This window comes from Bradyrhizobium sp. SZCCHNR2028 (genome assembly GCF_032380995.1).
Classification (GTDB): Bacteria; Pseudomonadota; Alphaproteobacteria; order Rhizobiales; family Xanthobacteraceae; genus Bradyrhizobium.
On the sequence record NZ_JAUHJF010000010.1, the window covers coordinates 171,144 to 219,044 of the forward strand.

The following is a 47,901-nucleotide window of genomic DNA, read 5'->3' on the forward strand; positions in this document are numbered from 1 at the left end:
CGCCGGGGGGGATTTGGTCTTGCCGCGATTGCTGGCAGCCGGGCGCCGGGTCTTGGCCTTGCCGCGAGCAGCCTCGCCGCCCGATTTGGCTCTGGCCTTGGGCCGCTGCTTGGCCTTGTCCTTGACGGGCTTCTCGACCTTTTTCTTCGCCTTCTTCTCGGCCTTCGCCTTCACCCGCGTCCGCTCGGCGCGCGCCTCGGCCTTCTGCTTCGCCCGCTTCTTCTCGCAGGCGTCGCATTTGCAGCCGATCGGCTTCAGATAGGCTTTGAAGTAGTCGGTGCCGTAGTCGTAGTTGATCTCCTCGCCCGGCTCGATGTTCTTGATGGCCCGGATGAAGATCTTCTTCTTGCGCGGCTTGACGTCGGACTCGGCGTTCGGCTTACAGGAATGATTGATGTAGCGGGCGACGTTCTCACGGACCGAGCCGTCGATGGTCCAGCGCTTGTCGAGCTCGAACAGATATTTGTTCTCGATCGCATCCTCGTCCGCCTTCTTCGAATCCAGCAGCGGACCGAAATAGCGGACGATCTTGGTGCCCTTCTTGATCGGCTGGGTTGCGAACAGGCCGAGCCCCGTCTTGGAGCGGCCGATGCGATAGGGTTTGGTCGGCGGGATGACAGGCATGATCGATGAGAAGAGATGAACCTCGCGAGGCCGCCGTTCTAGGATAATTTGGCGACGCTGTCAGGTGTTTCCGGCCGCCGTTTCGAGCCGTCCCCAGTTTGCGCGGGCCGCAAGCCGCTTTCTCTTGCATTCCTGGTCCTCATCCCGCGACTTGCGCGCCAGGCGGCAGCTTCGGCACGGTGGCCTTCAGCATCGCCTCGAGCAGCGATTCGGCGTTGGTGCCAGCAGGCGAGCGGCGCAGGATGTCGGCGAGACGGCCGTCGAGCAGCAGCATCGTGTAGCCGTGCACTAGCGACCAGGCGCGCGCGATCGCGGCGGCCTGATCGAGCGACAGCTCCTCGTTGCCGACCTGGCCGTCGCTGCGTGCGGCCACCGAGCCCGCCAGCCCGGCGAACGAGGCCTCGGCCGCCTCGTGCAGCGACGGACGCGAATAGTCGAGCCGCTCGGTGCGGAACATCAGCCCGTACATGCCGGGATTGGCCTGCGCATAGGCGACATAGGCGCGGGCGCGCGCCATCGCGCGCTCGATCGGCGTGCCCGGCTGCTCGCCCGCCGCCTTCATCGCGGCGTTGAAGCGCGTGAAGCCGATCGCGGCGAGTTCGCTGACGAGGCCGGTGAGATCCTTGAAATGATGCGTCGGCGCCGCATGCGACACGCCGGCCTCGCGCGCCACTGCGCGCAAGGTGAGTCCGGCGAGCCCGTCGCGCTCCAGCACGCGCTCGGCCGCCTCCAGCAGCGCATCACGCAGCGCGCCGTGATGATAGGGCGTCGCCGACTCGCCCGCAGTGCCGGCCGCCCGCCGCACCCGCGCCCGTGCCGCCGATGTCGCGATGCGTCGAGGCTGCGCCCGGACCTTTTCAGTCTTGCTCGTCATGAGCCCCCTTATACAAGCAATTTTGACAGCGTAAAGATTTGGCTTGACCCCGCCATGTTCGCCCGCTAGCTTTATCTTTACAACGTAAAGATAAAGTGGAGGAACGATCATGAGCGACGCCACGCCGACGACCGCCCGGCAGACTCGGAAGGAGCGCAGCAATCTCGCGCCGATCCCGTTCGAATGCGACGCGCCGTTCCTCGCAATCACCGGCGAGCTGCCGCGTGAGCTGAACGGCACGCTCTATCGCAATGGCCCAAACCCGCAATTCGCTTCGCCCGGCTCGCACTGGTTCGTCGGCGACGGCATGCTGCACGCCTTCCATCTGGAGAACGGCCGCGCGTCCTATCGCAACCGCTGGATCCGCACGCCGAAATTCGAGGCCGAGCGCAAGGCCGGCCACGCCCTGTTCGGCGGCTTCGGCCGCCGGCTGGCGGACGCGCCCGCCGACGTCACCGATGGCGGCGTCGCCAACACCAACATCATCGCCCATGCCGGCCGCCTGCTCGCGCTCGAAGAGGCGCATCTGCCGACCGAGATCGAGCCGGGCACGCTCGCCACCCGCGGCTACCACGATTTCGGCGGCCGCCTGCGCGGCGCCTTCACCGCGCATCCGAAGACCGATCCGGTCACCGGCGAATTGCTGTTCTTCGGCTACAACGCCGCCGGTCCGCTGACGCCGGCGCTGTCCTACGGCACGGTCGATGCGGCCGGCAAACTGACGCGCATCGATCGTTTCGAGGCGCCCTATGCCAGCATGGTGCACGACTTCATCGTCACGGCCAACCACGTGCTGTTTCCAATCCTGCCGCTCACCGGCAGCATCGAGCGCGCAATGTCCGGCAAGCCGCCTTATGCCTGGGAGCCCGACAAGGGCGCCTATGTCGGTGTGATGAAGCGCAGCGGCGACATCAAGGACATCGTCTGGTTTCGCGGTGACGCCTGCTACGTCTTCCACATCATGAACGCCTGGGAGGACGGCGGCCGCATCGTCGCCGACGTCATGCAGTTCGAGGAAGCGCCGCTGTTTCCGCATCCCGACGGGCGCCCGACCGATCCGGCAAAGTCGGTCGCGCGGCTGTGCCGCTGGAGCTTCGACCTCGCCGGCAGCACCGACCGCTTCACGCAAACCTATCTCGACGACCTCACCGGCGAATTTCCCCGCATCGACGACCGCCGCGCCGGGCTCAAGAGCCGTCACGGCTGGTACGCCTGCGCCAATCCGGACGGGCCGCTGTTCGGCGCGCTGTCCGGGCTCGCCCATGTCGACGGCGCCGGCACGCGCCAGGCGACCCACCTGCTGCCCGCCGGCGACACCCTGTCCGAGCCGGTGTTCGTGCCGCGCAGCCTCGATGCCGCCGAGGGCGACGGCTGGCTGCTGACCGTGGTCTGGCGCGCCGGCTCCAACACCAGCGACCTCGCCGTCTTCAACGCCACCGACATCGGCGGCGGTCCCGTCGCCCTGGTGCATCTCGGACACCGCGTGCCCGATGGCTTCCACGGCAATTGGGTCGGCAGCGAAAATCCAAACCATTGATCAGCCTGGATCAATTCGCGATCTCACGAAATTTTGACACTGTCAAGATTTGCTTGACGCGGCGCCGTCCGCGCCCTATCAATCTTGGCAGTGTAAAGATTGGCCAAACCAACGCCATGACGATCTTCCTTATCCTTGCGCCCTACGGCGTCTACGCGGCGCTGATGATGGTGGTCTCGGCCACGCTCAGCCTGGCCGTAGCCACGGTGATGTGCCTGGCCGTGATTGCGCTCGACGTCGCCAAGGGACGTTCGATCAAGATCCTCGGCCTGGGCTCGGCGATCGTGTTCGCAAGCGTAGCCGCCTACCTCAGCCTCATCGACCCGACGCTGAGCGCCTCGGCGGTGCGCCTCGCGGTCGACTGCGGCATTTTCGCGCTGTCGCTCGGCTCGATGCTGCTGCGCACTCCGTTCACGCTGCAATATGCGCTCGAGGCGGTCCCGCCGGAAACCGTGGCGATTCCCGGCTTTCTGCGCGCCAATTACGTCATCACCGGCGCCTGGACGCTGTCGGCGCTGCTGATGATGGTCGGCAACCTGATGACGCTCTACGTCCCCGGCCTGCCCTATTGGACCGGCCTCGCCATCGCCTTTGCCGCACGCAACAGTGCACTTTATTTCACGCGCTGGTATCCTGAGTATCGTAAGACGAAAGACATCGCCGCACCGACTGCGGCCGCAATGTCCGGCCAGGATTCGTGACGGGGTGTGCCCCAGGGAGACGTGCGTGAAGGACGTGTTTGCCAAACTGACGGCCGACTTCCTGTCGGCTGCGGTCTTCTTCATCCTGTATATCGCTACCGATAACGTTGTGCTGGCCACGGCCGCCGCGGTCGCCGTCGCGGTGGTCCAGGTGGTCTACGCCCGCGTCAGGGGCGTGAGCCTCAGCTTCATGGCCTATGCCAGCGTCGGCCTCGTCATCGTGCTCGGCGGCGTCACGCTGCTGACCAACGACCCGCGCTTCATGTTCGCCAAGCCTGCGATCGGCCATTTCGCCATCGGCCTCATCATGCTCAAGCGCGGCTGGATGCTGCGCTACGTTCCGCCGATCGTGGCGGAGACCATTCCGGAATACGTCAACGTCGCCGGCTTCGCCTGGGCGGCGCTGATGTTCGCGCTCGGTCTCGGCACCATCGCGGTCGCCATGACCGGCGACATCAAGCTGTGGGTGCTCTACATCACCGTGGTCGCGGGCGGCGCCAAGGTCGCGGCTTTTGCACTGCAGTTCGTCGCCTTCCGCTTCGTGGTCGCCAACCGCTTGCGGGCCGCGCGCGCGTGACGCAACCGATCGCCGTATTGGGCTTATCAGCAAAGATGCGCTATAGGGGCGCCCCGAGGCTTCCTCGAACAGTGCTTCGGGGTGCGGGATGGCAACGCCAGGAGAACGATCGATGGCTGTGGACGGCAACTGGAATCTGACCTTGAATACGCCGATGGGCGAGCGCAGCGCGACGCTGAGCGTGAAGAGCTCGGGCGCGACGCTGACGGGGACCCAGGCCGCGGAGGGCGATTCCGCCGAGATCTTCGACGGCACCGTCAACGGCGACGACGTCGCCTGGAAGGTCTCCATCACCAGCCCGATGCCGCTGACGCTCGACTTCAAGGGCAAGGTCGCCGGCGACACCATCTCCGGCGAGATGGGCATCGGCTTCATGGGCAGCTTCCCGTTCACCGGCGCGCGGGCCTGATCACCGTTCTGAAGGGTGGGCAAAGGCACGCCACGCCGGCCGCCGCTTCGTGGCGGCCCCACGCGCGCCGTGCCCACCATTAGCTCCGCAGTGCGCCAATCGACGGTGGGCACGCACCCCGCCCCGCGGGCGGACGCTTTGCCCACCCTACGGCAGCGTTTGTCCGGCTCGTTCCGCTTCACATCTCAAACAGCCCGGACACGCGAACGCAGCCTCGCAGCGAACATCGCCCGAGGGATGCATCGACATGTCCCTCTTCAAAATGCAGAGGGCGCAGGGAAGGCCAGGCGTCGGCTGACGCCTGCGGCCCGCCTGCGAGAAAAAATGCAGGCGGCAGGTACCACAGGTGCAGCCGGAAACGCCCGGCCTTCCCTGCGCGATGGCTTCACGCTTATACGCAGTCTCCCTGGTGCACCGGCTTGTTGGCCACCATGATCCGCGCGGCGCGTTAGCGCCGTCGCGAACGTAACACCGGCATCGGGGTGTCAGGACGCTGCGACTTCACGTCCGCGACACATCGTTCGTCCGCGCGCCCGAAGACACGCTGCGACATGATCGCGGCCACCGCTCCCCGCCCCGCGTGTCGTGACGATCGCGCGCTACGCCCCTCGGCTTGGGACGGGATGGCGGGAGGAAAACATGATTTCGAAAAAATAGCAAGAGATTTATTTTTATCAGAATCACCCGCAAGCCTTGGCCCGGTGCGCTGGGGTGGCGCTCGCGCCAATTGCCCGAGGATCGTCATGCCCCGCGAAGGCAGGACATCCAGTACCCCGAGACGGCGTTGGTCAGCCGAGGTGCCAGTGTATACTGGATCGCCCGCGGACGGTGACGGCGGTGTGAAGGACTGGCCCCGAATTCGCCCCCCTGCCCCTTCAGGCAGAGGTTAGCTCGTCTCGATGGCCCAAGGGCAACGCCACATCAAAACCAGACCTGCATCGCCACGCCATGTGCATCCCGCGGCGCCTCGCCCTCCGGCACGCAGCCGGCGCAGTCGCGGGCAGCGAGCGCTACGGCGCAGGCGTCGAGGAGGTCGTCGGGCTTGGCGCCGGTGCCGAGACGGGCGCGGGTGACCCAGTCGTCGATCTCGACGAAGCCAGCCGCAACTAACAGGTCGCGCCGCAGCTTAGCGCCCTGCTCCGTCTTCTTCGACGGCAGCGGCGCACCGTTGAGGCGCAGGAACACCAGCTCCGGATGGGCCTCGCGGATGTCGCAGTCGCGATGCGCGCGCACGAAGGCGTCGACCTCCATGATCTTGCGGCCGAGGTGCCAGAGCTGGCGCGAGGCGCGTGTCTGGCCGCGCCGCGACGCCTCGATGTTCGCCTCGTCGGGATGGGTGTGGTCGTCCCACAGCCACCGCCGCGCGCCGGTGACGACACGGGAGCGGTGCGGCGCGAGTTTGTCGCGCGCGAGGCGATCGCAGGTACGATTGCCGTCGTCGGTCATGCCGATCGGGATGTCGATGGCGGCACGAGTGAAGGGGGCTGCGAGTGCGGTGGATATGTCAGCAGGAAAGCTGATCGCGCGCCCGGCACCGTCGATCACGACCGCGACCCAACCATTGCGCAATCCATCAAGCCCTATGACGGGTTGGTTGCGTGTCACAGCTATCATCATCGACACTTCCCACGTAACACGCTATTGCTAGCATCCCCAACAGAGCGGATTATGTTCTTGCACAAATACATGCTGAGATAGTAGCATCGGCACACTTTCCGAACTTAAGACTTTGCTAGACGGTTCTTCACATGCAGCCGCTTTCGCGCGTGAAACCTAGCTGCGCCACTGAATGGGGCAGCAATTCAGTAATGCTCAAACGACCAAACGTTGGCATTAGAACAGCACAGTACATTGCGGAATGGTCGGAGATTGAGAGTCTTCTCGGACTATTTCTCGCAATGCTTCTTCACGCAAACCAAAAAGCGGTTCTCGCCATCTGGAGCGGATTAGAGAATCGATCGGCTCAGCTTCGAACAATAAACTCGGCGGCACGAGCAACTTTAACGGAAGATCACTTCCATGTAGTAGAAGCGATCATGAAGATCGATATTCGCTCTTCCATGAAGTATAGGGACAAGCTAGCGCACTGGTCTTGGGGATATTCTGATCAGTTAGAAGATGCCCTCCTAATTAGAGAACCGGCTGACAAGCTCACCAACATGACGCATTTCGTGAACCTCCAGCAAAGTTCCCAAGTCCTCTCGCGAGACATCCCAATCAACTTCGATACAATCTATGTAATTACCCAGTCCGACCTAGACCGGGCACTGACCAAGCTGGATACGGTTCAACAGCGGTTACTCACGCTTCATGGTACAATTTGGGAACGAAACGACACCAAGGTACGAGCTGATCTTCTGAATCAGCTAAAAGAAATTCCCGAGATTCGTGCAGCCATAAACAACCAAGCGGCCAGTCACGGCAATCCTTAGCCGCCGTGCTGGACTAACTCGTTTAGTTGATCCGACTTCCTCTAGACTGTCAAAATAAACGGCCGGGATTACTCCCGGCCGCTGCAACAAATATCGCGCGCCTCACCTCAGCCGAGGTTCAGCTCCTTGAAGAAGTCGTTGCCCTTGTCGTCGATGATGATGAAGGCCGGGAAGTCGACGACCTCGATGCGCCAGATGGCTTCCATGCCCAGCTCGGGATATTCGACGACCTCGACCTTCTTGATGCAGTGCTCGGCGAGGTTCGCCGCGGCGCCGCCGATCGAGCCGAGATAGAAGCCGCCGTGCTTCTTGCAGGCCTCGCGCACCGCCGGCGCGCGGTTGCCCTTGGCGACCATCACCATCGAGCCGCCGGCCGCCTGGAACTGGTCAACGAAGGAATCCATGCGGCCCGCGGTGGTCGGGCCGAACGCGCCGGAGGCGTAGCCGTCCGGAGTCTTGGCCGGACCGGCGTAATACACCGGATGGTTCTTGAAGTAGTCCGGCAGCGGCTCGCCACGGTCGAGGCGCTCGCGCAGCTTGGCATGGGCGGCATCGCGCGCCACGATCATGGTGCCGGTCAGGGACAACCGCGTCTTGATCGGGTTCTTCGACAGAGTGGCGAGGATGTCCTTCATCGGCTGGTTGAGGTCGATCTTGACGACCTCGCCGCCGAGCGCCTGCTCGACCTCCGGCAAATACTGCGCCGGATGATGCTCGAGCTCCTCGAGATAGACGCCGTCCTTGGTGATCTTGCCGAGCACCTGGCGGTCGGCCGAGCAGGACACGCCGAGACCGATCGGCAAGCTCGCGCCGTGACGCGGCATGCGGATGACGCGGACGTCGTGGCAGAAATACTTGCCGCCGAACTGCGCGCCGACGCCGAGCGACTGCGTCATCTTGTGGATTTCCTGCTCCATCTCGAGATCGCGGAAGGCGTTGCCGTCCGGGGAGCCCTGCGTCGGCAGCGCGTCGAGATAACGGGCGGAGGCGAGCTTCACCGTCTTCATGCACAATTCAGCCGAGGTGCCGCCGATCACGATGGCGAGGTGATAGGGCGGGCATGCCGCGGTGCCGAGCGTCAGGATCTTCTCCTTCAGGAACGCCAGCAGCCGGTCCTTGGTCAGCACCGAGGGCGTCGCCTGGAACAGGAAACTCTTGTTGGCCGAGCCGCCGCCCTTGGCCATGAACATGAACTTGTAGGCGTCCTCGCCCTCGGCGTAGATCTCGGTCTGCGCCGGCATGTTGTTGGCGGTGTTCTTCTCTTCATACATCGACAGCGGCGCGACCTGCGAGTAGCGCAGGTTCCGGCGCAAGTATGCGTCGCGCGCGCCTTGGCTCAGCGCGGCCTCGTCGTCACCGTCGGTGATGACGTTGCAGCCCTTCTTGCCCATGATGATCGCGGTGCCAGTATCCTGGCACATCGGCAGCACGCCGCCGGCGGAGATGTTGGCATTCTTCAGGAAGTCGAGCGCGACGAACTTGTCGTTCGGGCTGGCCTCCGGATCCTCCAGGATGCTGCGCAGCTGCTTCAGATGGCCGGGGCGCAGGAAATGGTTGATCTCGCCGAACGCGGCCTCGGACAGCGTCCGCAACGCGTCGCGCGACACCACCAGCATGTCGCGGCCCAAGACATTCTCGACCCGCACGCCCTCGGCCGTGATCTTCTTGTAGGGCGTGGTGTCCGGCCCGAGCGGAAACAGCGGCGTGTGCTTGTAGGGCGGGACGGGCTTGGACTGGTCGGGGAAAGCGGTGGGCGCGTTCATGGAAGACTCGTGGGTTGAAGGGCCGGAAAACGCCTGTCCGAGGCACCCGGCGATAGAGCCGTTCTAAGCCCTTTTTGGGGAAAAGAAAGCGGCCGGACTGCGGATGGCGCCCATGCGGCTGGTCCGCAGCGGGGGGTGGTCCAGCGAGCCCAGGCGGGGGGCTTGACAAGGCTGATAGCCTGCAAGGCGAGAGCTGATCGAGACACGCTTCGACATCACATCGCGGAGGATCACCATGGCGACTTTTGTCCTCATTCCCGGCGGCTGGCGCGGCGGCTGGTGGTATGCCCCGCTCGCGGCGCGTCTCTGCCAGGCCGGTCATGCAGCCCATGCGATCACCCTGAGCGGGCTCGAGGAGACGCCTGCCCCGGGCGCGCACATCAACCTCGAGACGCATATCGCTGACGTGCTGGAGTTGTTGGCGGTCAAAGATCTCTCAGGTGTCATTCTCTGCGCGCACAGCTATGGCGGCATGGTGGCCTCGGGAGTCGCGGATCGCGCGCCGGAGCGGCTTGCCGCGCTGATCTACCTGGATGCGTTCGCGCCGGACGATGGTCAGGCCTGGTGGGACCTTGCCGGGGACGACTATCGACGGCTGGTGATCGCGCAGGCCGGACATGACGGGCTCACGGTGCTGCCGCGCGACGGTGTCGATCCCCGGTGCCGGCCGCATCCGCTCGGCACTTTCGTGCAGCGGCTTCGTCTGACGCGCCCTCATCCCGAGCTACCGCGCGTCTTCGTCTACGCGACCGGATGGAGCGCGACACCGTTTACGGCGCAGTACGAGCGTCTGCGCAGTGATCCCGCCTGGACCGTGCGCACCGTCGCCTGCGCCCACGACGTGGTGAACTTGGCGCCTGATGAAACGTTCGAGGTGCTGATCGAGACAGCCCGGCAGATCGCCTCGGCGTGAAGCCGCCGCGGTTCGACGCCGTCACGAGCGAACGGCGAAATGAATTGAACCAGGGCAGCACCCTGCTAAACCTAAAGCTGTTGATCCATCCATTTGCGCCTGAGGTATCATGAAAAAGGGTCTGTTCTTTGCAATCACTTTCGCCCTAAGCCTCGCGACCATGCTCCCCGGCAGCGCCGGTGCGGTCGGTCCAGGTTATTTGTGCGGCGGCCTTAACGGCAACACCTGCAATTTCGGCCTGTTCTGCGACCTCCCGGTCGACCATTGTGGCCAGGGGTTCGTCCTAAGGGGCGTTTGCCGGGTGAAGCCGCGGGCCTGCCCTCGCATCTACAGGCCGGTCTGCGGCTGCAATTACCAAACCTATAATAGCGACTGTCAACGCCTGGCCGCCGGCGTAGAGCTGTTGCGTCAGGGCCGCTGCTTATTCCAATAGACCGATCGCGCCGCTTTCGCCGACATCTGACTGCGTCTCCCGACTCGTGTCACACGCACGATGATCTTGTGCGGAGGCGGAGCATCGGCGCTTGCGTGATCTCCTCGCGCCGGGTTCAATGGCGCGGGGAGAATTCGAAATGCGTTCGTATCATTGCTCATTCGGCCGGGCGGCCCTGTTTGCCATCGTGTTTGCTCTGGGCGCGGCTCTGCTGCCGCAGCCCGCGCGCGCCGATCGCTGTGACGACCTCGCCAAGGAATTGAGGAACGGCATCGACGGCATCAAGATCGGACAGACCGCGGCGGGCACGGTCTATCTCGCCCATCCCAAGGCGCGCGAGCTCACGCTCGGCTGCTCGTCTAAGAACTTCAGCAATCAATTGTTCGGAAAAACCGACCGCAAGCCGCCGCCGGCCTTCATCGACCTGATGGCGAGCGCGGCGGCGATCGTGTTCACCTTGCCGAAGGACGACATGCAGCGCGGCGTCACACGCTGTTACCGCCGGCTCGGGATCTTCCGCGGCGACGACGTCGCCAGCCGCTACCGCCGGCTCGACATGCGTTGCGCCCGGACCAAGACCGAGTCCTCGATCACGATCAGCCGCAGCAAGGACCAATAGGCCGGGGTGACGCGATAGCCCTGTCGTTTCTGCGCCGGCGGCAGCGACCCGTTCACTATTCGCCGCGCCACCGACAGTTGCTGACAATTCGAGCGATCTGGTTGACGAAGTTTTCGTCAGGGATGGCCACGCTCATCGCAACACCAAGCGAGGAGCTGGACCATGTCCGTTTCGAGCGTTTCGTCGTCATCGCCGCCGCCCTCACCGCCGCCGGTCTCGACCGAGACGACCAAGCCGCAGACCCAAGACACGCAGACCCGGAATCAGACGCAGCAGAGCCAGGCCTTCAAGCCCGACAAGACCGGCGACGAAGCGGCCGCTGAAAAGCAGGCCTCCCGTCCGCCGCTACCGCCCGGCCAGGGCACGCGCGTCGACATTCTCGCCTGACGATCCCACACCCTCAGGCCAACTTCGTATAGCGGCGGCGCCTCAGGCATCCGCCGCTATACGTGTGATGGCATCGCCGATCCGACTCCACCCCTGTCCCATGATGTCGAACTGAAACTTGTTGCCCGGGAAGACGAAGCCGTCATGGACCATCCGCAGATGCGTGCCGCCCTCGACCGGCGTCAACGTCCAGGTCACGACGCTGTCGAGCCGTAAGCCGTAGGCCGGGTTGGAGTCCGAACCGCCCTTCCAGGAATAGCTGAGCAGATGCGGCGGCTCACAGGCGAGCACCTCGCAGTGAACGACGCCATCCCAGTCGCCCACCGGCTTGGTGCGGAAGGTGAAGCGATGCCCGGTGGCCGCGACGAAGTCGTTCGGCATCAACCATTTCGCGATCAGGTCGCTCGTGGTCAGCGTGCGCCAGATCTTGTCGGGCGAATGGGGCAGATGCTTCTCCACCACGATCGCATGCGTCTCACCCATCACTCGGTCTCCTTCAACAGTGCCTCGAGGCCGGCAATACGCTCATGCCAGAATGCGCGGTAATGACCGAGCCAGTCGACCAGCGGCGCCAGCCCTTTTGGCGCGACGCTATAATAGTTGTGGCGGCCGTCGCGCCGTTCGCTGACCAGCCCGGCGTCGCGCAGCGCCTTGAGATGCTGTGAGATCGCCGGCTGCGACACGCGCGAGCCCTGCACCAGGCCGGTGGCCGCCACCTCCCCCTCGCGCGCGATGCGCTCGAACACGGCCCGCCGCGTCGGGTCGGCAAGCGTCTTCATGACGGATGTCAGCTGGGCTTCGACGATCATGGCAGATGTATAAGCCAATGCTTATACATCGTCAAGCGCGGCGCCGCAGGGCTTCGCCTTCACGCATCCAGCGCCTTGTAGTGGCGGAAGATGCCGTCCTCGTTGAAGGCGATGCGGCGCTCGCTGGCGAGATAGGCTGAGATGTTCGGCCGGCTGGCGACGCGGTCATGCAGCGCGACGAGGCTCGGGATGTTGCGCTCGAACGCCATCATGCGCTTCGGGAACGCGTAGCGCAGGCCGGCGACGATCTGGAACAGCGACAGGTCGACATAAGTGAGCCTGCGCCCGGTGATGTAGGCGCCACCGCTTTTCGACAGGAGCTGCTCGAAATAGCCGAGGAATTTCGGCACCCGCTCGCCCCAGAATTCGGCGGTGCGCTTCCTGGCCGGCGCACGCTGGTCCTCGTAGTACAGCGTCGGCCCCAGCGGATGATGCGTGTCGTGGATCTCGACGACGAAGTCGGTCACGGTGAGCTGCAATTGATGCACCCAGAGCTGGCCGGCTTCGGCCTTGGGCGCAAGGCCATGGCGGCTGCCGAGAAACAGCAGGATGTTGGCGGTCTGGCCGATGACGCGGCGGCCCGCTCTCAGGAACGGTGGCGCGAAGGGCGGCGTGTCGCTGTCCGCCTCCATCATCGCCGTCATCGCACCGATGCCGTCCTCGCGCGCGACGTCGCGATAGGCGGCGCCCGCCTCCTCCAGCGCGAGACGCACATATTCGCCGCGGCCCTGGATCATGGGCCAGTAGTAGAGCTCGTAACGCATGGGCCATCCTCGCAGTGATGCGCCCACACGTTCGGCTCGGACGACGCAACGGACGCGGTGTTAGTTCGCCGCGAAGCAGTATAGCAGCCCGTCGCCGCCCGTGCGCTTCAGATCGGCCTGGGAACAGCCGCCATCGGGCCCGCGAGAGATGGGAATTGTTCCACAAGCAAAGGCGCCGCGGATTGCTCCGCGGCGCCTGATGAGGGTCTCAAGTCAGGCTCAGCTGACCTGCTGGATTCCCGATAGCTGCCAATCGGCGCCGGCGTGGCGCAGGAAGGTCCAGATCTCGGTGACCTCCTGCGGCTGGTCGGAGCCGTCGACCACCCGGCCCGAGGCGCGCTCGATGGTCTTGTCGGCCAAAGTGAAGCGCATCGCGACCGTGGCGTAGTCCGCGCCATTCTCGCGCCAGGCTTCGGCGAGGTCACCCTGCAGCAGCTTCACGGCGCTGACCTTGTTGACCACGCCGCGGGCCTGGTTCTGCTCGAGATCGCGCTCGAAATACGAGGCCATCTCCGGCGTCGACAGCAGCCGCAGGCGGCCGACATCCTCGTTCGACCAGGCGGACTGGATCTCGCCGAGCAGCCGCTCGAACGCCTCGTAGTCGGCGGGCAGGATCTGCAGCGGCGGCGTGTTGCTGCCACTGCCGAAGCCACCGAAACCACCAAGGCCGCTCAGGCCCGAGCGGAGGCTCGGCTGGCCGTCGGTGGGCGACGGCGCCGGGCCGGCGGCATAGGCCGGCTGGTTGCGGCGCTGCCACCAGGCCATCGCCATGCGCACCAGGAACACCACCAGCAGGACCTGGAGGATCAGGCCGATGATCGAGGCGAAGCCGCCGAGGCCGGAGAAGAGCCCGCCGCCGAACAGCATGCCGAACAGGCCGGCACCCAGGAAGCCGGCAGCGAGGCCGCCGAGCAGGCCACCCGCGCGGCCGCCGAACAGCCCGCCACGCGACGGCGCAGCCGTGTTGAAGCCGCCGGGCTGGCCGGGCTGGGTGATGGTGCGATTGAACTGCGACGCCGATCCCGGCGCGGTCGTGGTGGGAGGTGGCGCGGAGAAGGTGCGCGTGCCGCGGGAGCCCGAGCTGGAGCCGCCGCCGATCCGGGCGTCGGCCGCCGAGACGGCGAGCACCGTCGGCAGCGCCAGTGAAAGGGCCACGGCCATCGCCTTGAGGAGGCCGCTTTTGCGCTGCATGAAGCTCATCTGTGTTTCCCATAACTCCCCGGAATGGGGATGCCTGTAAGATGGGCACAACCGGCGAAAAGGGAAGGCGGCACGAGGCCGCGCGGCTGCGGCGCTGGGTCGCGGGATGAAGGCGCTCGGCCGCCTTGCCAAGGAACTTCCTAAGGAACTCCGGTAACCTATTGCGGCGCCATGGTTTCCTTGACCGCCGCCACGAGCTGGCTGAGCGTGAAGGGCTTTGGCAGGAACGCGAACTGCTGGTTCTCCGGCAGGCTCTTCTCGAACGCATCCTCGGCATAGCCCGAGACGAAGATGATCTTGATCTCCGGATTGCGCTCGCGCATCGCTTTAAGCAGCGTCGGCCCGTCCATCTCCGGCATCACCACGTCGGACACCACGAGATCGAGCACGCCATCGCACTCCTCCAGCGCCTCCATCGCCTCGACGCCATTCGACGCCTCGATGACGCTGTAGCCGCGCGAGCGCAGGCCGCGCGCGTTCAGCGCCCGCAGGCCCTCCTCGTCCTCGACCAGCAGGATGGTGCCCTGCCCGGTCAGGTCAGCGCGCGGCTTCGACGCTTCAGCTGCGGCCGGCTCCTTGGCGGCGCCGTTGGCCGCGTGCGGCTCGGTCTGGACCTCCGGAACGACGATGTGCCGCGGCAGGAAGATCTGGAACGAGGTCCCCTTGCCGACCTCGCTGTCGACATAGATGAAGCCGCCGGTCTGCTTGATGATGCCGTAAACGGTCGACAGCCCGAGGCCGGTGCCCTTGCCGACCTCCTTGGTCGAGAAGAACGGCTCGAAGATCTTTTCGCGGATCTCGGCCGGAATGCCGGTGCCGGTGTCGCTGATCTCGATGCGGACGTAGTCGGCGACCGGCATGCCCTTGTAGGCGGCCTGCGCGACCTCGTCGGCCGAGACGTTGGCGGTGCGCACCGAGAGCTTGCCGCCGTCGGGCATCGCATCGCGGGCATTGACCGCGAGATTGACGACCACCTGCTCGAACTGCGAGACGTCGACCTTGACCGGCCACAGGTCGCGGCCATGCACGAGGTCGAGCTTGACCTTCTCGCCGATCAGCCGGCGCAGCAGCATGGTGAGGTCCGACAGCGCATCGCCGAGATCGAGCACCTGCGGCCGCAAGGTCTGGCGGCGCGAGAACGCCAGCAGCTGCCGCACCAGGGTGGCGGCGCGGGTCGCGTTCTGCTTGATCTGCATGATGTCCTGGAACGACGGGTCGGTCGGCTTGTGCGCGTTCAGCAGGAAATCGTTGGCCATCATGATGGCCGAGAGCACGTTGTTGAAGTCGTGGGCGATGCCGCCGGCGAGTTGGCCGACCATCTCCATCTTCTGCGACTGGTTGATCTGGTTCTCCAGCGCGCGGCGCTCGGTGGTCTCGAGCAGATAGACGATCGCAGCTTCCGTCTCGCGCTCGTCCTCGTCGACGGCGGTGACGAAGAACTGGCCGAAGCGCTCCTTCGCGCCCTCCAGCATCACCTCGACCGGCGGAATGTCCGCCTGCCCTTCCGAGGCCTGGTTGATCGCGGCGATCAGCAGATGCCGGTCGCGCTGGCTGACGGTGCGGAAGATCGATTTCGCCGCAGCCACATCGCCGCTGACGCTCTGCGCGAGCTTGGCATAGCGCGCATTGGCCCTTACGACGGCGCCGCCGCGGTCGACGGTCGCGATCGCCATCGGCGTGTGGTCGAAGAAGCGCATGAAGCGCACCTCGGCGGCGCGCTCCGGATCGGAGCGCTCGTCGCGGGCGCGGCTGATGACCAGGGTGCGCGATGACCCGGGCTTGCCGTCGGCGCCGAAGGCGAGCTTGTGGTAGAGCCGCGCCGGCATGGTCTTGCCGCCGCGCATCTTCAGGTCGATGTCGAACACCTCGGTGCGGACCTCGCCGGGCACCGCGACGATCGAGGTCAGCAAGGACGCGCCGTCGCCAGAGACGACGTCGGCGAGCTTCAGGCCGCCGGAGCCGATCTCGGCGAGATCGTAGTCGAGCCAGTTGGCGAGCGTGGCGTTGACGTAGACGAGGCTGCCTTCGGGATTGACTGAGAAGAAGCCGCACGGCGCATGGTCGAGATATTCGATCGCATGCTGCAGCTCCTGGAACACGTCCTCCTGGCGCTCGCGATCCCTGGTGATGTCGGCGATCGACCACACCGCGTAGCGGGCATGGCGCTTGGTCTGGCCGAGCGGGCGCACGCGCATCCGCAGCCAGCGCCCCTGCGCGCCTTCGGCCGCAGTGATGCGCACCTCCTCCTGCTGCCGCTTGCCCTCGCGCGCCGCCTTGAGCAGGCGGAACACCGCTTCGGAGACGTCGGGATTGCCGATGAAGACGCGCTCGACGGGACGCGCCTCCTGCGCGGTCGCCGCTCCCGTCATGTTGAGATAGGCGGCGTTGGCGTAGACGACATGGCCGCGCGGATCGGTCACCGCGAGGCCATCGAAGGCGTGATCGGCGATCGCGCCCAACACCGGATCGTCGGTCGACTTGTCGGCGAAGCGGACGATGCCGGCGGCGAACGCGAACAGATTGAACAGGCCGACGGTGGCGAGCAGCGACAGCAGCCCGAGAATGTAGGGCTGCGCCTGGGCGCGGCCGATCGTCATCAACGCGATCGCGACCGCGACGAGACCGAACGCCACCAGCAGGATCAGCAGAATGCTGCCGCTGCGGCGCGGCCGCTCCGGCAGGCCCACCTGATCCTGTAACCCATCGTTGTCGGAATCGGCGCTCATGGCTCGGGGACGCGACCTGTCGGCTGGGAGCCCCAGCCCGTTCGCGCGGCTCCCCCTTCCACCTGCCTGAATCGACGGGTCAAGCGCAAGCCCGTCAAGCCGATATTCCATGATTTATCCGTATTTTGCGGTCCGTCCGGGGACCGAATCGGTTGTCATCGCGGGCGCCCCGAGAGGTTGCGCCGCAGCCCCATCACGTAGCCGATGATCTCAGCGACGGCGTGATAATGTTCCACCGGGATCTCCTCGTCGATCTCGACCGTGGCGTAGAGCGCGCGCGCCAGCGGCACGTTCTCGACGATCGGGATGTCGTGCGCCTTGGCGACCTCCCGGATCTTGAAGGCGATGTTGTCGACGCCCTTGGCGACGCAGACCGGGGCTGACATGCCGCGCTCGTAGGACAGCGCGACCGAGTAGTGGGTCGGGTTGGTGATGATCACGGAGGCCTTTGGAACCGCGGCCATCATGCGCTTCTTCATGCGCTGCTGCCGGATCTGCCGGATGCGTCCCTTGACGTGCGGGTCGCCTTCCGACTGCTTGAACTCCTCCTTCATCTCCTGCACCGACATCTTCTGCCGCTCGTACCATTGCCGATACTGGAACAGGTAGTCGCCGATCGCGACCAGGGCGAGCAGCGCGACCACCGAGCCCATCAGATGCGTGGTCAGCGACATCGTGACGCCGAGCAGCTCGCTGACGTCCATGTGCAGCAGCGATTCGAGGCGCAGCCGCTCCGGCCACAGGATCATGACCATGACCGTGCCGAGCAGCACGAGCTTGAAGAGACCCTTGGCGAAATTGGCCGCGGCCTGCTTGCCGAACAGACGCTTGGCGCCGGCCAGCGGCGAGATCTTGCTCAGGCTCGGCTTCATCGGCTCGCCCGACCAGACGAGGCGATGCTGCATCATGTTGCCGGCGATCGCCGCCAGCATCACCATCAGGATCGGCACGCCGATCGCCGCGATCACGGCGAACGACAGGCTGCGCGCCAGCGCCAGCAGGCCGGCGCCGTCGGTGTGGATCATCCAGGAATTGGCGATCAGGTTGCGCATCGGCACCAGCACCGCGGTGCCGATCGAGCCCGAGAAGGTCGACATCACCAAGGTCGCGGAGGCGATCACGAACCAGGTGTTGAGCTCCTGACTCTTGACGACGTCGCCGCGCTCGAGCGCCTGGTCCAGCCGCTTTTGCGTCGGGTCTTCTGTTTTGTCTTCGGAATCGGCCTCATCGGACATCGGTCGGCCCCCTCACCGCGGCATCATCTCGTGCATGACGCCTTCGAAATAGCCGAGAAACGTTCCCATCATCGCGGTCAGGACCAGCGCGAAGATCAGGAAGCCGATCAGGATCGAGAGCGGCGCACCGACGAAATAGACCTGCATCTGCGGCATCAGCCGCGCCAGCACGCCGAGCCCGATGTTGAAGACCAGCCCGAACACCAGGAACGGCGCCGATAATTGCAGGCCGATCTTGAACGCCGTGGCAAAGGCCTTGGTCGCCAGCGAGGCGACGTCGCCGCTCGGGATCAATTCGCCCGGCGCGAAGATCTTGTAGCTGTCGCTGAGCGCCGCGATCACCAGGTGATGGCTGTCGGTCGAGAACAGCAGGGTCACGCCGAGCATGGTGAGGAAGTTGCCGATCAGGACGCCCTGCTGGCCCTGCGTCGGATCGACCGCGGTGACGAAACCGAGCCCCATCTGCTGCGCGATCACGGAGCCCGCGACTTGCAGCGCCGACAGCGTCACCCGCGCCGTCGCGCCGAGCACGATGCCGATCACGATCTCGTGCACCATCATCACCAAGAGCGGCGACAACGCCTGCAGGTCGACCTGATAGGCCTGACGGTGCAGCGGTAGCACGATCATCGTGAGCAGCAGCGCGGTCGCGAGCTTGATGCGGACGGGGATGTTGACCTCGCCGAGGCCCGGCAGCAGCATCACCATCGCGCCGACGCGCGCGAAGGCCAGCATGAACACGGCGGCCAGCGCCGGAAGGAAGGAAATATCGATGCGCATCGTCCGCCGTCACGGCCCTTTCGACCGCATGCTGGTGCGGCACGACGGTCTTTGAAGAGACAGCCTGCGACGAGACAGCTTGCGAAGAGTTCGCCCGAAAGGCCGCCAGCTCACGGCCGAAAGCAGCAGCGCCCCCCGCACTGCTCCTCGCGACCGCTCGCAGCGCCCTCACGCAGGCTAGCCCTGCTGCCCCGGACATTGCCTCATCCGCCGATGATTCGCGACGAGATCCGCATCATGTGCGAATGCAGCGCATCGGCCATGAACGGCAGCGCCAGCAGCAGCGTCACGAAGATCGCAATGATCTTCGGCACGAACACCAGAGTCTGCTCCTGGATCTGCGTCAGCGCCTGAAACAGGGAGACGACCACGCCGACGACGAGGCCGACCACCATCAGCGGCGAGGAGACCAGTACGATGGTCCAGATCGCATCGCGCGCCACATCGAGCGTTTCAGCTCCCGTCATGTCCTGTCGTTCCTCACTGTCGATCGGTTCCGGTCCGGCACCCGCCTCATCGCGCATCGCGCGCAGTCGCGGCAGACGGCAAATCCCTGATGCGTTACGAGTTGCGGCTAGATCGTCATCTTCATCACGTCTTCATAGGCCTGGATCACGCGGTCGCGCACCGACACCAGCGTCGACACCGCGACATCGGTTTCGGCGACCGCCGTGACGACATCCATGACGTTCGCCTTGCCCGCGGCCATCGCGACCGCCTGACTGTCCGACTTGCGTCCGGCCTCCATCACGCTGCCGATCGCATCCTTCAGCACCGCGCTGAATGACGGACCACCCTTGTCGGCGCCGTTGCCGCTGCCTAGCACGTCGCGCACGCGCCCGAGGCTGCCGAAGGCACCACTCGAGCCGCCGGCGTCGAGCACGCGGGCGGAATTCGCATAGGCATTAGCTGCGGAGATTGGGGAGGCCATGACTTTCGTTCCTGTCCTAGGTCTTCAGAATGTCGAGTGTGCGTTGGATCATGCGGCGCGTGGCGCCGATGATGTTCAAATTCGCCTCGTAGGACCGCTGTGCATCGCGCATGTCGGTCATCTCGATGAGCGGATTGACGTTGGGGTACTTGACATTGCCGGACGCGTCCGCGGCCGGGTTACTGGGGTCGTATTTGACGCGGAACGACGATTGATCGGGCACCACCTTGCCGAGTGCCACCACCTTGGCGTCAAGCGCACGGTCGAGCGCCGAGGTGAATGTCGGGACCTTGCGGCGATACGGATCGCCACCCGCTTTGGCGGCGGTCGAATCGGCATTGGCGATGTTCTCGGAAATGACGCGCATACGCCCCGCCTGCGCACGCAGGCCGGAGGTCGCAATGCTCATCGAGCGCAGGAAATCGCTGGAGTCGTTTGCCATGCTTGTCGGTCTCCGTCCTCAACTCCGGCTCAGGCCTTGCCGATCGCCGTCTTCAACAGATGCAGGCTCTTGCCGTACAACGAGGTTGCCGCGGCATAGTCCATCTGGTTGGCGGAGACCTTCAGCATCTCCTCTTCGAGGCTCACCGCGTTGCCGGCGGGCCTCGTCTGAAATCCGGCCTTGCGGTTCTGGTCGAAGCTCGCGCTCTCGCCCGACGACGGTGCGATGTGCGCTGTGCTGGTCCGGGTCAGCGACAGCGGCGCAAAGCCGCCGACCGCCTGGCCGGTTGAATCGAACTTCGGCTCAACCAGATCCTTCGGCTTGAAGTTGGGCGTATCCGAATTGGACACGTTCTCCGACAGCACGCGCTGGCGCTCCTGGTGCCATTGCATCTTGGTCCGCAACGCCGACAACACGGGGAGATCGTTGATGGACATGGCGCTGCTCGGTTATGTCCGGCTACCGGACGGTTTGGGTAGGTAGAAATTGCCGTGCATATGGTTAACAAGGAGTTAAGAAACGGTGCGATGCCCACCGGGACAATCCCGGGGTTTTGACGATTTCTTAGGAAAGTGCCGGGGTCCCAGCCGACCGATGCATCATTACGGGACGGCGCGGCTCGCCAAGAAGTCGTTTTGGCCCGGCCGATTCATGGGTTATTAAGAGGCCGAGCGGCAGTTCCTGCCGTCATGCGTTAACAGGTTGGTTCCGGTTCTGAAGCTCCGTTCGCTGCCGGCGATGCGTTGGACAGACGAGAGACTTCGAAAGGACGCGGTATTTGCCGGGGACAGAGATGCAGGCACTGACGTTCTTTTTTGCATTCGTGGCGGTGCTGGCTCTGATCGGCCTCGCCGCGTGGCTGGTCCGTCGATTCGCGGGCAATCGTCTCGGCACCAACCCGAATCGCGGCCGCATGCCCCGGCTTGCCGTAATCGATGCCGCCGCCGTCGATGGCCGCCGCCGTCTCGTGCTCGTGCGCCGTGACAACATAGAGCATCTTTTGATGATCGGCGGGCCGACCGACATCGTGGTCGAATCCAACATCGTGCGCGCTATGCCGGCGCGCGAGCAATTGCCGCAGCGGCCGGGCATCAATGAAGAGCGGCCGGCGGCGCGCATCGCGCCGCTGCCGGATGCGCCGTCCTGGGCCGACAACGAGCCGAAGACCGAGGCCGCCGAGCATGCCGAGCCGCAGATGCCGGAGCCGCCGCAGCGCCCGATGCGGCCGTCGTTCATCGATGAGGTTCGCCGCACGGGGCCGGCTGCTGCTGAGCGGCGTGAGCCGGCACCGGCGTTCCCGCCGGAATCACCGCTCCCTCCGCGCCGTCCCGATCCCCGCCAGGACCTCCGGGCGGACGTCCGTGGAGAGCCGCGCGGCGGCGACGAAGCCCGCCTGGAGCCGCGCCCCGAGCGGGCGCCCCGCGGTGAACCGGTGATGCCGCGCCCGCTGCGCCCCGCCGAGCCGCAACGGCCGGCAGAGGCGCCGCGCCCCTCCGAGGGGCCCCGGCTGCCGCCGGTGCGGAGCGCTGAACGCGCAGCCGAGCGCGTCGAACGCGTGGCGGCGCCGCCGCTGCCGCCGGTTGCGCAGATGCCACCGCCACCGCCGCCGGTTGCGCCGCCGCCCGCAGCGGCCGATCAGAGCGCCGAAGCCAATCTGGCCGAGATGGCGCAACGGCTCGAGGCCGCGCTGCGGCGTCCATCGGCCGATCCGTCGGCTGCTCCAGCCTCGGGTCCCCGGGCGGCCGCACGCAGCGAGCCGGCTCCGGCGCAAGCCGCGCCGGTCAAGACCAGCTTCGAGAATCTGGAGGACGAGATGGCCTCGCTGCTCGGACGTCCGAAGTCGTCTCAGTGAGATCGCTGCTTCCCCCGCGTAGAGTTGTCTTCATCGCTGTTCTGACTGCCGCCGGTTTACTGGCGGGACGTGCTGCTGCGCAGGACATCAGCATCAATCTCGGCGCCGGCGGTGGCGGCGTCACCGAACGCGCGGTCCAACTGATCGCGCTGCTCACGGTGCTGTCGATCGCGCCGTCGATCCTGATCATGATGACGTCGTTCACGCGCATCGTGGTCGTGCTGTCGCTGCTACGCACGGCGATGGGCACTGCGACCGCCCCGCCCAACTCGGTCATCATCGCGCTCGCGATGTTCCTGACCGCGTTCGTGATGGGGCCGGTGTTGCAGAAATCCTATGAGGACGGCATCCGGCCGCTGGTCGAGAACCAGATCGGCGTCGAGGACGCGCTGCAGCGCGCCTCGGTGCCGCTGCGCGGCTTCATGCAGAAGAACGTGCGTGAGAAGGACCTGAAGCTGTTCATGGACCTCTCGGGCGAGCCGCCGCCGGCGACGCCCGACGACCTGTCGCTGCGCATCCTGGTGCCGGCCTTCATGATCTCCGAGCTCAAGCGCGCCTTCGAGATCGGTTTCCTGCTGTTCCTGCCGTTCCTGATCATCGACCTCGTGGTCGCCTCGGTCTTGATGTCGATGGGCATGATGATGCTGCCGCCGGTCGTGGTGTCGCTGCCGTTCAAGCTGATCTTCTTCGTGCTGGTCGACGGCTGGTCGCTGGTCGCCGGCAGCCTGGTGCAGAGCTACGGCGGGTAGGTTTCACCTGTCATGATGAGCGAGAGGCAGTAGGCTCGTGTCTCCCATTGACGCGTACCCTCGATCAGTTCGCCCGGATTGGGCTTGCGACGGGGCGCGATGTGGAGGAGCCGCGCAACTCGATGCGAGCTCGCTGTATGATGTGCCAGCCACCGCTCAAACCAAGCGCGGCCATGATCGCCGCCACAATGAGATCCGGCCACGCCGTGCCGGTGCCGAACACACCGGCTGCGGCCGCGAGCACGGCGATGTTGCCGAGTGCATCGTTCCGGGAGCAGATCCAGACTGACCTCATATTCGCGTCGCCGACGCGGAAACGGTAGAGCATGACGGCCACGCCTGCATTGGCGACAAGAGCGAGCATGCCGACGACCCCCATCGTCCTCGCCTCCGGGAGGGTGCCTGCAATTGCGTGCCAGACAGTGGAGGCAAGGACAAGGACGCCAAGCAGGACGAGCGACCAGCCCTTCAGAAGGGCGGCGCGTGCTCGCCAGGTCAACGCGAGTCCCGCCACTCCGAGGCTGATCGCATAGTTGGCCGTATCACCGAGGAAGTCGATTGCGTCCGCCTGCAGCGAGGCCGACCCGGCCGCCACGCCTGCTGCGATCTCGGCCAAAAACATGGCTCCATTGATGACCAACGCAATCCAGAGCGCACGACGCCAGCGGGGGCTGTCCAGTTCCCTCGGAGGGGAAGACGAACAGCAGTCATCATGACAACCAGCCATATCGTCGCCTCTTACAAGATGATGCGACGTCATATATGGACCCTGTAGCCACTACAGGGTCAAGCCATGTCGCGACTGACCATCGGAGACCTCGCGAAGCGGACCGGCACCAAGGTGGAGACGATCCGGTACTATGAGCGGATCGGTCTGCTACCGGTTCCGCCGAGAACCGAGGGGAACTACCGCGCCTATGATAACCGCCAGCTCGGGCGACTGAGCTTCATTCGGCGTGCCCGCGATTTGGGCTTCTCCATCGAGCAGGTCCGTGACCTGCTGGACCTTGCCGATCAGCGAGACCGCTCATGCGAAGCGGTCGACGTCATCGCGGGCCAACACCTCGCAGAGATCGAACGCAAGATCGCGGACCTCGTGGCGCTGCGTGACGAGCTTGCCGATGTCATAGGGCGCTGCAAGCACGGCACCGTTGCCGACTGCCGCATCATCGAAGCGCTTGCGCCGCACGGTTCTGACTGAACGAGCGCGACAATTGCCGATCTGCTGGCTTCGCAAAGCAGTCTCGAACTTTCGTCTTGGCGCGCTTCGGACGGATTCAGAATCGCTCACCCCGCGACGTCGTACTGCTTGCTCAGCTCGTCGCCGATCTTCACCAGCATCGACACGCTCTCCGGATAGCCGGTGCGCGTCGCCGTGCCGGGATCGGCCTTGGCGCAGAGCTCCATTTGGTGCCCCAGCGGAGCACCGAGATCGCCATGCCGTCGGGACAACCGACCCGCGCCTTCAGCTCCGCCTTGGCCATCGCGATGAGCTCGGCTTCGGTCTTGGTCGGCTTCGTCATGTCGCCAGGTCCTCCTGGCTACACGCCTTGACGCACGACGTCATCGACCCGCGATCGCCTGCTTGACGCCCTGGATGCGCGGCAAGGCGCCGGTCGCCTCCGACGGGGCCTTCGCAGCATCCTTGCCGCCGTCCGGTCCTTTGCCGGTGGCATCCGGGAAGCGCGCCCGCATGTCGCGCAGGAAGCCGTCGAGCGTATCGACGCTCGACGCCATCTTCGCGATCTGCGCGAATTCGGCGCTGGAGCCGCTCGCCGGCTTGCTGGCGACGTCGAATGCGATCTTGTCGGCTTCGCCGGTCATCAGCGGCGCATATTTCTCGCGGAAGCGGGCGAGGCCGATGGCGTCGTCGGCGAGCGCATAGCCGACCACGGCGCGCAGGATGTCGCCGCGCTCCGCCGGATTGAGCGGGCGGAAATCGCGCCAGCGATCGCCGTAATAGAGCTCGATCTGCTCGGACGCCTCGCGCCAGCGCCGCGACGCCCAGTAGATGTCGGAGCGCAGCCGGATCGCCTCGCGGCCGCCGATGTTGCTGATGATGTCCAGTCCGAGGTCGTAACGCCCGATGTCGCTGTTGGCGCGGGCTTCCAGCAGCAGCCGCTGCTGGCGCAGCTCGCCCGCGAGATCGGCGATGCGCGTGGTGCGCAGCGCCTCAATGGCGCGTTCAGGCTTGCGGTTGGTGAGATAGACCATGGCGAGACGCGCGGCGACCTGGGCGCGCGCCGCGCCTTCGAGGCGGTGGTCGACCTGGTATTGCAGAAGCTCGGCGGCCTGATCGAGCAGATCGATGCCGACCAAGCGGTCGGCGAGCTTGCGGATCATCTCGTCGCCGCGGCGGCCGATCGGCGTCAGCTCGCGAAACCCGTAGAAGATGCTGAGCGCATCGACCGGCGGCAGCTCGTCGGCCTTGCCGTTCAAGAACAACTGCGAGAACAGGCGGGAGGCTGCATCCTGGGCCTGCCGCGCCAAATCGGAGTTGGGCATCAGGCGGGTGGCCTGACGCGCGGCCTCGAGCGAGTCCGCATAGCGCCCCGCCTCCTCGTAGAGCTGCGCCATCATCTGCAACGTCTGCACCTCGATGGCGTCGCCGCGCCAGATCGCCTGCAAGGTCTCCAGCTCCTTCAGCGCGTCCGGCGGCTTGATCTCGCCGCGCTTCTGCAGAAGCTTGATCTCCAGCAGCTTGGCCTCCGCGGCCGCAAGGCGGTCGTCGGAATTGACGGCGAAGCGATAGTCGTCGAGCGCATCCTTCTCCTGCGCCATCGCCTCGGCGAGCCGACCGCGCAGCACGGCGATGTCGGGCTTCATGTCCGCGGGCACGCCGATCACGTCGAGCTCGGCGCGCCGCTTGGCGGCGCCGGCGAAATCCTTGATCTCGAGCGCCGACTTCATCGCATCCGCGATCACGACGCGCTGCAGGTCGAGCGGCAGCGAGGCGATGGCGAACTCGACGTTCTTCAGCTTCTCGCGCGCGTCGGCAAACTTGCCCTGGCGGGCGAAGGCGAGGCCCTTCCACATCTGCGAATCGAAATTATTGCCGATCGACGGAGTGGCGAGATCCTTGAGTCCCTGGTCCGGCCGGCCCATCAGGATGCTCGCCACCGCGTGGATCATCAGCATGGCGGTCTCGTCGGTGCGCGGGTCGGCGTCGGAGATCATCAGATTGGTGACGCCGCGCGCTTCCGGATACATCGCTCGCGCCATGTAGAAGCGCGCCAGCGCCAGCCGCGTCTGCGCCCGCCGCTCCGGCTCGGCGTTCGCCGCGGCCTTGATCAGCAGATCCTCGCGCGGCACGAACGGCTGGGTCTGGTTCTGCTGCCATTCGTCGATGTCGAACATCGGCCGTACGGCGGTCGGCGCCCGCTCCGGCGAGAAGCCGATCGACGACAGGGTCAGCCCGCCCGGCCGGCCGAGGATCACCTTGTCGGGCGCGATCTCGACGGCGACGTCATCCGAATTCGGACGCACCGCGATGCCGTGGATCGAATCGAGCAGCGACAGGTCGACGAAATCCTGGCGCTTGATGAAGCCGCGGATCGGCGGCGGCGCCGTCACGACCAGCAGCGTGTCGCCGGCATCCGGGTCGGTCAGCCGGTGCAGCATGCCGGCTCCGGGATTGGCGAGCGGCACCATGACATTGGCGAGCGCGGGATCGGTGACGTTGCGCATCACCATCAGCGGCTGCTGATTGGTCAGGCCCTTGTCGGCGAATGACAGGGTCCAGCTGCGCCCGCCATCGTCGCTGCCGAGCGAATGCATCTGCGGGCGGTTGAGGCGGATCCGGATCGCCTGCCCCTTGTCGAGCGGCGTCCTGTTGACCTCGCCGATGATCGCGCCGCCCTTGGCGCGGATGGGCTCGACGTCGACGGGCTTGGTCGAATCGAACACCATCCATACCGTGTCGCCGCGGCGGAACAGCGCCGCCGGCGTGACCTGGCCGAAGCCGAAGGTGAGCCGCAGGCCCTCACTGTCGCGCAGGGCCTCCAGGGTGGCGGCTCCATTAGCTGCCTTCTCGGCCGGCTTGGTTTCGGCGGCCTTGGTTTCGGCAGACTTGATCTCGGCAGACTTGGTCTCGATAGGCTTGGCGGCTTCGGCTTTGCCCGCCTCCGACTTCATCGCCTCGGACTTCGCTGGCTCGGATTTGGCTGCTTCGGATTTGACAGCTTCAGGCGCAGCAGCTTCAGGCTTGGGGGCCTCGGGCGCGGCTTCGGCCTTCGCGGCGGCCGGCGCGGCAGCAGCCGCTGCCGACGGCGCAGGCTCGGCTGCGAGCTCGGTGGCTGGCGCCGCGACCGCAGGCTTGGTCTCCGTCTTCATCTCCTTGGCGATGGTGTCGGAGGTCGGCGGCACGATCTCGGGCTGCGCAGCCTGCTTCGGCTTGTCGCCATTGGGTTTGCTGCCGTTGGGCTTCTCGGCCGCGGCCGCCTTGGCGCCCGGCAGCGTGTCCGAGGAGACTGCGGAGACCTTCTTGTCCGGCTGCTGATAGGCGACGTCGATGTTGTAGTTCTTCTCCTCGCGGAAGGCGCGAACGTCGACCTCGCCGACCAGGCCGAGCTCGACGACGGTCCTGCTGCCGTCGATGCGCTGGTTGATCGCGGCGACGTTCGGCGGCGCGACGAGCTTGGCGTCGGCGAGATCGAAGGACAGCGGCGCGGTGAAGAACAGCGACAGCTTCTGGTCGTTGAGCACCGAGGAGATGCCGACACCGTCGGGGATCTCGAATACGAAGCGCACGAAGGTCGGCTGCACCAGCGCGCGCACGCGGATCGGCGGCCGCTTCTTCGATTCCGCCTCGGCGCGCTGCAGCCGCAGCGCCCGTTCGGCGGCGCGCGCTCGCTCGGCGAGCTCGCGCACGACCTCGGCCGGCAGCGGCGGCGGCGGGCCGGTCCAGCTGTCGGGCAACAGATCGATGAAGACGCGTTCGCCCGCAGTCATGGTGTTGACGCGGACCTTGCGCGACAGCGACAACCGCAGCGCCGAGCCGTCGGGGTCGCCGCGGGCCGACGAGATGTAGTCGGGCGCCGCGTCCACCCAGCGGTCGATCGGAACGGCGGCGGCGCGATCGAACCTGATCAGCAGAATCGAGCCGGCGGTGGTGACGTCGGCGTTGATGTCCTCGGAGAATTTCAGCACCAGCCGCGCATAGCCGTCCTGAGCCGACAGGCTCGCCTCGCCCGGCACCGGCGCAGCGCCTGCCGCGACCGTGGACAGCACCAGGCCGATGACGATGGCCGACAGCAGCGCAAGGCCAGTGCGCGCCCGTGCGCGGGCCTTCGACCGCAATCCAATGGGAGTCGTGCGCGCCATGGTCACAAGCTTCCGGTTCGACATCCGCAACTTGACGGATACGCCTGCCCCGCCACGCCGGAAATCTAGGTGTCGGCGTTTAAGGGCGCATTAAACATGCGGCTCAATTGCTCTTCACGGGCACGATCTTGCCCTCGATCTTCGGCAGCTCGGCGCTGGTCTCGGGCCTGTCGGCGCCGGCCCGGCGCGCCAGCTCGACGGTGAGCCGTTCGGCCGCCTCCGGCGTCATCAGTCCGAGAATGTCGGACATCTTGCGTGGCGCGATCTGCGAGGCGATCTCGATCAGCACCGACATGTCGAGCCGGTCGAACACCTTGGCGGCATCCTTCGGCTTCATGCCCTCGTACATCGTGACGATGCTCTTGAAGCGGGCGTTGTCGGCCTCGGTCTTGGCGGCCTGCGCGCCGGAGATGCGGCCCTCGATCGCCTTCATCTCCTCCGTCTTGGATTGGATGCGCTGCTCGGCGGCGCGCAACAGGCTCTCGCGAATGTCGATCTCTCTCGCGCGCGCGTCGAGCTCCTGGCGACGCGACTGCAGCCGCTCGAGGATCGCCTTCTCCGCCGGCGACACCTGCTGCTGGTTCTCCTCGGGCTTGATCACCACGCCCTCGGGCTTGGTGTCCGGAGCGGCGGGCTTGGGCGCCTCCTCCTTCTTCTCCTTCGGTGCGCCGTGCGTGGAGCCGGTGACGATGTCATTGTCCTCGCGGCCCGGATAGCCCAGGTTCTCCTGGGCCCAGGACCGCTTGGTCGGGTGAGGGTCATAGTCGAAAACGTAGCCGCCATCGATCACGAGGCCGGCCACCTTCAGGACCGCAAGACAGGCCACCGCGATCAGGACGACGGGAATGACGCGGATGTTACGAAACGCATTCATGCGGCAAGGCCACCAGTCCTTCGACGTTCGGAGAATGCCTGGGCCGCGGCGGCAACCGCCTTGGCACCGGAGACGCGCACCGGCTCGGTCGTGATCGCCGGCACCGGCGCAGGCGCCGGCTCGGGCGCGGCTTCAGGCGAGGTGATGGGTCGCGCGGCGCTGGCGATGCGCGACAGCCGGCGCACCACGCCGTCGCTCTCGGCGAGCTGCTTGCGCAACTGGTCGGACATCTGCGTCGCGGCGGCGAGCTGATTGCCGAGATTGTCGTTGACGTCGCGCACGGCGAGCTTGAGGCCGCCGATCGCCCGCTCGGCGATCTCGGTCGCGGTGATCAGCTCCGCGATCACGGCTTTGAGCGAATGCTCATCCGCCTTCAGCCGCTTCAGCCTGGAATTCAGCAGCATGCAATAGCCGATGGTCAGCACCAAAAGGACCGCCACCAGGCTTTCGATGATCAATCCGAGGGAGTGGTTCATTGGGCCTCCATCAACTTGTTCTGGCCTTCGGAGCCTTCGAACATCGCAAGCGTCGTATTCGGCTTGCGCAAATTCTTGGTGACACGGATCGCGACGCGGTCGCCGACCCGGCCCATCCGCCCCTCCGTCAGCATGGTGCTGCCGCAGCGCACCGCGACCAGCGCATCGGGACGGATGTCGAGCGGCAGGGTGTCGCCAACCTTCAGCTTCATCAGTTGCTTCAGCGGCACGTCGGCCTCGTAGAGCACGGCGTCGACGGCGATCTCGGCCTTGGTGATCTCGGTGGCGAAGTGGCCTTCCCAGACGGGATCGCGGCCGAACTTCTCACCCATGAACATCTGCAACAGCACGGGCCGGATCGGCTCGATCGTCGCGTAGGGCAGCAGCAGCTCGATGTTGCCGCCGCGGTCTTCCATGTCGATCCGCAGCTTCACCAGGATCGCGGCGTTGGCGGGCCGGCTGATCGCGGCGAAACGCGGATTGGTCTCGAGCCGGTCGATGGTGAAGCGCACCGGCGACAGCGGCCGGAACGCCTGCTCGGCGTCGCTCAGCACCACCTCGATCAGGCGCTTGACCAGGTTGGTCTCGATCGTCGTGTAGGGGCGGCCCTCGACGCGGAGCTGGGTGTTGCCGCGGCGGCCCCCAAGCAGCACGTCGATGATCGAATAGATCAGGGTCGAGTCGACGGTGGCGAGCCCGAAATTCTCCCACTCCTCCGCCTTGAACACGCTGAGCACGGCGGGCAGCGGGATCGAGTTCATGTAGTCGCCGAAGCGCACCGAGGTGATGCGGTCGAGCGAGACTTCGACGTTGTCGGAGGTGAAGTTGCGCAAGGAGGTCGTCATCAGCCGCACCAGGCGGTCGAAGACGATTTCGAGCATCGGCAGACGCTCGTAGGAAACCATCGCCGAATCGATGATGGCGCGAATGCCGGAATGGTCGTCGAGGCTGACCTCGCCGGCGGTGAAGCCGAGGAGATTGTCGATCTCCTCCTGCGACAGCACCCGCTCGCCGCCGTTCTTGGTGGCGCCGAAATCGCGGCTGCCGTCCTCGACCATCGCGGCCCATTGCAGGGCCATCGATTCGGTGAGTTCATTGGCTGCTGCGGCTTCCGCGGCCTCTGTGGGATCCTCCGAGTCGAGCGAGGCTTCCCATTGCGCGGCTATCGCATCTTGGTCGACTTGATCGTTGCCCGCCATGATCGTTGAGCTTCTTTGCCTTACTGGACCACGATTTCCTTGAACAACACCGCGTTGACCTGGTTCGGCGCCAGCGCGACGTTGACCCGCTTGGTGAGCTCCTCCTTGAGCCTGAACAGGCCCGCCGAGCCGTTGAGGTCGCTCGGCCGGAGCTCACGCAGATAGGTCTGGAAGATGTCGGTGACGCGCGGCAGCGTCGGCTTGATCGTCTCGACCTGCTTCTCCTCCTTCACCTCCAACACGATCTTCACTTTCAGATATTGGACACGGTCGCCGGGATTGCCGACCAGGTTGACGAGAAGGTCCGGCACCTCGACGAAGGCCGGCGGCTTCGGCGGCGCCGCCGCCTCGGCGTGATGCTCATCATTCTTGTGGCTGAAGAAGAAGAAATAGGCCGCACCACCGACGCCGAGCAGCGCCAGCGCGCCGACGACCATGATGATCAGCTTGAGCTTGCTCTTCGGCGAGCCTGCTTGCTCCTCGCCTTCGCCTGCTCCGGCGTCGTTCTCGGCCATGGCTTTCGGATCCTTCCGGAAAATCGAGCCGATGCCGCCAGAAAGCTTAATGACGCGAAACCAACGCTCCCAGCGCATCTGCGCTTTGTTGAGGGAACGCTACGGTAACAATGGTTAACGGAAGCTTTCTTTTGCCAAGGCGGTGGGAAAAACTTGCCGGGCAATTATGGTTAGCGAGACGTTATTGCCGGGCGTTCTGAACCCGGGCTTAAATCCAAATCGTTGATTTATCGATAGATTCAGATTTGGCACGGCTTTCGCTGTACCCCTTGCGAACCCGCCGGCTTGGGAGAGCTGAACGGTTCGTTGAAGACCCGGTCGAGACCGCCTTGGGAGAGGTGCCGCGAACGGGATTCGTTAAGAGGGGAGATCCGACCGGTGGAGAATGCGCTTCTCATCGGATTGTCGCGGCAGATGGTGCTGGAGCGGCAGCTCGACGTCGTTGCCAACAACGTCGCCAACGTCAACACCAACGGCTTCAAGGCCGATCAGCAGCTGTTCGAGGAGTATCTCTCCTCCGGCGCGCATGAAGACAATTTTCCGGGCGCCGCCCGCAGGGTGTCCTATGTCCAGGACCGCGGCACCTATCGCGACTTCTCGCAGGGCTCGATGCAGCGCACCGGCAACGCGCTCGACGTCGCCGTCACGGGCGACGGCTTCCTGACGGTGCAGACCGCGGCCGGCGAGCGCTACACCCGCGACGGCAACCTGCACATGAACAATCTCGGCCAGCTCGTCACCTCCGCCGGTGACCTGGTGCTCGGCACCGGCGGTCCGATCGTGTTTCAGCCGACCGACCACGACATCAACATCTCGCCCGACGGCACCGTGACGGTGGTCGAGGGCGTCAACCGCACCGACTCGATCCGCGGCAAGCTGCGCATCGTCAACTTCGCCGACCCGCAGGCCGCGCAGAAGCAGGGCAACAACCTCTACGCCGCCGCCGGTGGCGCCACCCCGCAGCAGGACACCAAGTCGACCATCCAGCAGGGCTACATCGAGAAGTCGAACGTCAGCGCGGTCGGCGAGATGAGCAAGATGGTCGAAGTGATGCGCGCCTACACCCAGGTCGCCAACATGCTGCAGGTCCAGAGCGACCTGCGCAAGAACGCGATCGAGAAACTCGCCGACGTTCCGGCCTGACAGATCTTGAAGGAGACGTGACATGCAGGCGCTTCACACCGCTGCGACCGGAATGGCGGCACAGGAACTCAACGTTCAGGTGATCTCCAACAACATCGCCAACCTCCGCACCACCGGCTTCAAGAAGCAGACGGTGGCGTTCCAGGACCTGATCTACGAGCACATGCGCCGCGTCGGCGCGCAGTCGTCGGACCAGGGCACGATCCTCCCCGTCGGCATCGACATCGGCGGCGGCGTCAAGACCGTCGGCACGCCGCGCTCGATGACGCAAGGCACGCTGTCGCAGACCGGCAACGATCTCGACCTCGCGATCTCGGGCGAGGGCTTCTTCAAGATCCTGATGCCCGACGGCACCTTCCAATACACCCGCGACGGCACCTTCCAGATGGACAATCAGGGCCGCATCGTCACCGCGCAGGGCAACCCGGTGCAGCCGACGATCACGATCCCGCAGAACGCCTCGGGCATCACCGTCAACGCGCAGGGCCAGGTCTCGGTGACGCTGCCGGGCTCGACCACCTCGAACATCATCGGCCAGCTCCAGGTCACGCGTTTCATCAACAAGGCCGGCCTGCAGCCGGTCGGCAACAACCAGTTCACCGACACGCCGTCGTCAGGCGCACCGCAGGACGGCGTCGCCAACCAGGATGGCCTCGGCAGCATCACCCAGGGCAGCCTGGAGCAGGCCAACGTCGATGTCGTCAGCGAGATGAGCGAGCTGATCGCCGCCCAGCGCGCCTATGAGATGAACGCCAAGGTCATTTCGGCCGCCGACCAGATGCTGCAATCGACCACTGCGCTGTTCCGCTGAGGTTCGAAGGGAGATCGCCATCATGACCCGCACCGTCCGTCCCTTCCTGCTCGCAGCCGCCCTGCTCGCCTCGACCGCGCTGTCGGCGCTGGCCGGCGAGGCCGACGACCAGATCAAGGCGCCCGTGCTGCGCTCCACCGTCAACGTCACCGGCGACATCGTGCGCGTCGGCGACCTGATCGACAATGCGGGCGTCGCGGCCAATATCGCCGTCTACCGCGCGCCCGATCTCGGCACGACCGGCGTGCTGCCGGCCGCGCAGGTGATCGCGACCCTGCGCACCCACCAGGTCATCGGCGTCGAGGTCCGCGACATCAAGGAGGTTGCGGTCACGCGGCTGGCCCGCGCCATCGACGCCAAGGAGATCAGCACGGCAGTGGCCCAGGCGCTCGATCACCGCAACGGACTTGGCGATGCCGCGAACCTCAGCATCAGCTTCGACCAGCCGGTGCAGGATCTCAAATTCGAGGCCTCGACGTCAGGCACGCTGGCGCCGACCAGCGCCCGCTTCGACCCCCGCAGCGGCCGCTTCGACATCACCTTCGAGCTCGGCCATGCCAATGGCGCGAGCCCGACCAAGCTGCGCTACACCGGCACGGCGATCGAGACCGTCGAGGCCGTGGTGCTGACCCGCAACATCGATCGCAACGAGACGATCCGCTCAGGCGACCTGCAGACCGAGCGGCGGCCGCGCGCCGAGCTCGGCGGCGGCGAGCCTGCCTCGCGCGAGCTCGCAGTGGGCATGCAGATGCGCCGCGCGGTGCGCGCGGGCCAGGCGCTGAAGACCACCGACCTCGCCAAGCCCGACCTCGTGCAGCGCGACCAGGCGGTCACGCTGATCTACCAGACCGCCGGCATCTATCTCACCACGCGCGGCAAGGCGCTGGAGTCGGGCACCGAAGGCGACGTCGTCAGCGTGCTCAATCTGCAGTCCAAGCGCACCGTGACCGGCCGCGTCTCGGGTCGCGGCCAGGTCTCTGTCGACATCGCCGTCGCCAAGCCGGCGCAGACCTCCGAAGCCGACATCGCCGCGCCCGTCGCCGTCGCCAGCCGCCTTCCCACCTCCGCCACCCCGAAAGCCGAGTAAGTTTCATGTCGAAGTTCAAGTTTGATGATCGGGGCGCCTCGAGCCTGCGCCGGGTTGCGCTGGTCTCGGTCTCCTTCGCAGTGCTGTCGATCGCCGGCGGATGCTCCTCGATCGACCGGCTGTCGCAGATCGGCGAGCGGCCGAAGCTGACGGAGATCGACAACCCGACCACGCAGCCGGGCTACAAGCCGGTGCAGATGCCGATGCCCAAGCCCGAGACGGTGTCCTACGCGCCGAACTCGCTGTGGCGTAACGGCTCGCGCGCCTTCTTCAAGGACCAGCGCGCCCGTCAGGTCGGCGACCTCCTGACCGTCACGGTCAGCATCTCCGACAAGGCCAATTTCGCCAACGAGACCCAGCGCAGCCGCACCAACAAGGAGGATTCGGGCATCACCGACTTCATCGGCGCGAAGACGCTCGGCGTGCAGGCGCAGAAGGTGCTGCCCGGCCGCATCCTGACCGCCGACGGCACCTCGTCGTCCGACGGCAAGGGCACCATCCAGCGCTCGGAATCCCTGACCACCAGCGTCGCCGCGGTGGTGACGCAGGTGCTGCCGAACGGCAACCTCGTCGTCGAAGGCAAGCAGGAGATCCGGGTCAACTACGAGATCCGCGAGCTGATCGTGGCCGGCATCGTGCGGCCCGAGGACATCCAGAGCGACAACACCATCGACTCCACCAAGATCGCCCAGGCCCGTATCTCCTACGGCGGCCGCGGCCAGATCTCCGACGTCCAGCAGCCACGCTACGGCCAGCAGGTGATGGACATCCTGCTGCCGTTCTGAGGCGAAGATCACATGGAAAGGCCGGGCGGATCCAACCACGCCCGGTCGCCGCGAAAGCTCCGACCTGAATGTCTTGGGTCGGCAATCGGACAAGGATGAAGATACACGATGAAAATCCCTCCCCGGAGGGTCAGACAAGGACTTGGCCGAGCGCGACACTGGTCATGAGATGATCCGCAGCCGCCGCCCTTCTCTGAAAGCGAGCTCCCACATTGCCCAATGCGAACCTAGGCGCAGCGGGCGATGTATACGCGGCCTCCGGTAGCTCCCCTGCCGGAGGCCGTGTTCGTTTACTTGCCTAGACAAGTGTCGTTCACTTGGCGATCAACTGAGAGCCTGCTCAGCATTTTCCCTGTTGCAGAACGTACCAAAAATGGTACATTTCAATGAAACGGCTACCGGCGTTCTTCTACGCGCTGCCATCCGGCCGCGAACCCGTCCGGGACTGGCTCAAGGAATTGCCTGCCGAGGATCGTCGGATCCTCGGCGAGGATATCAAGGACGTCGAGTTTGCTTGGCCGATCGGGCTTCCTCTGTGTCGGCCATTGAGTCATGGACTGTGGGAGGTTCGCAGCAGCCTCACGCAGGGCCGGATCGCCCGTGTGATCTTTTGCTTGCGAGACGGCCGGATGATCCTGCTCCATGCCTTCATCAAGAAGAGTCAGAAGACTCCGGCATCCGATATCGAATTGGCCGTCAAACGCATGAGAGACATTTCGTGATGCGCGCACCTAAGACTGCCGGCAAGGTCGGCTCTGCCTTCGACGACTTTCTGAAGGAGGACGGTCTCTACGAGACCGTGACGGCGCGCGCGATCAAGCGCGTGCTGGTACGGCAGCTCGAGGAGCTAATGAAGCGCGAGGCGATCTCCAAGACCGAGCTGGCGGCCCGCATGGAGACCAGCCGCGCCCAGCTCGACCGGCTGCTCGATCCCGACAATGAATCCGTCACGCTCGGCACGCTGGCGCGCGCCGCCAGAGCCGTAGGCCGTCATCTGCGCATGGAGCTCGTCTAGCTGGAGCGGAGCAACGCCCCGCTCAGAGATCGGCAGGTCTTCCTCGACGCGGGATCACATGAACGTCGCCTCGACCACACCGAGGCCGTCCAGCTCCATCCGCACCCGGTCGCCCGCGCTCAGCCATATCGTCTTGACCAGGCTGCCGGTCAGGACGAGCTGTCCGGCCTCGAGCCCGTCACCACCGGCGGCGAGATGATTGGCAAGCCAGGCCAGCGCGTGGACCGGATGTCCCAGCACATCCGCACCGGTGCCCTCGCCGACCAGGGTGCCGTTGACGATGGCACGGCCCTGCACCGCGGCCAAGTCCGCTACGGCAGCGCGCGGGAGCGCCGGGCCGAGGACGCAGCCGGCAGCAAAGAAATCGTCGGCGACGAGCGTCGGCGCCCCCAGCGTCTGCCATTGCACATAACGGTCGTCGACGATCTCGATCGCCGCATGACAGTCGCCGATCGCCTCGACGACACGATCCATGGTGAACGGCGCGTCCAACGGCAGCAGGTCGTGCTTGATCCGCACGGCGATCTCGCATTCGACGCCCACGCGGACGAAGTCGGCCGTGCGCAATCCGACCCCCGTCTGGTGAACGCCGCGCGCGAACACCCCGCCGGAGCAGGGATGCGGAATGCCAAGATAGTCCTGCATCACCTTGCTGGTGCAGCCGATCTTGTAGCCGGCGAAGTCACCGGCCTGTTCGGCGAGCAGCCAATGGACTTCACGCTGGATCTCGTAACCGGCAGCTTCATCCTTCGGCTGAAGCTGCGGCGGCAGAGCGCCCAAGGGCGCCCGCCGCTTGCGGGCATCTACAATCAGTTGCGCAGCGGCAAGGATCTCGTCTGCTCCCATGGCCCTTCAACTCCCCTGGCCCGCGGCCCGAACCGGCATCGCAGGATTTATGGTGAACGGATTGTTTATTAACGAGATTTTGGCTCCCATCTCAGCTTCATCAACAATTTGAGACGGCGCGGCCGCGGGCGCAAGCAGCACTTTCAACCGACCAGCCGCCCGTAACCAGTACCTCGCTCATCGGAATTGCCGTCTCTGCGCCGATACCCCGGACGCGGGTATGGCAGAGCGCGATGGCGAGGCCATGTGAGGCCATGTCAGGACCAGCCGAGCGGCGCTTCGCGCGCTGACGCTCAACTCGCCTCGCCCGTTGCGGCCATCGAGCTCTCGTCACGTGTCGTGAGCCAGGGCAGCTCGAACTGGCAGGTCAGCCCGCTCTCGGCAAATGTGCGCTGCAGATGCCTGACCGTGCGGGTCAGCAGCCGGCTGCCGAAGCCGACCACCGGAGGCTCACGCGCCGGCGGACCGCCGCTCTCCTGCCAACGGACATGCAGCGCGTCCTGGGCCAGCGACCAGCTGACATCGACGTGACCGTTGGGCGTGGTGAGCGCTCCATATTTGCTGGCGTTGCAGGCCATCTCGTGGATGACGAGAGCCAGCTGCGTCGTCAGCTCGACCGGGACCAGGATGGCGGGGCCGCTGGTGGCGAGTTGATCCGGTGTGCTGGCGAACGGCGCGACCTGACTCCTGATGAGGGCGGCGAGATCGGCGCCCTGCCAGTCGTTCTCGGCAAGGCTCGTGTGCGCCGTCGCCAGCGCATGCAGGCGTGACGTGAAATCGCGGACCTTGGCGTCGTGCCGCGGCAGCAGCTGATGCGCCAGCGATTGCACCACGGCGAGGCTGTTCTTGACGCGATGGGCGAGCTCATGCACGAGCAGCTCGCGCTTGCGGTCGGCTTCCTTCGCGGCCGTGACGTCGATGTTGACGCCGATCATGTACGGATCGCCGCCGCCCTCGCCGCCCAACATGCGGGCGCGCGCCTCGATCCACCGGATCGAGCCGTCGGGCAGCGCCACCCGCCACTCCGAATCGAGCTCGCCGGTGATCAGCGCCTGCTTGTTGTCCCGATCGGCACGCGCCTGGTCCTCGGAATGCACCAGCGCCAGCCAAGCGTCATAGGTCCCTGGGAACGTGCCCGGCGCGAGCCCATAGAGTTCTTCGATCTCGTCGGACCAGTGGCTGGCGCCGGATCTGCCGTCCCAGGTAAAGGTGCCAAGCCGTCCGTATTTCGCGGCGAGTTTGAGCTGCCCGGCCGTGCGCGACGCATCGTCCCTGGCTTGGGCGAGCATCCCGAAATTCTCCTGGATGACGCGCGCACTCTCCGCCTGCGCCTTTTCGGCCGCAGCCAGTCGGGCGTTGAGCGCCCGGACCTCCGGAGGATCGGAGGGCGCGGCCTCGCCTGGAATGGCGCTCTTGACGGCGATGCTTTCGAGCGGCCGGGCGATGCTTCGGCCGATGCCGGCCGCCAGCAGCAGCGCCAGGGCGCAGATCGTGGTCGCGGCGATGGTTGCGGTCTGGACCGTCGAGGAGATCGCCTGGGCGAAAGCCGCCTGCTTGATGCCGACGCCGACCGTCCACTCGCTCAGCTGGGGACGCGCATTGGCGTTGATGACACGATCGCCCTCGATCGACGGAAACTCCGCGATCCCCTCGGCCTTGGCAGTCGCCCGCCAGCCGGCCGACGCCGGCTGCCCGATCGTGGTGGCGTTCTTCGGAATGCGCGAGATGTAGCGGCCCTGGCCGTCCATGATGCCGACGAGCCAGTCGGCCGGCAGCTGCTGCTGGGCCAGCAGCCGGGTGTAGTTCGCGGCCGGCATGGCGATCGACAGGCAACGGAACGGCTTGCCATCCTTGAAGACGGGGACATCGACGGTCGCCACCCACGCGCCTGAATTGGGACCGGTGAAGATGTCGGAGATCGATGGCCTTCCTGACTGAAAAGCGCGCTCCTGCGAGTGCCGGCCTTCGGGCGTACGCTCGCCGAGCGGCTTGCCCGGCGTCGCCCCGGTGTTGAGCAGGATGCGGCCGCTCGCGTCCGACACGATGATCCAGCCTTCGCCGCTGACCGCACCGACGCGGCGCGCCTCCGCCTCGAAGTCGCTGAGATCGGCCGCGCTGAGTTCAGGAGACTTCGCCAGCACCTCGGCGAGCGCGATATAGCGCCGCAATTCGGCGTCGACAGCTCCGGAGATCGTCTGCGCGGCATAGGACAGGCCGTGCCGAATTGAGGCGTCGGCGGATTGCGCCATCGACACGATGACATAGGCAATCAGTCCGACGCAGGGCAGGAACAGAATGCCGGCCAGCAGAAGGAGGCGTCCCTTGATGCTCAGGGCGCCGTAGGAGCGCTGCATCGTCGCCAGCGCGCCTCTGGCTATGTCCGGCTCGCCCATGATTCCCCGCGGCGTTCCGAGATGGAACCGCAGTTAATTCAGCAGGCGCGAAAAAGTTCCTGACGTTCGGAAAACCAAAGGCGCTTGCGCTCGCTCCCGCACAGCCTGTGCGGATCGCACAAGCACCGTCTCAGCCGTCAACAGATACTGCGGCCGCACCCGGCAGGCGGCCGCAATCCCCGCTCGTTCAGGTCAGTGTCGCGACCTACTCGTCGCGATAGACCTTTTCACGCTTCTCGTGGCGTTCCTGCGCCTCCACCGACAGCGTCGCAATGGGCCGGGCCTCGAGCCGCTTCAGCGAAATCGGCTCACCGGTCTCCTCGCAATAGCCGTAGGTGTTGTCCTCGATGCGCTGGAGCGCCGCGTCGATCTTGGAGATCAGCTTGCGCTGGCGGTCACGGGCGCGAAGCTCGATCGCCCGGTCGGTCTCCGACGACGCGCGGTCGGCGAGGTCCGGATGGTTCACGTTCTCCTCCTGCAGAGCCTGCAGGGTGAGCTTCGATTCGCGCAGGATCTCCTCCTTCCATGCCAGCAGCTTGGCGCGGAAATAGTCGCGCTGGCGTTCGTTCATGAAAGGCTCTTTTTCGGAAGGTTTGTAGTTCTTCAACTTTTCCAAGGTCAGCCCATCTGTACGTGCTGGCGCCGGTCTCGGCACCGGCGGACGGAATACGCCCGTTCGCGGCCGCGTTATATAGCGGCCTCATGTGACAGACAATATTTCCATCGGCACGGGCGCCCCGCCGTTCGGGCCGTTGCACAGGCAAATTCGGCCGCAGCCGGCGGGACGCCGTGGACGGCCTCAATAACCGACCGTGAAACGGGCCCGCCGGTGCGCCGGACGCTCGATTTCGTCGGCCATCGCGACCGCGAAGTCCTCGAAGGTGATGAAACTCTTGCCGTCGGCATCGACCAGCAACTGGTCCGTTCCGAGCCGGAACTTGGCCGTCCGGGCACCGAAATCGATCATCGCCGAGGGCGACAGGAAGGTCCAGTCGAGCTCCTTCTCCTGGCGCAGACGATCGAGGAACGCGGCGCCCTTCTCCGCTTCGGCCTTGTAGGCGGCCGGAAAGCCGGGCGTCGTCACCAGCCGCACACCCGGCGCGACCTCGAGCGAGCCGGCGCCGCCGACCACGAGGTAACGCGATACGCCGGAGTCCTTGGCCGCCCCGATCAGGGTCTCGACATCGCTGGCCGAGAAATGGATCGCGCTGATCGCGACGTCATGGCCGGCCCAGAGTTTGGCCAGCGCGGCGCGGTCGTTGGCATCGCCCCGCACCGCCTTGACGTTGGCGTGACCGGCGATCTTCTCCGGGTTGCGGGCGATGCCGGTGACCTGGTGGCCGCGGCTGGCCAGCTCGGCGGTAATGCGGGACCCGGCACGGCCGGACGCGCCGGCGACGGCGATCTTCATGGGAAGCTCCTATGTTCGAGATCACGAGGTCGGATCCGAGATCTGGACGAAGCCGCCTCGGTATCCGATAGTGACTAGATAGCGGAACGAATGCTGGTGTTAAGAGCGCACTTTAAGATCACCTGGTCACGCCGGAGTAACCGATGAGAGCCGCGAACGTCTATTCGGCCGACTGCCCAACGCGACAGATCCTCGATCGCGTCGGCGACAAATGGGCCGTGCTGATCCTGATCCTGCTGCGCAACGAACCCTTGCGCTTCAATCAGTTGCGGCGGTCGATCGAAGGGATTTCGCAGAAGATGCTGTCCCAGGTGCTGAAGAGCCTGGAGCGCGACGGCCTGGTGCGGCGGCGCGCGATCGCGACCGTCCCGGTCACCGTCGAATATTCGATCACGCCGCTCGGGCTGACGCTCGCCGCCGCGGTCGATCCGCTGCGCGACTGGGCCGAGCGCCATCTCAAGGAGGTCACCGCCGCGCAGCGGCGCTACGACGCGCAACAGCCGTCGAAGGCGGCTTGAACGCGCGAAGCGTCTCAGCTCCGCCCGGCCTTGGCGAGCTCGACCTCGACGCGCAGCTCGATCTCGGAGAGGATCGCATCCAGTCCCGGGTCGCCCGAGGTCTGCTTCAGGTCGGCCGCGGCATCGCGCAGCCGCAGCGCCATCGCGGTGTCGAGCTTGCCGGACAGCAGCGTCAGCTTGAGATCATCGAGCACGTCGAGCGCGCGCTTGCCGCGCTGGACCGAGCGCTTGCGGCGCTCCGCCGGCTCCTCCTCGATACCCTGCAGCGCCAGCAGCGCATCGATGTTCGCCGTCTGCTTGGGCGCGAGCGTCGCGCGTGTGTCCTGCGTGGTGCCGACGTCAGGCAGCTTGAAGCCGCTGGACGAGGTCTTCCGCGTGGAGCTGGTCGACGAGCCCAGGGTCGTGCCGTTCGGTCCGTAGATGCGCATCGATGGCTCCCGCAAGCTTCGCGTGTCGAGCGGGAGATTGGCTCCGCCGTGGTTAACGGTGCGTAAACGGCCCGGCAAATTCTGCCGGGGCGGCAGCTTCGTTCCCCCGGAGTCCCCCTGGACCGCGACAAAGCTTCGAGTCGATTTCACACTCTTTCAATGAGTTAGCCCGGAGCATCGCCGTGGCACGACGCTCGCATAGTTAACGTCGATCATGCGGTCATGGGAGTGGCCGAGTGATCACTTGAAGAGTTCGAGGGGAGCATAGGATGCGACGCGTCCGAACCACGCGCCTGTTTCAGGTCGCCTGCGCCGCCGTGCTGGCGCTGGCATCTACCGTCATGTCTGCGAATGCGACCTCGCGGATCAAGGATCTCGCCAATATCGAGGGCGTGCGCCAGAACCAGTTGATCGGCTATGGCCTCGTGGTCGGCCTCAACGGCACCGGCGACACGCTGAACAACATCCCGTTCACCAAGCAGTCGCTGCAGGCGATGCTCGAGCGCATGGGCGTCAACATCCGCGGCGCCACCATCCGCACCGGCAACGTCGCCGCTGTCATGGTCACCGGCAACCTGCCGCCATTCGCGACGCAAGGCACGCGCATGGACGTCACGGTGTCCGCGCTCGGCGACGCCAAGAACCTGCAGGGCGGCACCCTGCTCGTCACCCCCCTGCTCGGCGCCGACGGCAACGTCTATGCGGTGGCGCAGGGCTCGCTCGCGATCTCCGGCTTCCAGGCCGAGGGCGAGGCCGCCAAGATCGTGCGCGGCGTGCCGACGGTCGGCCGCATCGCCAATGGCGCCATCATCGAGCGCGAGATCGAGTTCGCGCTGAACCGGCTGCCGAACGTGCGGCTGGCGCTGCGCAACGCCGACTTCACCACCGCAAAGCGCATCGCCGCCGCCATCAACGATTTCCTCGGCGTCAAGACCGCCGAGCCGATCGACCCTTCGACGGTGCAGCTCAGCGTTCCCGCCGAGTTCAAGGGCAACGTCGTCGCCTTCCTGACCGAGATCGAGCAGTTGCAGGTCGATCCTGATCTCGCCGCCAAGATCGTCATCGACGAGCGCTCCGGCATCATCGTGATGGGCCGCGACGTGCGCGTGGCGACCGTCGCCGTGGCGCAAGGCAACCTCACCGTCACGATCTCCGAAAGTCCGCAGGTCAGCCAGCCCAATCCACTGTCGCGCGGCCGCACCGTGGTCACACCGCGCACCAGCGTCGGTGTCACCGAGGAAGGCAAGAAGTTCGCGGTCGTCAAGGACGGCGTGTCCTTGCAGCAGCTGGTCGACGGCCTCAACGGCCTCGGAATCGGTCCCCGCGACCTGATCAGCATTCTGCAGGCCATCAAGGCGGCGGGTGCGATCGAAGCCGACATCGAGGTGATGTGATGGCGACGTCCTTCATCGACTCCTATCATGGCCGCGTCGCTCTCAACATGCCGACGGCCGCGGCCGTCACCGCGCCGCGCACCGATCTCGATCTCGCCGAGGCCCTGACCAAGGTCTCGCCCAAGGCGCAGGCCAGGGCCAAGGCGACGGCGACCGACTTCGAAGCAATGTTCCTCAACAGCATGTTTTCGCAGATGACCAGCGGCGTGAAGGGCGAAGGGCCGTTCGGCGACACGCCCGGCACCGGCGTCTGGCGCTCGATGCTGACGGAGCAATATTCCAAGAACTTCGCCAAGGCCGGCGGCGTCGGCATCTCCAACGACGTCTTCCGCACTCTCATCCTGCAACAGGCCGGCAGCAGCTCCGGCGCCAACGGCAAAGCGTAGATGTTCGCGTGACAAGCGCGTGGGCGGCAAACGCTCACGCCGAAGGGAGTTATGAAATGACCGCACAGGGCCAAGCGAAGAAGACGACCTACGCCGCCGCCACCAGCGCCGCAGAGGCACGCGCGCTCGCCGACGAGATGGTGAGCGTCATGAGCGAGCTGATCGCGGTCATCGAGCAGGAGACCGAGCTGGTCCGCGCCGGCAAGCTGCGCGAAGGCATGGCGTTCGGCCCGAAGAAGACCGAGCTGTCCCGCCACTACGTCACGACCGTGGGCTGCCTCAAGGCGAGCCAGGATTTCATGAAGCAGACCGTGCCGGAGCTGCTCGCCACCCTGCACCGTCACCACGACACCTTCCGCGCCCTGCTGCAGGTGAACCTGACCGTGCTGGCGACTGCGCACGCGATCTCGGAAAAGATCGTGCGCGGCGTCAATGCCGAGGTTCAGCGCAAGAACATCCCCAGCACGTATACCGCCGGCGGCCGCCGCGCCGCCCCGGGCGCGCGGCACCTCACCCCGCTCGCCGTCAGCCGGACGCTCTGAGCCTCACCACCGGCACCCCCCACTGCATTGCAGCGCCGCGCCGCCTCGAGGGCCGCGCGGCCGTCGCCGTTTAACGCTCGGATAAGCTTAAAAGGCCCTGGCGAATCACAACGCGCCGTTCATCCTATTTCCTAACATAACGTTGATTGGTCATCGGCATAGTTGCAAGCGGGATGGGTTGGGAATTGACTCGATGGCCATGAGGAGGCTGCCATGAGTTCCGATTTCAGCGTAAGAGCGGTAGGGACGCCAGCGTCCGTTCCGATAATTCCGCCGTCGAGCCAGGCGGTGGTGAGCGCTGTTCCAACGGACCTTCCTCCCAGCCAGACCGTGACCGCGGCCGAGCCTGGCGCCTCCGTGCGCAACGACGTCCCGGTCAACGTCGCGAACGATCTGTCGGTGTCGCGGCAGGCCTATTACGATCGCGCCGCTGCCGCCATGGTGTTCCAGGTGGTCAACCGCAAGACCGATCAGGTCGTGACCCAATATCCGGATGAGGCCGTGCTGCGCCGCCGGGCCTACTTCAACACGCTCGACCTTCAGAAGGATATGCAGAAGGCGGACGTGCCGCGCGTCGTGGCGACCGATCGCACCGCCTGAGCCCCCACGGGGCCTACCGCTTCATTCCGCCGCCGCCTGCACGCCGCCCCACCGGGCGGCGTTGCCGTATCGAGCGGCGCAGCTTTGGCGGATCAACTGCTCCGGGTCGCGTAGGCGGTGTCGAGATAGGTCTGGCCCGAGGCGGCGTCGGTGACCACGTTCTTGATCTGGGCCTTGCCGTTGCCGGTCAGCGTGAACTTCGTATCGCCGATCCCCAACGCATTATCCTTGATCAGCACGTCCTGATACTTGTTCACGCCCTCGCTCTGGTCGCGAACCTTGGCGTGAAAGCCCTTGACGTTGGAGACCGAGACCGTGAACGACTTCCCGTTGGCATATTTTCCGCTCCAGCCGCCCTGATAGAGCGTCGGATCGACGGCCACGTATTTGCTGTTGCTTCGCGCCGCACTGAGCAGGTTCGACTTGTAGGACGCTGACAGGATGCTGGTGATATCGGTCATGACGACGCGCCACCCGCCCCTGTCCCCGACGGTCAGCTCCGCCCGGACAATCCCGCGGCGATGTGGCAGTTGATGTCGATCAGCGACTTGAGCTTCGCCGGATCCGGATCCATCTGCATCTCGATCGTCTGCTTCATCACGAACACGCCGATGTTGGCGATGTTCTGGCGGATGTCGAGCGGATTCGGATTGTCGTCCGCCTCCATCGCGCTCATGAAGATCGTCCACAAGCGACGATTGAAGAGCAGAGCCTTGTACATGTTGCGATCAGGGCCGCTCCAATTGGCCTGGACTTCCTGCAGCTGCCGCGCCGCTTTCAACAGAGCCTGAGCTTCGATCTCCCGTGGTGATGCCGTCGTCTGCGACGTGCGGGCATAGGCTTGAGCGGCATATGACATCAACTACTCCGGACTGACGCAGGGACACGACCAAACTGCTCAGGTTTTGTACTTTGCGTGCCTTTAAAATATGGTTAGCGGCCGTTAGCGGAATTCGTTTCGTAGCGCCACGGAGCACCGCAAATCGCCTTGTTTGGTGCACCTCTTAATTTCTTGCGAACGCGATGATTCAAAATGTCCGGACGAGGATCGTACGTTGTTCATCACGCCTCGGCGGCGCGAACTACACGAACAACGGCGCCTTCACGCAGCTCACCCACCGACATCGAACGGAGACCCGCGCTGCCACGCACGGCATAGCCAAAAGCAGAAGCGGCGGGCATGGCCCGCCGCTTCGATGAGATATCATTCCAGCGCGTTCGCGCTCAGCGCAGGAGCTGCAGCACGCTCGCCTGCGACTGATTGGCCAGCGCGAGCGCGGAGACCGCGATCGACTGGCGGGTCGACAGCGCCTGGCTGTTGGCCGCCTCCTCGTTGGTGTCGGCCAAGGTCAGGTTCGAGGAACCGGTCTGCAGCACGTTGATCAGGTTCTTGTTGAAGTCCTGACGGATCTGCACGATCGAGAGGTTCGAACCGAGCGACGACGCTTCAGAGCGGATCGCAGTCGATGCACTGTTCAAGGTCGTGAGCACCTTGTTGGCCGAGTTGCTGTCGAGGAAGTCGCTTCCGACCACCAGCGCCGACAGGCCGAGACCGGTGCTGTTGAAGGTCACGCCGGTGATGTTCAGCGTGGACCGTCCGGTCTCGTTGAACACCAATTTGAGCGTGTCGCCGTTGAGCAGGTTGATGCCGTTGAACGAGGCGTCCTGCGCCGTGGTGTTGATCTGCGCCAGGACGTTGTTGTACTGCGCGATCAGGCCGGCACGCGTCGTCTGGGAGTTGGTGTCGGCCACCGGGGTCGATGCCGTCACGCCGTTAAAGGCCATGCTGGCCGCGGTCGAAGAGCCGGCGACCGCGCCGATCGTCGACGATGCCGCTTCGTTGGTGGTGAGGATCGTAAGCTGACCCGTCGTGCTCAGGCTGGCCTGCAGGTTGTTGGTCGCGAGAGCCGTATTGAGCTGTGCCAGCGTCGAGATCTGCGAAGCACCTGTGCCGAACGTTATGTTCGTTGCGACGCCGCCCCCTGTCGAGGCAATTGTCAGCGTCTGTCCTGTCAAGGCTGGCGGATTTCGTGTGGTCGTGCCGGCGGTCAATCCGAGCTTGGCCAGGGCCGTGCCCGATACTGTCAGATCCTGCGCCGTGCCTGTCGCCAGCTGGATCTTGCCGGCTGCCACCGTGGACGGCGTTGCGGTGGCTCCGGTCACCGAATCGATGGCAGCCAGGAGGTTGCTGACGGTGTCGCCGACGCCGATGTTGGTACCGGCCGAGACCGAGCCGGCCACGAAGGTGAACACGACACCGTTGACCACGAGCGTATCGCCGGTGGTGACGCTGCTCGCCAGGTCGTTCGAGGTCGAGCTCGCCGTACCCGACAGCCTGGTGGATCCGGTGATCGCAACGGCCGAGCTGAGGTTGTCGTTGTTGACCGCGCTGCCGGTCACGAAATTGTTCGAGGAGCTGCCGAGCAGGTTGTTCGCCGTCGCCCCTGAGATGACCGCGGAGGTCACGCTCGACTTGGTGGTGTACCCCGTCGGGGCCTGGAGGACCTGGCTTGCGATCGACTTGGCGCTATCGACGAGCTTCTGAAGCGAGGTGAGACCGGTATTCGCAGCCTGGAGAACCTGGACACCGTTGCCGATGCTGTCGAGCAGATTCGCAATGTCGCTCGCGCGGTTGTTGAGCGATTGCGAGGTGAAGAATTCGGTGGGGTTATCGAGCGCCGTGTTGACCTTGTTGCCGGTGGCCAGGTTGTTTTGAGTCGTGGCCAGCAGCGATGCGGTGTTTTGCAGCGCCAGCAGGTTTTGGCGAACCGAAGCCGAGAGAACGATACCGGACATATGTGTGAAACCTTCCTAGTTATTCACCAGGAGGTTCTAGTCCAGCCACTTTTAAAACATGGTTAATGGCGCTTTAAATTTCTTGCTTAACGACTGGTTGCGATCCTTGGCTCCACTCGCGTCCGGTTCCGCGCCAGTATTGATACGGGCCGGACGGCCAAACCAGGCGTAAAAAAGCGGCGGGGTTTCCCCCGCCGCGTTGGTTGTCGAGATGCGATGCCTGCGGATCAGCGCAGCAGCTGCAGCACGCTCGCCTGCGACTGGTTGGCGAGCGACAGCGCGGACACCGCGATCGACTGGCGGGTCGACAGCGCCTGGCTGTTGGCCGCTTCCTCGTTGGTGTCGGCCAGCGTCAGGTTCGACGAGCCGGTCTGCAGCACGTTGATCAGGTTCTTGTTGAAGTCCTGACGAACCTGCACGACCGAGAGGTTCGAACCCAGCGTGGAGGCCTCGTTGCGCAGCGTGGAGCTCGCCGAGTTGAGCACGCCGATGACCTTGTTCGCCGAGCTGTTGTCGAGGAAGTCGGTGCCCGAGGTCAACGTCGAGAGGCCGAGGCCCGCCGAGTTGAACGTGACACCAGTGATCGACAGCGTCGACTTGCCG

The 47,901-nt window shown here is 65.4% G+C and carries 53 protein-coding genes and 2 pseudogenes (1 of these 55 cut by a window edge); 23 read left to right on the forward strand and 32 right to left on the reverse strand.

The annotated features are described in order from the left end of the window. Window positions 1–624, reverse strand: the 5' portion of a protein-coding gene (locus tag QX121_RS18060; protein WP_315812652.1) for an SET domain-containing protein. It extends 33 nt beyond the left edge of the window; only the first 624 of its 657 coding nucleotides appear in the window; it begins with the start codon at window positions 622–624; its stop codon lies off the left edge, out of view. A 139-nt stretch (window positions 625–763) separates the two neighbouring features. After that, on the reverse strand, window positions 764–1,498 hold the full coding sequence (locus tag QX121_RS18065; RefSeq protein ID WP_315812653.1) for a TetR/AcrR family transcriptional regulator: 735 nt from the start codon (window positions 1,496–1,498) through the stop codon (window positions 764–766). A 109-nt stretch (window positions 1,499–1,607) separates the two neighbouring features. Here QX121_RS18065 and QX121_RS18070 point away from each other — a divergent pair, with 109 nt between their 5' ends. The 4 genes from QX121_RS18070 to QX121_RS18085 all read left to right on the forward strand — a co-directional run bounded on the left by QX121_RS18070 (window position 1,608) and on the right by QX121_RS18085 (window position 4,722). Next, entirely contained in the window at window positions 1,608–3,035 is a 1,428-nt protein-coding gene (locus tag QX121_RS18070) for a carotenoid oxygenase family protein (protein ID WP_315812654.1), read from the forward strand. A 116-nt stretch (window positions 3,036–3,151) separates the two neighbouring features. Next, on the forward strand, window positions 3,152–3,736 hold the full coding sequence (locus QX121_RS18075; protein ID WP_315777516.1) for a hypothetical protein: 585 nt from the start codon (window positions 3,152–3,154) through the stop codon (window positions 3,734–3,736). Window positions 3,737–3,761: 25 nt separating this feature from the next. Further along, a complete protein-coding gene (locus tag QX121_RS18080; protein WP_315739924.1) occupies window positions 3,762–4,313 on the forward strand; it encodes a septation protein IspZ in 552 nt (183 codons plus the stop codon). Between the two features lie 112 nt (window positions 4,314–4,425). Further along, the gene (locus QX121_RS18085) at window positions 4,426–4,722 is read left to right on the forward strand and encodes a hypothetical protein (protein WP_315739925.1); all 297 of its coding nucleotides are present in this window, start codon (window positions 4,426–4,428) and stop codon (window positions 4,720–4,722) included. 921 nt (window positions 4,723–5,643) lie between these two features. Here the strand turns inward: QX121_RS18085 and QX121_RS18090 are convergent. Next, window positions 5,644–6,291: a DUF429 domain-containing protein gene (locus tag QX121_RS18090; protein WP_315812655.1), complete on the reverse strand. Its 648-nt coding sequence runs from the start codon at window positions 6,289–6,291 to the stop codon at window positions 5,644–5,646. 179 nt (window positions 6,292–6,470) lie between these two features. On the opposite strand from QX121_RS18090, the gene QX121_RS18095 reads away from it, so the two are divergent. Next, window positions 6,471–7,154, forward strand: a complete 684-nt coding sequence (locus QX121_RS18095; RefSeq protein ID WP_315812656.1) for a hypothetical protein — start codon at window positions 6,471–6,473, stop codon at window positions 7,152–7,154. 107 nt (window positions 7,155–7,261) lie between these two features. Here QX121_RS18095 and QX121_RS18100 read toward each other — a convergent pair whose 3' ends face one another. Further along, on the reverse strand, window positions 7,262–8,917 hold the full coding sequence (locus QX121_RS18100) for a fumarate hydratase (RefSeq protein ID WP_315786412.1): 1,656 nt from the start codon (window positions 8,915–8,917) through the stop codon (window positions 7,262–7,264). Between the two features lie 235 nt (window positions 8,918–9,152). On the opposite strand from QX121_RS18100, the gene QX121_RS18105 reads away from it, so the two are divergent. From QX121_RS18105 to QX121_RS18120, 4 genes are all read left to right on the forward strand, one after another. Next, window positions 9,153–9,830, forward strand: a complete 678-nt coding sequence (locus tag QX121_RS18105) for an alpha/beta hydrolase (RefSeq protein ID WP_315812657.1) — start codon at window positions 9,153–9,155, stop codon at window positions 9,828–9,830. 160 nt (window positions 9,831–9,990) lie between these two features. After that, window positions 9,991–10,263, forward strand: coding sequence for a Kazal-type serine protease inhibitor domain-containing protein (locus tag QX121_RS18110; RefSeq protein WP_315812675.1), 273 nt, complete (start codon window positions 9,991–9,993; stop codon window positions 10,261–10,263). Between the two features lie 139 nt (window positions 10,264–10,402). Beyond that, window positions 10,403–10,882, forward strand: coding sequence for a hypothetical protein (locus tag QX121_RS18115; RefSeq protein WP_315812658.1), 480 nt, complete (start codon window positions 10,403–10,405; stop codon window positions 10,880–10,882). Window positions 10,883–11,044: 162 nt separating this feature from the next. Continuing rightward, complete coding sequence (locus QX121_RS18120; protein ID WP_315738755.1) at window positions 11,045–11,269, forward strand: hypothetical protein; 225 nt, start codon at window positions 11,045–11,047, stop codon at window positions 11,267–11,269. 42 nt (window positions 11,270–11,311) lie between these two features. Here the strand turns inward: QX121_RS18120 and QX121_RS18125 are convergent, their stop codons facing one another. The 12 genes and pseudogenes from QX121_RS18125 to flgB all read right to left on the reverse strand — a co-directional run bounded on the left by QX121_RS18125 (window position 11,312) and on the right by flgB (window position 20,593). After that, window positions 11,312–11,752, reverse strand: a complete 441-nt coding sequence (locus QX121_RS18125) for an SRPBCC domain-containing protein (protein ID WP_315756547.1) — start codon at window positions 11,750–11,752, stop codon at window positions 11,312–11,314. Further along, window positions 11,752–12,078 (reverse strand): metalloregulator ArsR/SmtB family transcription factor, encoded by a 327-nt coding sequence (locus QX121_RS18130; protein ID WP_315756586.1) that lies wholly within the window; start codon window positions 12,076–12,078, stop codon window positions 11,752–11,754. Before QX121_RS18130 ends, QX121_RS18125 begins: the two co-directional genes overlap by 1 nt. 59 nt (window positions 12,079–12,137) lie before the next feature. Continuing rightward, window positions 12,138–12,842, reverse strand: coding sequence for a glutathione S-transferase (locus QX121_RS18135; RefSeq protein WP_315738757.1), 705 nt, complete (start codon window positions 12,840–12,842; stop codon window positions 12,138–12,140). A 60-nt stretch (window positions 12,843–12,902) separates the two neighbouring features. Next, window positions 12,903–13,005: pseudogene (locus tag QX121_RS18140) on the reverse strand (lectin); the annotation flags it as partial. Between the two features lie 56 nt (window positions 13,006–13,061). Continuing rightward, window positions 13,062–14,033 (reverse strand): Tim44 domain-containing protein, encoded by a 972-nt coding sequence (locus tag QX121_RS18145; protein WP_315812676.1) that lies wholly within the window; start codon window positions 14,031–14,033, stop codon window positions 13,062–13,064. 167 nt (window positions 14,034–14,200) lie between these two features. Beyond that, on the reverse strand, window positions 14,201–16,768 hold the full coding sequence (cckA, locus tag QX121_RS18150; RefSeq protein ID WP_315812659.1) for a cell cycle histidine kinase CckA: 2,568 nt from the start codon (window positions 16,766–16,768) through the stop codon (window positions 14,201–14,203). Between the two features lie 155 nt (window positions 16,769–16,923). Then, window positions 16,924–18,003, reverse strand: coding sequence for a flagellar biosynthesis protein FlhB (gene flhB / locus QX121_RS18155; protein ID WP_315738759.1), 1,080 nt, complete (start codon window positions 18,001–18,003; stop codon window positions 16,924–16,926). A 12-nt stretch (window positions 18,004–18,015) separates the two neighbouring features. Beyond that, window positions 18,016–18,783 (reverse strand): flagellar biosynthetic protein FliR, encoded by a 768-nt coding sequence (gene fliR, locus QX121_RS18160; protein WP_315738760.1) that lies wholly within the window; start codon window positions 18,781–18,783, stop codon window positions 18,016–18,018. 203 nt (window positions 18,784–18,986) lie between these two features. Next, window positions 18,987–19,250 carry a flagellar biosynthesis protein FliQ gene (fliQ, locus tag QX121_RS18165; protein WP_008965881.1) on the reverse strand — a complete coding sequence of 88 codons (264 nt, stop codon included), beginning with the start codon at window positions 19,248–19,250 and terminating at the stop codon, window positions 18,987–18,989. 107 nt (window positions 19,251–19,357) lie between these two features. After that, on the reverse strand, window positions 19,358–19,714 hold the full coding sequence (gene fliE, locus QX121_RS18170; RefSeq protein WP_315738761.1) for a flagellar hook-basal body complex protein FliE: 357 nt from the start codon (window positions 19,712–19,714) through the stop codon (window positions 19,358–19,360). A gap of 16 nt (window positions 19,715–19,730) precedes the next feature. Then, window positions 19,731–20,156: a flagellar basal body rod protein FlgC gene (gene flgC / locus QX121_RS18175; RefSeq protein ID WP_315716023.1), complete on the reverse strand. Its 426-nt coding sequence runs from the start codon at window positions 20,154–20,156 to the stop codon at window positions 19,731–19,733. A gap of 29 nt (window positions 20,157–20,185) precedes the next feature. Then, window positions 20,186–20,593 (reverse strand): flagellar basal body rod protein FlgB, encoded by a 408-nt coding sequence (gene flgB / locus QX121_RS18180; protein ID WP_315756551.1) that lies wholly within the window; start codon window positions 20,591–20,593, stop codon window positions 20,186–20,188. A gap of 356 nt (window positions 20,594–20,949) precedes the next feature. On the opposite strand from flgB, the gene QX121_RS18185 reads away from it, so the two are divergent. Both QX121_RS18185 and fliP read left to right on the forward strand, forming a co-directional pair. Then, window positions 20,950–22,008: a flagellar biosynthetic protein FliO gene (locus tag QX121_RS18185; protein WP_315812660.1), complete on the forward strand. Its 1,059-nt coding sequence runs from the start codon at window positions 20,950–20,952 to the stop codon at window positions 22,006–22,008. Beyond that, window positions 22,005–22,757 carry a flagellar type III secretion system pore protein FliP gene (gene fliP, locus QX121_RS18190; protein ID WP_315738765.1) on the forward strand — a complete coding sequence of 251 codons (753 nt, stop codon included), beginning with the start codon at window positions 22,005–22,007 and terminating at the stop codon, window positions 22,755–22,757. Before QX121_RS18185 ends, fliP begins: the two co-directional genes overlap by 4 nt. A gap of 64 nt (window positions 22,758–22,821) precedes the next feature. Here fliP and QX121_RS18195 read toward each other — a convergent pair whose 3' ends face one another. Next, window positions 22,822–23,517, reverse strand: coding sequence for a cation transporter (locus tag QX121_RS18195; protein WP_409999350.1), 696 nt, complete (start codon window positions 23,515–23,517; stop codon window positions 22,822–22,824). 33 nt (window positions 23,518–23,550) lie between these two features. On the opposite strand from QX121_RS18195, the gene QX121_RS18200 reads away from it, so the two are divergent. Then, on the forward strand, window positions 23,551–23,958 hold the full coding sequence (locus tag QX121_RS18200; RefSeq protein WP_315812661.1) for a helix-turn-helix domain-containing protein: 408 nt from the start codon (window positions 23,551–23,553) through the stop codon (window positions 23,956–23,958). A gap of 86 nt (window positions 23,959–24,044) precedes the next feature. On the opposite strand, the pseudogene QX121_RS18205 reads toward QX121_RS18200, so the two are convergent. The 6 genes and pseudogenes from QX121_RS18205 to fliL form a co-directional block, all read right to left on the reverse strand. Then, window positions 24,045–24,280 (reverse strand): annotated as a pseudogene (locus tag QX121_RS18205) (hypothetical protein). A gap of 40 nt (window positions 24,281–24,320) precedes the next feature. Beyond that, window positions 24,321–28,079 (reverse strand): tetratricopeptide repeat protein, encoded by a 3,759-nt coding sequence (locus QX121_RS18210; RefSeq protein ID WP_315812662.1) that lies wholly within the window; start codon window positions 28,077–28,079, stop codon window positions 24,321–24,323. A 103-nt stretch (window positions 28,080–28,182) separates the two neighbouring features. Beyond that, window positions 28,183–28,953, reverse strand: a complete 771-nt coding sequence (locus QX121_RS18215) for a flagellar protein FlbB (protein WP_315812663.1) — start codon at window positions 28,951–28,953, stop codon at window positions 28,183–28,185. Further along, the gene (locus tag QX121_RS18220; protein ID WP_315716016.1) at window positions 28,950–29,429 is read right to left on the reverse strand and encodes a DUF6468 domain-containing protein; all 480 of its coding nucleotides are present in this window, start codon (window positions 29,427–29,429) and stop codon (window positions 28,950–28,952) included. The genes QX121_RS18215 and QX121_RS18220 overlap by 4 nt, the downstream gene beginning before the upstream one ends. Continuing rightward, window positions 29,426–30,628 (reverse strand): flagellar motor switch protein FliM, encoded by a 1,203-nt coding sequence (fliM, locus tag QX121_RS18225; RefSeq protein WP_315738772.1) that lies wholly within the window; start codon window positions 30,626–30,628, stop codon window positions 29,426–29,428. The genes QX121_RS18220 and fliM overlap by 4 nt, the downstream gene beginning before the upstream one ends. A gap of 20 nt (window positions 30,629–30,648) precedes the next feature. Then, entirely contained in the window at window positions 30,649–31,143 is a 495-nt protein-coding gene (fliL, locus tag QX121_RS18230) for a flagellar basal body-associated protein FliL (protein ID WP_315812664.1), read from the reverse strand. Window positions 31,144–31,521: 378 nt separating this feature from the next. Here fliL and flgF point away from each other — a divergent pair, with 378 nt between their 5' ends. The 6 genes from flgF (at window position 31,522) to QX121_RS18260 (ending at window position 35,984) form a co-directional block, all read left to right on the forward strand. Further along, window positions 31,522–32,286, forward strand: coding sequence for a flagellar basal-body rod protein FlgF (gene flgF, locus QX121_RS18235; RefSeq protein ID WP_315812665.1), 765 nt, complete (start codon window positions 31,522–31,524; stop codon window positions 32,284–32,286). A 22-nt stretch (window positions 32,287–32,308) separates the two neighbouring features. After that, a complete protein-coding gene (gene flgG / locus QX121_RS18240; protein ID WP_315756560.1) occupies window positions 32,309–33,097 on the forward strand; it encodes a flagellar basal-body rod protein FlgG in 789 nt (262 codons plus the stop codon). A 19-nt stretch (window positions 33,098–33,116) separates the two neighbouring features. Beyond that, window positions 33,117–34,184, forward strand: a complete 1,068-nt coding sequence (flgA, locus tag QX121_RS18245) for a flagellar basal body P-ring formation chaperone FlgA (protein WP_315778487.1) — start codon at window positions 33,117–33,119, stop codon at window positions 34,182–34,184. Between the two features lie 5 nt (window positions 34,185–34,189). After that, on the forward strand, window positions 34,190–34,969 hold the full coding sequence (gene flgH, locus QX121_RS18250; RefSeq protein ID WP_315738777.1) for a flagellar basal body L-ring protein FlgH: 780 nt from the start codon (window positions 34,190–34,192) through the stop codon (window positions 34,967–34,969). Between the two features lie 386 nt (window positions 34,970–35,355). After that, the gene (locus QX121_RS18255; RefSeq protein WP_315738779.1) at window positions 35,356–35,691 is read left to right on the forward strand and encodes a type II toxin-antitoxin system RelE/ParE family toxin; all 336 of its coding nucleotides are present in this window, start codon (window positions 35,356–35,358) and stop codon (window positions 35,689–35,691) included. Then, window positions 35,691–35,984, forward strand: coding sequence for a helix-turn-helix transcriptional regulator (locus QX121_RS18260; RefSeq protein ID WP_315738781.1), 294 nt, complete (start codon window positions 35,691–35,693; stop codon window positions 35,982–35,984). Before QX121_RS18255 ends, QX121_RS18260 begins: the two co-directional genes overlap by 1 nt. Window positions 35,985–36,038: 54 nt before the next feature. Here the strand turns inward: QX121_RS18260 and QX121_RS18265 are convergent, their stop codons facing one another. The 4 genes from QX121_RS18265 to QX121_RS18280 form a co-directional block, all read right to left on the reverse strand. After that, window positions 36,039–36,830 (reverse strand): 2-keto-4-pentenoate hydratase, encoded by a 792-nt coding sequence (locus QX121_RS18265; protein WP_315778477.1) that lies wholly within the window; start codon window positions 36,828–36,830, stop codon window positions 36,039–36,041. 293 nt (window positions 36,831–37,123) lie between these two features. Then, window positions 37,124–39,223 (reverse strand): sensor histidine kinase, encoded by a 2,100-nt coding sequence (locus QX121_RS18270; RefSeq protein WP_315812666.1) that lies wholly within the window; start codon window positions 39,221–39,223, stop codon window positions 37,124–37,126. A 205-nt stretch (window positions 39,224–39,428) separates the two neighbouring features. Next, the gene (gene dksA / locus QX121_RS18275; protein ID WP_170323279.1) at window positions 39,429–39,794 is read right to left on the reverse strand and encodes an RNA polymerase-binding protein DksA; all 366 of its coding nucleotides are present in this window, start codon (window positions 39,792–39,794) and stop codon (window positions 39,429–39,431) included. Window positions 39,795–40,022: 228 nt separating this feature from the next. Then, window positions 40,023–40,634, reverse strand: a complete 612-nt coding sequence (locus QX121_RS18280; protein ID WP_315738784.1) for an NAD(P)-dependent oxidoreductase — start codon at window positions 40,632–40,634, stop codon at window positions 40,023–40,025. A 143-nt stretch (window positions 40,635–40,777) separates the two neighbouring features. Here QX121_RS18280 and QX121_RS18285 point away from each other — a divergent pair, with 143 nt between their 5' ends. Beyond that, window positions 40,778–41,152: a helix-turn-helix domain-containing protein gene (locus QX121_RS18285; protein WP_315716006.1), complete on the forward strand. Its 375-nt coding sequence runs from the start codon at window positions 40,778–40,780 to the stop codon at window positions 41,150–41,152. Between the two features lie 14 nt (window positions 41,153–41,166). Here the strand turns inward: QX121_RS18285 and QX121_RS18290 are convergent, their stop codons facing one another. After that, window positions 41,167–41,580, reverse strand: coding sequence for a flagellar assembly protein FliX (locus QX121_RS18290; RefSeq protein WP_315738785.1), 414 nt, complete (start codon window positions 41,578–41,580; stop codon window positions 41,167–41,169). A 269-nt stretch (window positions 41,581–41,849) separates the two neighbouring features. Here QX121_RS18290 and QX121_RS18295 point away from each other — a divergent pair, with 269 nt between their 5' ends. The 4 genes from QX121_RS18295 (at window position 41,850) to QX121_RS18310 (ending at window position 44,502) form a co-directional block, all read left to right on the forward strand. Next, window positions 41,850–42,974 (forward strand): flagellar basal body P-ring protein FlgI, encoded by a 1,125-nt coding sequence (locus QX121_RS18295; protein WP_315738786.1) that lies wholly within the window; start codon window positions 41,850–41,852, stop codon window positions 42,972–42,974. Beyond that, window positions 42,974–43,360 (forward strand): flagellar assembly peptidoglycan hydrolase FlgJ, encoded by a 387-nt coding sequence (gene flgJ, locus QX121_RS18300; RefSeq protein ID WP_315756568.1) that lies wholly within the window; start codon window positions 42,974–42,976, stop codon window positions 43,358–43,360. Before QX121_RS18295 ends, flgJ begins: the two co-directional genes overlap by 1 nt. 56 nt (window positions 43,361–43,416) lie before the next feature. Continuing rightward, a complete protein-coding gene (locus QX121_RS18305) occupies window positions 43,417–43,902 on the forward strand; it encodes a hypothetical protein (RefSeq protein WP_315812667.1) in 486 nt (161 codons plus the stop codon). A gap of 213 nt (window positions 43,903–44,115) precedes the next feature. Then, window positions 44,116–44,502, forward strand: a complete 387-nt coding sequence (locus tag QX121_RS18310; RefSeq protein ID WP_315812668.1) for a hypothetical protein — start codon at window positions 44,116–44,118, stop codon at window positions 44,500–44,502. Between the two features lie 92 nt (window positions 44,503–44,594). On the opposite strand, the gene QX121_RS18315 is transcribed toward QX121_RS18310, so the two are convergent. From QX121_RS18315 to QX121_RS18330, 4 genes are all read right to left on the reverse strand, one after another. After that, a complete protein-coding gene (locus QX121_RS18315) occupies window positions 44,595–44,963 on the reverse strand; it encodes a hypothetical protein (protein ID WP_315812669.1) in 369 nt (122 codons plus the stop codon). 32 nt (window positions 44,964–44,995) lie between these two features. Then, window positions 44,996–45,361 (reverse strand): flagellar biosynthesis regulator FlaF, encoded by a 366-nt coding sequence (flaF, locus tag QX121_RS18320; protein WP_315738793.1) that lies wholly within the window; start codon window positions 45,359–45,361, stop codon window positions 44,996–44,998. 365 nt (window positions 45,362–45,726) lie between these two features. Then, a complete protein-coding gene (locus QX121_RS18325; RefSeq protein ID WP_315738794.1) occupies window positions 45,727–47,298 on the reverse strand; it encodes a flagellin in 1,572 nt (523 codons plus the stop codon). 227 nt (window positions 47,299–47,525) lie between these two features. After that, window positions 47,526–47,901 (reverse strand): flagellin (locus QX121_RS18330; RefSeq protein ID WP_315812670.1); only part of this gene is annotated, 376 nt, incomplete at its 5' end.

Coding starts and splice junctions, on each gene's coding strand:
- flgB (WP_315756551.1), bottom strand. CDS start 20,593: ATGTCCATCAACGATCTCCCCGTGTTGTCGGCGTTGCGGACCAAGATG.
- QX121_RS18075 (WP_315777516.1), top strand. CDS start 3,152: ATGACGATCTTCCTTATCCTTGCGCCCTACGGCGTCTACGCGGCGCTG.
- QX121_RS18100 (WP_315786412.1), bottom strand. CDS start 8,917: ATGAACGCGCCCACCGCTTTCCCCGACCAGTCCAAGCCCGTCCCGCCC.
- QX121_RS18085 (WP_315739925.1), top strand. CDS start 4,426: ATGGCTGTGGACGGCAACTGGAATCTGACCTTGAATACGCCGATGGGC.
- QX121_RS18210 (WP_315812662.1), bottom strand. CDS start 28,079: ATGGCGCGCACGACTCCCATTGGATTGCGGTCGAAGGCCCGCGCACGG.
- QX121_RS18285 (WP_315716006.1), top strand. CDS start 40,778: ATGAGAGCCGCGAACGTCTATTCGGCCGACTGCCCAACGCGACAGATC.
- flgC (WP_315716023.1), bottom strand. CDS start 20,156: ATGGCAAACGACTCCAGCGATTTCCTGCGCTCGATGAGCATTGCGACC.
- dksA (WP_170323279.1), bottom strand. CDS start 39,794: ATGAACGAACGCCAGCGCGACTATTTCCGCGCCAAGCTGCTGGCATGG.
- QX121_RS18120 (WP_315738755.1), top strand. CDS start 11,045: ATGTCCGTTTCGAGCGTTTCGTCGTCATCGCCGCCGCCCTCACCGCCG.
- QX121_RS18260 (WP_315738781.1), top strand. CDS start 35,691: ATGCGCGCACCTAAGACTGCCGGCAAGGTCGGCTCTGCCTTCGACGAC.
- fliM (WP_315738772.1), bottom strand. CDS start 30,628: ATGGCGGGCAACGATCAAGTCGACCAAGATGCGATAGCCGCGCAATGG.
- QX121_RS18295 (WP_315738786.1), top strand. CDS start 41,850: ATGCGACGCGTCCGAACCACGCGCCTGTTTCAGGTCGCCTGCGCCGCC.
- QX121_RS18105 (WP_315812657.1), top strand. CDS start 9,153: ATGGCGACTTTTGTCCTCATTCCCGGCGGCTGGCGCGGCGGCTGGTGG.
- QX121_RS18195 (WP_409999350.1), bottom strand. CDS start 23,517: ATGACGTCGCATCATCTTGTAAGAGGCGACGATATGGCTGGTTGTCAT.
- fliR (WP_315738760.1), bottom strand. CDS start 18,783: ATGCGCATCGATATTTCCTTCCTTCCGGCGCTGGCCGCCGTGTTCATG.
- QX121_RS18305 (WP_315812667.1), top strand. CDS start 43,417: ATGACCGCACAGGGCCAAGCGAAGAAGACGACCTACGCCGCCGCCACC.
- QX121_RS18265 (WP_315778477.1), bottom strand. CDS start 36,830: ATGGGAGCAGACGAGATCCTTGCCGCTGCGCAACTGATTGTAGATGCC.
- QX121_RS18125 (WP_315756547.1), bottom strand. CDS start 11,752: ATGGGTGAGACGCATGCGATCGTGGTGGAGAAGCATCTGCCCCATTCG.
- flgG (WP_315756560.1), top strand. CDS start 32,309: ATGCAGGCGCTTCACACCGCTGCGACCGGAATGGCGGCACAGGAACTC.
- QX121_RS18290 (WP_315738785.1), bottom strand. CDS start 41,580: ATGCGCATCTACGGACCGAACGGCACGACCCTGGGCTCGTCGACCAGC.
- QX121_RS18270 (WP_315812666.1), bottom strand. CDS start 39,223: ATGGGCGAGCCGGACATAGCCAGAGGCGCGCTGGCGACGATGCAGCGC.
- QX121_RS18310 (WP_315812668.1), top strand. CDS start 44,116: ATGAGTTCCGATTTCAGCGTAAGAGCGGTAGGGACGCCAGCGTCCGTT.
- QX121_RS18200 (WP_315812661.1), top strand. CDS start 23,551: ATGTCGCGACTGACCATCGGAGACCTCGCGAAGCGGACCGGCACCAAG.
- QX121_RS18110 (WP_315812675.1), top strand. CDS start 9,991: ATGCTCCCCGGCAGCGCCGGTGCGGTCGGTCCAGGTTATTTGTGCGGC.
- QX121_RS18315 (WP_315812669.1), bottom strand. CDS start 44,963: ATGACCGATATCACCAGCATCCTGTCAGCGTCCTACAAGTCGAACCTG.
- flgH (WP_315738777.1), top strand. CDS start 34,190: ATGTCGAAGTTCAAGTTTGATGATCGGGGCGCCTCGAGCCTGCGCCGG.
- QX121_RS18145 (WP_315812676.1), bottom strand. CDS start 14,033: ATGCAGCGCAAAAGCGGCCTCCTCAAGGCGATGGCCGTGGCCCTTTCA.
- fliL (WP_315812664.1), bottom strand. CDS start 31,143: ATGGCCGAGAACGACGCCGGAGCAGGCGAAGGCGAGGAGCAAGCAGGC.
- QX121_RS18095 (WP_315812656.1), top strand. CDS start 6,471: ATGCAGCCGCTTTCGCGCGTGAAACCTAGCTGCGCCACTGAATGGGGC.
- QX121_RS18070 (WP_315812654.1), top strand. CDS start 1,608: ATGAGCGACGCCACGCCGACGACCGCCCGGCAGACTCGGAAGGAGCGC.
- flaF (WP_315738793.1), bottom strand. CDS start 45,361: ATGTCATATGCCGCTCAAGCCTATGCCCGCACGTCGCAGACGACGGCA.
- QX121_RS18185 (WP_315812660.1), top strand. CDS start 20,950: ATGCAGGCACTGACGTTCTTTTTTGCATTCGTGGCGGTGCTGGCTCTG.
- QX121_RS18325 (WP_315738794.1), bottom strand. CDS start 47,298: ATGTCCGGTATCGTTCTCTCGGCTTCGGTTCGCCAAAACCTGCTGGCG.
- QX121_RS18255 (WP_315738779.1), top strand. CDS start 35,356: ATGAAACGGCTACCGGCGTTCTTCTACGCGCTGCCATCCGGCCGCGAA.
- QX121_RS18130 (WP_315756586.1), bottom strand. CDS start 12,078: ATGATCGTCGAAGCCCAGCTGACATCCGTCATGAAGACGCTTGCCGAC.
- QX121_RS18065 (WP_315812653.1), bottom strand. CDS start 1,498: ATGACGAGCAAGACTGAAAAGGTCCGGGCGCAGCCTCGACGCATCGCG.
- QX121_RS18135 (WP_315738757.1), bottom strand. CDS start 12,842: ATGCGTTACGAGCTCTACTACTGGCCCATGATCCAGGGCCGCGGCGAA.
- cckA (WP_315812659.1), bottom strand. CDS start 16,768: ATGAGCGCCGATTCCGACAACGATGGGTTACAGGATCAGGTGGGCCTG.
- QX121_RS18215 (WP_315812663.1), bottom strand. CDS start 28,953: ATGAATGCGTTTCGTAACATCCGCGTCATTCCCGTCGTCCTGATCGCG.
- QX121_RS18115 (WP_315812658.1), top strand. CDS start 10,403: ATGCGTTCGTATCATTGCTCATTCGGCCGGGCGGCCCTGTTTGCCATC.
- flhB (WP_315738759.1), bottom strand. CDS start 18,003: ATGTCCGATGAGGCCGATTCCGAAGACAAAACAGAAGACCCGACGCAA.
- fliQ (WP_008965881.1), bottom strand. CDS start 19,250: ATGACGGGAGCTGAAACGCTCGATGTGGCGCGCGATGCGATCTGGACC.
- fliE (WP_315738761.1), bottom strand. CDS start 19,714: ATGGCCTCCCCAATCTCCGCAGCTAATGCCTATGCGAATTCCGCCCGC.
- QX121_RS18220 (WP_315716016.1), bottom strand. CDS start 29,429: ATGAACCACTCCCTCGGATTGATCATCGAAAGCCTGGTGGCGGTCCTT.
- flgJ (WP_315756568.1), top strand. CDS start 42,974: ATGGCGACGTCCTTCATCGACTCCTATCATGGCCGCGTCGCTCTCAAC.
- QX121_RS18280 (WP_315738784.1), bottom strand. CDS start 40,634: ATGAAGATCGCCGTCGCCGGCGCGTCCGGCCGTGCCGGGTCCCGCATT.